Source organism: Burkholderia puraquae (genome assembly GCF_002099195.1).
In the GTDB taxonomy this organism is placed as follows: Bacteria; Pseudomonadota; Gammaproteobacteria; order Burkholderiales; family Burkholderiaceae; genus Burkholderia; species Burkholderia puraquae.
Map to the genome: position 1 here is coordinate 853,746 of NZ_NBYX01000001.1, position 57,545 is coordinate 911,290.

Here is a 57,545-nt window from a genome sequence, read left to right on the forward strand (position 1 = left end):
GTCCTTGTCGAAGCCGAACAGCCCCTGGTAGAACGACTTGACGACGGCCTGCGACACCGTGTCGTTCGCGTCGTACGGATCCATCGTCGTGAACGTCGAATCCACCGCCATCACCGCGGTCTGCTGCGCGAACGCGGGCACCGCGGCCGACAGCGCGAACGCGCCGGCAAGCGCGACGAAACACGCGCGCGGACGAAACATCGGAAACGGATGCTGCTTGGTCATTTTGCTGGGCTCCTATCGGTGAATCGGTGACGCCTCACGGGCGTTTCGGTTTCGACTTCCTGCAAGCTCGCGCATCGCCGTGGCGATGCATTCCTTCAGTACGCGCCGCCGACGCGGTGCGTTGCGACGTAATGATCGGGGCCGACCGCGACGAGCGGCGCGACGAGCGGCTCGTCGCCGATCGTGCGGATCGGGCTGGGAATCTCGTCCGCCGCGAGCTGGCGCGGCGCATGCCGGCGCGCGGGGTCGGCCACCGGCACCGCGCTCATCAGCTTCTTCGTGTACGGATGCTGCGGCGCCTCGAACACCGCGCGGCGCGGGCCGATCTCGACGATCTGGCCGAGATACATCACCGCGACGCGATGGCTGATGCGCTCGACAACAGCCATGTCGTGCGAGATGAACAGGTACGCGACGCCGAGCTCGCGCTGCAGGTCGAGCATCAGGTTGACGATCTGCGCCTGCACCGACACGTCGAGCGCCGACACCGATTCGTCGGCGATCACGACCTTCGGGTTCAGCGCGAGCGCGCGTGCGATCGCGATCCGCTGACGCTGGCCGCCCGAGAATTCATGCGGATACCGGCGCGCGGCCTCGGGCGGCAGGCCGACCTTGTCGAGCAGCCAGTCGACGCGCGCCTGCGCTTCGCGGCCGCTCGCGACACCGTGCACGAGCAGCGGCTCCATGATCGAGAAGCCCACCGTCAGGCGCGGGTTCAGCGACGCGAACGGATCCTGGAAGATAAACTGGATGTTCCGGCGCAGCGCCTGCAGGTCCGGGCCTTTCAGCGCGCTGATGTCGCGGCCGTCGAACTCGATCGAGCCGCTTTGCGATTCGACGAGACGCAGCAGCGAGCGGCCGGTGGTCGACTTGCCGCAGCCCGATTCGCCGACCAGCGCAAGCGTCTCGCCCGCGCGCAGTTCGAAGCTCACGCGCTCGACCGCATGCACATACTGCGATACACGGCCGAACACGCCGCTCTTCACCGGGAAGCGCGTCACGAGATCGCGCACGCGCAGGATCGGCGACGCAGACTGATCGACGGGCGGCTGCGCAGCGTCGTTCGCCGCCGGAGCGGGCGCCGCTACCGCCGCGCTCGCACCATCCACCTTCAGCAGCGGGAATTTCTCGGGCGCATCGGTGCCCTGCATCGACCCGAGTTTCGGCACGGCCGCGAGCAGCGCGCGCGTGTAGCGATGCTCGGGTGCCGCGAAGATGCGATCCGATTCGCCCTCCTCGACCTTCTCGCCGCGATACATCACGAGCACGCGGTCGGCCACTTCGGCCACCACGCCCATGTCGTGCGTGATGAAGATCACGCCCATGTTCATTTCGTCCTGCAGCCCGCGCACCAGTTGCAGGATCTGCGCCTGGATCGTCACGTCGAGCGCGGTCGTCGGCTCGTCGGCGATCAGCAGCGAGGGCCGGCACGACAGCGCCATCGCGATCATCACGCGCTGCCGCATCCCGCCCGACAACTGGTGCGGATAGCGCGCGAACACGCGGCGCGCCTCCGGAATGCGCACGAGGTCGAGCAGCCGCAGCGTCTCCGTACGCGCTTCCGACATGCTTTTCGACTGATGCAGCGCGATCGCCTCGCTGATCTGGTCGCCGACCGTGAACACCGGGTTCAGCGACGTCATCGGCTCCTGGAAGATCATCGCGATATCCGCGCCGCGAATGCCGCGCATCGTCGCGCCGCTTGCCTGCGCAAGATCGACGAGCGCGCCGCCGCGCCGGCGGAACGCGATCCGGCCATTCGTGATCGCGCCGCCGCCGTGCTCGACGAGCCGCATCAGCGCGAGCGACGTGACCGACTTGCCCGAGCCCGATTCGCCGACGATCGCGAGCGTCTCGCCGCGATCGACGTGAAACGACACGTTGCGCACTGCGTCGAACGTCGCGCCTTCACGGCGGAACGTGACCGACAGGTCGTCGACGGCCACCACGCGCTGCTGGGGCAACACCAGGCCCGACGGGTTACGGCTCGAAGTCATCGTGGATCTCCTCCTCGTGCAGTCCGGGGTCAGGCCGTGTCGTCGTCGCGATAGATGCCGACGACCGGCGCTTCACCGACGCGTGCGTAACCGCGGTACATCCCTTCGGTGTTGAACGGCATCGCGACGTTGCCCTGCGCATCAACCGCGATGATTCCGCCGCGGCCCGCGAGGCGCGGCAGCTTGTTCATCACGACGTCGTGCGCGGCGTCGGCGAGCGACGCGCCGCGATACGCGATCTGCGCGGCGACATCATGCGCGGTCGCGAGCCGGATGAACATCTCGCCGGTGCCGGTCGACGACACCGCGCAAGTCGCATCGTCCGCATAGCAGCCCGCGCCGATGATCGGCGAATCGCCGACACGCCCCGGCTGCTTGTTCGTGATGCCGCCCGTCGACGTTGCCGCCGCGATATGGCCGTGCCGGTCGCACGCGACCGCGCCGACCGTGCCGTGCTTGCGGTCCGGATCGAGCGGTTCGGCCGGCTGCGGCTGCGGCTGCGATTTGCCGAATGCGAGCGACGCCGCGTCGTGGTCGAGCATTGTGCCCGCCGCTGCGCGCGCCCTGACCCACTGCGCGCGGCGCGCCTCGGTGTCGAAGTAGCCCGGTTCCGCGAGTTCGAGCCCCTGCGCGGCCGCGAACGCATCGGCGCCCTCACCCGCGAACAGCACGTGCTCGCTCGCCTCCATCACGCGCCGCGCGGCAAGCACCGGATTGCGCACGCGCGTCGCGCAGCAGATCGCGCCGGCGCCGAGCGTCGCGCCATCCATGACCGCCGCGTCGAGCTCGTGCTTGCCTTCGGCCGTATAGACGGCGCCGCGCCCGGCGTTGAACAACGGACAGTCCTCGAGCATCCGCACCGCGACGGTGACGGCGTCGAGCGCGCTGCCGCCGTCGGCCAGCACCTGCTGCGCGGCCGTCAGGATCGCAGTCAGTTCGGCACGGTACTGACGTTCGGTGTCGGAATCCATCGCATCGCGCAGGATCGTGCCTGCGCCGCCGTGAATCGCAACGATCGCGGGTGAAGTCATGTTTTTTTCGGACGGTGAGAAGAAGGGTTGGCGGCCGGCAGCGTCGCTTGCGGCTGCACGAGCCACGGCAGCAGGAATTCAGTCATCTCGGCGGCGGATTTCGCAGACCGGTGCGTGCGCAGCGCGACCGCGTCGATCAGCGCCTCGATCATCGCGAGCACGGCCGCTTCCGACGTGGCCGCGAAGCGCCGCTCGGCCTTGACGTACAGGTTCAGCGAGGCGATCGGCGCAAGCGGCGATTGCGGGCCGTCGGAGATACCCAGCACGCGTGCACCGCGCGCCGCCGCGCGACGGGCGAGTTCGATCGTGTCTTTCACGTAGCGCGGAAACGCGAGCGCGATCACGAGATCGCGCGAGTCCGCCGTATAGAGGCGCCGCGCCGCGTGCGACGGGCCGCCGAGCAGCGCGAGCGACTGCACGCTGTCGTGGCAGACGGAAAGCCCGTGCTCCATCAGCCCGGCGAGAAACGCGCTCGATCCCGCACCGAGGATCAGCACGCGCCGCGCGCCGACGATCGCCTCGACCGCGGCTTCGACATCGGCCGCGTCCAGTTGTGCGCGCGTGTTCTCGATGTTCGCGACGGCCTGGTCGAAGACCGCGTCGATCCAGGCAGCACCGCGTACGCCGGGCTCCTGCTCCTGCGCGGAACGCAGCCGCTCGACCGGGCCGAGCGTCGCCTCGAAGCCGCGCACGAGCGCAGCGCGCATCGCCGGATAGCCGTCGAAACCGAGTGCCTTCGCGAAGCGGTTCGCGGTCGCGATCGACGCATTCACGGCCTGCGCGAGTTCGTCGATGCGCATCGTCGCCGCGCGGAACGGATTCGCGAGCACGAACTCGCCCATGCGCCGGTGGATCGGCGTCATCAACGGCATTGCCGACGCGATCCGCTCGGCGATCGCGGATTCGTCGTGACTGGCGTCGTGCGGAACGAGAGACGTCATGCGAAGGGTGGTTGCAAGGATGATGAAAATGAATTTACACAACTCCAATCCCGAAAAGAAATAAATTTTCATCAGGGTTGTCACGCCTCATCTCGCGCGCTGCGATCGCCCGATCGCTCGCACACCCCCGCCGCACGGGCCTCTGGCATGTGATCGCCGGCCGTCGCCACGTGCATCGCGGGCCCCCATCCATCGGGAAAACCCCGAGCAAGTTCGTTCGAATGCAATTTCACGTTGACCGGATTCGAATTCGAACATAGGATGTTCGAAAATGATCAGTCGTCAGATAACATTGGTCTTCAATGACGATGACATGCTCGCTCGAACACCGTCATTCCGATGTGAAGCGGGAAAATCGGCGCGCATCAAGATCGGACATCGTACAAATAAAGCGAAACAGGCCGCCCCGAACGGACGGTCGTCATGGATCGGGCCGGCGCCGCGCGCCGGCCCTGCCCGACAGGAGACAGCAGTGAAGACAGTCAAGGCGTTGCGCTGGTGGATCATCGTGCTCGTATGTCTCGGCACGATCCTCAACTACCTCGCACGGAACTCCCTCGCGGTGCTCGCCCCCGAGCTGAAGCAGGTCTTTTCGATCTCGACGCAGCAGTACTCGTACATCGTCGGCGCGTTCCAGATCGGCTACACGATCATGCAGCCGGTGTGCGGCTTCGTCGTCGACCTGATCGGGCTGCGGCTCGGGTTCGCACTGTTCGCGATGCTGTGGTCGGTGGTCGGCGTCGCGCACGGCTTTGCGTCGGGCTGGCTGTCGCTCGGCATCCTGCGCGGCTTCCTGGGCCTGTTCGAAGCCGCCGCGATTCCGTCTGGGATGAAGGCGGTGGCCGAATGGTTTCCCGATCGCGAGAAATCCGTCGCGGTCGGCTATTTCAACGCGGGCACGTCGCTCGGCGCCGCGATCGCGCCGCCGCTCGTCGTGTTCCTGTCGATGCAGTTCGGCTGGCAGGCCGCGTTCATGGCCACCGGCGCGCTCGGTTTCGTGTGGGCCGCGCTCTGGTACACGCAGTACCGGTCGCCCGCCGACCATCCGCGCATCACGCCGCAGGAGCGCGCGCTGATCCGCGACGGCCAGGCGACGATGCCGCCCGTGTCGACGCGCCGCATTCGCGACGTCGTCACCGCGCGGCGCTTCTGGGCGATCGCGCTGCCGCGCTTCTTCGCCGAACCCGCGTGGCAGACCTTCAGCTTCTGGATCCCGCTGTATCTCGCAACCGAGCGCCACATGGAACTCAAGCAGATCGCGATCTTCGCGTGGATGCCGTTTCTCGCGGCCGACCTCGGCGGCATCGCGGGCGGTTACCTGTCGCCGTATCTGGCCAAGCGGTTCAAGCTCCCGCTCATATGGTCGCGCGTTGCCGGCGTCGCGCTCGGCGCCGTGCTGATGCTCGGGCCCGCGCTGATCGGGCTCGTGTCGTCGCCGTACACGGCCATCGCGCTGTTCTGCGTCGGCGGCTTCGCGCACCAGATGATCTCCGCACTCGTCAACACGCTGTCGGCCGACGTGTTCGATTCCGAGGAAGTCGGCACCGCGAGCGGCTTCGCCGGGATGGCCGCGTGGATCGGCGGGCTCGGTTTCTCGCTGCTGGTCGGCGCGCTCGCCGACAAGATCGGCTATGCGCCGCTGTTCGCGTGCCTCGGCCTGTTCGACCTCATCGGCGTCACGCTGCTCGCGGTACTGATCCGCGGGCAGTCGAAGCAGGAACGCCTGCTCGCACGGCACGCCTGACCTTCGCCTTTACCAGGAATCGCATTCATGACTTCGCTTCTTCATCCGCCCGTGTTCCGCGTCGCCGGCCAGCACGCGAACCGTGTGCTGCTTGCGTCCGACACCGGCGCGACGCTCGAGATCTTCGTGCTCGAGGACGACATCGTGCGGGTGCGCGTGCTGCCCGACGCGACGGCGCGCAACCCGCGTACGTGGACGATCGCGCCGGGCCTCGACGACGTGCCGCTCGACGGGCGCGACCGCCTCGACCTGAGCGGCTTCGCGCTGCCGGCCTACGACTTCGTCGAAGACGACAGCGACGTGCGCATCGAGACCGCGCAGGTTCGACTCGCCGTGCGCCGGCAAGGCGGCCATTGCACGTGGTCGATGCGCGGCGCGGACGGCGCGTGGCGCGTCGTGCTCGCCGACCGCGCGACGCAGGCATACAACTTCGGCTGGTGGGACGATCGCGCCTATCACTACGTCGCACGCGAGCGCGGCGACAAGGTGTTCGGCCTCGGCGAACGCGCGGGCGACCTCGACCGCACCGGTGCACGCTTCGAGATGCGCAACATCGACGCGATGGGCTACAGCGCGAAGCACACCGACCCGCTGTACAAGCACATCCCGTTCTACGTCACGTGGTCGCCCGATGCATGCCAGGGCTTCGGGCTGTTCTACGACACGCTGTCGGACTGCTCCTTCGACATGGGCCGCGAACTCGACAACTATCACGGCCCGTACCGCTATTTCGTCGCCGAACACGGCGATCTCGACTACTACTTCATCGCATCGCCCGACACGCCGCTCGCGGCCGCGCGGCGCTTCACGTGGCTCACGGGGCGCCCCGCGCGCACGCCGAAATGGGGGCTCGGCTATTCGGGCTCGACGATGCGCTACACCGATGCGCCGGACGCGCAGCAGCAGATGAACCAGTTCGTCGAACAGTGCGGCGCGCACGACATCCTGTGCGATTCGTTCCACCTGTCGTCGGGCTATACGTCGATCGGCGCGAAGCGCTACGTGTTCAACTGGAACCGCGACAAGTTTCCCGACGCGAAGGGCTTCGTGAAGCATTACCGCGACCACGGCATCCGCCTGTGCGCGAACATCAAGCCGTGCCTGCTGCGCGACCATCCTGCGTTCGAAGACGCGGCAACGCGCGGGCTGCTGATCCGCTCCGCGTCCGGCGAGCCGGCATGGGTGCAGTTCTGGGACGAGGTCGGCGCGTATCTCGACTTCACGCAGCCTGACGCATACCACTGGTGGCGCGAGCAGGTCACGTCGGCGCTGCTCGAATACGGGATCGAGTCGACGTGGAACGACAACAACGAGTACGAGATCTGGTCGCCCGACGCGATCGCGCACGGCTTCGGCCAGCCGTTTCCCGCGCGCGAGGCGAAGGTGCTGCAGACGATGCTGATGATGCGCGCGTCGCGCGAAGCGCAGCGCGCGCATGCGCCGGCGCAGCGGCCGTTCCTCGTGTCGCGCTCCGGCGGCGCCGGCATGCAGCGCTATGTGCAGACCTGGTCCGGCGACAACTACACGTCGTGGGAAACCTTGCGCTACAACCTGAAGATGGGCCTCGGGCTCGCGCTGTCGGGCGTGTCGAACATCGGTCACGACATCGGCGGCTTCTCCGGGCCCGCGCCGTCGCCCGAACTACTGCTGCGCTGGGTGCAGTTCGGCATCTTCATGCCGCGCTTCAGCATCCACTCGTGGAACGACGACGGCACCGTCAACGAACCATGGATGTATCCGGAAATCACCGCGCAGGTTGCGTCGCTGATCAAGCAGCGCTACCGGCTGCTGCCCTACCTCTATCACCTGCTGTGGCTGTCGACGACGCGCTACGAGCCCGTGCTGCGGCCGACCTTCGCCGATTTCCCCGGCGATGCGCGCTGCTACGACGAATGTGACGACATGATGCTCGGCGACGCGCTGCTCGTCGCGCCGGTCGTCGATCCAGGCCTGATGGAGCGCACCGTCTACCTGCCGTCGGGTGCGCGCTGGATGTGCTGCGCGAGCGCGCGGTCGTTCGATGGCGGCGCGAGCGTGACGCTGCCCGCGCCGTTCGACACGCCGGTCATGTTGTTGCGTGAAGGCCGCGTGCTGCCGCTGAACGTCGCGGAACAGCATTTCGGCGCGCGTGCCGACACGCGCGGTTTCCTCGTTGCGCCGCGCATCGAGGACGGCGTCGCGTACGGCGAATGCGTCGAGGACGACGGCGAGACGGAAGCATGGCGCGACGGCGAATACGGGCTGTGGCGCATCGAAACCGGCCGCGAGGCGTCGGGCGCGCTCGGCGTATCGGTGCGCTGGGCCGGCCGCCCGGCGCGCCCGGCCGATCGCGTCGAGATCCTGCTGCCCGCGTCGCTGCAGGGCCCGGTCGCCGTCCGCGGCGCGCGGGTCGAGCAGGATGCGCAGGACGGTGCGTGGCGCCGCATCGTCGTCGCATTCGACAGCTGAACCGCGTAAGCCGGGCGAGGCGGGCCGTTCATGCGGCCCGCCTCGCGCCACAGAGGAGGCGATCGAGCCTCCCGTCCACCTTGAGAAGATGACGAGATCTGGAGATCCACGATGAAAGCACCCGTCAAACGCTATGCATTCCTGATTTTATCGGCCGCGTCGCTCGGCACGACCGCCGCCCACGCGCAGAGCAGCGTGACGCTGTACGGCGTCGTCGACGATTCGCTCGCGTACGTGAACAACCAGCAGGGCCACTCGAACCTCTACCTGCGCGACGGCAACCTGTATGCGTCGAAGTTCGGGCTGCGCGGCGACGAGGATCTCGGCGGCGGTACGCATGCGATCTTCGACCTGCAGTCCGGCTTCAACCTGAACACCGGCGCGCAGGCCGCGGCCGGCACGATCTTCAACCGCCAGGCGTTCGTCGGCCTGCGCAACGATCGCTACGGCACGATGACGGCCGGCCGCCAGTACACGCCCTACTTCCTGTTCGTCGGCCCGTACGCGTCGAGCAGCTGGCTGACCGGCGCGACGGGCGCGCATCCAGGCGACATCGACGGCCTCGACACGACGATCCGCGTGAACAACTCGGTCACCTATACGTCGCCGACCTTCGCCGGGCTGACCGCAAGCACGATGTACGCATTCGGCGGCATCGCCGGCGCGACCGGCAAGGGCAACACGTTCAGCGCCGCGCTGCGTTATGCGAACGGGCCGATCGGCATCGCGGCCGGCTACCTGCGCATCAACAGCTCGGGCTCGTCGGCCGGCTTCCTGAATCCGGCGACCGCCGCATCGGGCAGCTTCGCGGTGTCCGTGCTGAACCAGGGCTACCTGACCGCAAAGGCCGTCGAGCAGGTCGCGGCGGCCGGCAACTACACGCTCGGCAACCTGACGATGGGCGTCAACTATTCGAACGTGAAGTACCTGCCCGGCAGCGGCTCCGCGTTCACGGACACGGCCGTGTTCAACACCTACGGCGCACTCGCCGCGTACCGGTTTACGCCGACGTTCTCGGTGGCCGGCGCGTTCGCGTACACCCTCGCGTCGAAGGCGAACGGCATCGACAGCGCGGCCCGCTACCAGCAGTATTCGCTGAAGGAGTCGTACAGCCTGTCGAAGCGCACGACGCTCTATGCGCTGCAGGCGTACACGCATTCGAGCGGGCAGACGCTCGGTGCGCAAGGTGCCGGCCATGTGATCGACGCGGCGCCGATCGTCGGCGATTCGCAGCAGCTCACGCCGTCGACGACGCACGGCCAGTTCGTCGGCATGGCCGGCATCGCCGTCACCTTCTGATCCATCGCGGCAGCGCCTTCGGCGCGCTGCCCCTGCCCCGGGCGACACGCATTTCGCTCATTCCACGCGTGCCGTCCGGGCGCCCGGTACACGCTCGCCGCGGCGTGTTCAGCACCCCGTCCGCCCATCTCACGAACCACGCGGGTTTTCTCGATCCCCCCAATACCTTACAATTCGTCAGTCTTTTCCCTTCTGCATGCCCCCTTCTTGCAGTCCCGACACCGCGGTACACTCGACGCACGCCGTATCAGGGTCCGACGCGCGATGCGCGCCGGGCGGCGTCGCGCCTCGTTGCGCCCACAACTGGATGCCCGCCATGCCAGATTCCCGCCCCTTGCTCCGCACGACGTTCAAACCGCAGGTCGTCCTGCCCGCGCTCGCGGTCATCGGCGCGCTGCTCGTCGTGTGCGCGCTGCACCCGAATGAAGCCGGCACGCTGTTCTCCGCCGGCCAGCAATGGGTCATCGCGCGCTTCGACTGGTTCTACGTGCTCGCCGTCACCGGCTTCCTCGTGTTTCTCGTGCTGATCGCCGCGAGCGACTTCGGCAACATCCGGCTCGGCCCCGACGATGCCGAACCCGAATTCAGCTTCGTGTCGTGGACAGCGATGCTGTTCGCGGCCGGCATGGGCATCGGCCTCATGTATTTCGGCGTCGGTGAGCCGATGCAGCACTTCCTGAAACCGCCGACCGTCGACCCCGGCACGCCCGCCGCCGCACGCGAGGCGATGCTGATGACCTTCTTCCACTGGGGCTTCCATGCGTGGGCGATCTACGGGCTGATGGGGCTCGTGCTCGCGTACTTCGGCTTCCGCTACAACCTGCCTCTGACGCTGCGCTCGGGGCTGTATCCGGTGCTGCGCGAGCGCATCAACGGCTGGATCGGCCACACGGTCGATGCGTTCGCGCTGGTCGGCACCGTCGCCGGCATCGCGACGACGCTCGGCTACGGCGTGATGCAGCTGAGCGCGGGCCTGCATACCGTCGCCGGCTGGGACACGAGCGGCAACGCGTTCCGCCTCGGGCTCGTCGCGATCGTCGTGATCCTGGCCGGCGCATCGGCCGCGAGCGGCCTCGACAAGGGCGTGCGGCGGCTGTCCGAGCTGAACCTGCTGCTGGCGTTCCTGTTGCTCGCCTTCGTGGTCGTCGCGGGCCCGACGTCGTTCCTGCTGCGCGCGCTCGGCGACAACATCGGCCAATACCTGTCGAATCTCGTCGACCTGTCGTTCCGCACGTACGCGTATGCGCCGCCGCGCGAGGAAGGCTGGTTCGGCGGCTGGACGATCCTCTACTGGGCATGGTGGGTATCGTGGTCGCCGTTCGTCGGCATGTTCATCGCGCGCATCTCGCGCGGCCGCACGATCCGCCAGTTCGTGATCGGCGTGCTGCTCGTGCCGACCGCGTTCAATCTCGTGTGGATGACCGTGTTCGGCAACAGTGCGATCTGGCTCGATACGCATGGCGCGGCCGGCGCGCTTGCGCAGACGGCCACCCATGTCGATGCACTGCTGTTCCGCTTCTTCGATTTCCTGCCGCTGCCTCAACTGCTGTCGATCGTCGCGATCGTGCTGATCGCGGTGTTCTTCGTCACGTCCGCCGATTCGGGCGCGTTCGTGATCGACCAGATCGCGACGCGCGGCAACGCGCACTCGCCCGTCTGGCAACGGCTGTTCTGGGCCGCGCTGCTCGGCGTGACGGCCGCGGTGCTGCTCGTCGCAGGCGGCCTCGGCGCATTGCAGGCGATGACGCTGATCGCCGCGCTGCCGGTCGCGATCATCATGATCGCGCTCTGCTACGGACTGTGGCGCGGGCTCGCGGCCGACCGCGCGCACTACTCGCAGGACGTCGCGCCCGCAACGAGCTTCTGGACCGGCCAGCACTGGCGCCACCGCCTGACGCACATCCTGCGGCAGACGACCGAAGCCGAGGCGCGCCAGTTCGTCGCCGGCACGGTCGAGCCCGCACTGCGCAAGGTCGCCGACGAGCTGCGCGCAAGCGGTGTCGATGCGAACGTGCAGCAAGACAGCGACGATGCCGTGCGGCTCACCGTGCCGACCGCCGAACACCGCGATTTCGTGTACGGCGTGCGCGTGACCGTGAAATCCGCGGCCGCGTTCCTCGTGCGCGAGGCGGCCGAGCCGGAAGCGGCACGGGCACACGTGTACGGGATCGTCACGTTCTTCGAGGACGGGCGGCTCGGCTACGACGTCGAATACCTGCGCGGCGACGAAGTGATTGCCGACGTGTTGCGCCAGTACGAACGCTACGTATCGCTCGCGGCCGACGAGCGCACGCATCTGCTCAGCCGTGCGCCTGGGCATGCGACGGAGGCCGAATGAACCCGCATGCCGCCGCCTTTACCGCGCCGTGGCGATCCGCCACGCGCGACGGAGCCCCACGATGACCGGGCTCCTGCAAAGTCGCGCCTCCGACGTCATCGCGCTCGGCACGCTTGCCGTGCTCTACCTCGGTGGAGCCGGCATCGCGCTGTGGCGGATCCGGGCCGCGGCGCCGCGCGGCAAGGCCTACTGGATCGTCTGCGCGGCGCTGCTCGCCGGCGGCGTCATCGCGATCGGCATCAACCTGTCGCCGATGCCGGACACCGGGGATATGCCGCCCGGGTTTGCGCTCGGCGTCGAGGCCGTCCTGCTCGGTCTCGCAATGGTCGCCGGCGGTTGCGCCTGGCTGATGCTGCGCGCGCGGCGCCGCTGACGCGTGTACGTCGCACGCGCCGGTTCGCTCCTTTCCTGATCCGCTTCCTTACCGCAACGCGTTACGCGGACGGTGCGCGCGCCGTCACGAGCCAGCATGCCGCGTCGAAGCGCACCTCCGCGCCGTCGACGTAAGGCGCGAACGCGGCACGCATCGTGTCGACCACGCGCCGTCGCGTCGCCTCGTCCGCCTCCAGCAATGCAAGCCCGACCGGGCCCAGCCGCGCGATGTAGTCGTCCAGCGCGGGCTCGGGCAGCGCGCACGCCAGATCGACCGGCTCGATCGCGATATCCGCCCAGCCGCTGTCCGACAGCACCGACGCGATCCGCTGCCGGTCGCCGAACGCGAACTGCCCCGGCGCGCCGGGCCGTCGTGCGGGCAGGTCCGGCAGCAACGGCGCGGCGGCCCGCTCGGCGATCGTCATGAACGGATTGTCGGCCGCGCCGCATGCCGCAGATTCGCAAAAGCACGAACCGGATCGTCGAAGAACATGACGCCGAGGCGCGACACGATCAGGTCGACGCTCGCGGGCTCGAACGCGTGCGTCTGCCCATCCGCGCACACGAAGCGGGCGTGAACGCCGCTGCGCTCGGCGCGCGCCCGCGCGGCGTCGATCATCCGGGCCGAGATATCGATGCCCGTGCATCGCGCGTCCGTACCGAGCCGCCGCGCAATCGCGAGCGTGACCGCACCCGTGCCGCAGCCGACATCGAGCACGCTGCGCGCGGACGGCACGGCCGCAGCATCCGCAAGCAACCGCTCCATCGGTTCGAACATCCGGTCGATCGGCGCCTGCGTATCGACCCAGGCCCGCCCCGACGGGCCGTTCCATAGCGCGGACTGTTCATCATTGGGCCGGCTGGTTTCCATCGTCGATTCCCCTTCTGGTTCATTGATCGTGCATCGCACTTTGCTGCTTCAAGCCAGCTTGAGGTCAAGGCCCCCGGCCGCGACCTGCCGCCGCAATGTCGGCACCCGGCCCGCGTGCGAGCGCCCGTCGCGCCCCGTTTTTTTCACATTTCTTACATTCGCGCTGCGTATCGTTGACGACTTTCCTACGGTGCCTCCCATGCGACGACTCCTCACGCGCGCCCTGCTCATGCGCTGCGCGCCCCTTGTTGCCCTCGCCGCGCTGTCCGCGTGCTCGAACCACATCGATTCACCGGCCGATCCGGCGAGTGCGTCGGTCAACGTCCAGGCCGCATGGGTCGAGATCGGCGATGCGAACCAGGCGATCGCGCGCGTCATCACGAACTACACGCCTGCGTCGGCCAGCGACCCGCTGTGCCCGCAACTGAGCGTCGACGGCAAGCTGTCGCGCATGGCCGTGCGCGCGGGCGCCGCGACCATCGCCCAGCGGCCGACCGCCAGCGACCCGTCCGATTCGAAGCCGTCGAGCTTCCCGGTATCCGTCTGCGAGATGACGCTGCCGGCCGGCGCACAGGCGGCGAGCGTCGCGGGCCGTACACTGCCGCTGCCGAAGGCGCAGCCGCAACGCATCGCGATCATCGCCGACACGGGCTGCCGCATGAAGAAGGCCGACAACGCCTGGCAGGCGTGCAACGACGCGACGGTCTGGCCGCTCGACACGATCGCGGCCAGCGTTGCGAAGCTGTCGCCCGACCTGGTGATGCACATCGGCGACTACCACTATCGCGAGAACGCCTGCCCGCCGGACATCGCCGGCTGCAAGGACAGCCCGTGGGGCTATGGCTGGGACACGTGGCAGGCCGACCTGTTCCGCCCGGCCGCGCCGCTGCTCGCGAAGGCGCCGTGGGTCGTCGTGCGCGGCAACCACGAGGAATGCGCGCGCGCGGGCCAGGGCTGGTTCCGCTTCCTCGATCCGCGCCCGTATTCGGCCGCGCGCTCGTGCGACGATCCGTCCAACGACAACAACGCCAACTATTCGGAACCCTATGCGGTGTCGCTCGGCAGCGGCTCGCAGGTGATCGTGTTCGACACCGCGAAGGTCGGCCGCACGCCGCTCAAGACGACCGACGCGCAATTCGGCATCTACCAGAAGCAGTTCCAGACGGTCGCCGCGCTCGCGTCGAAGGCCGGCATGACGACCACGATCTTCACGAACCACCATCCGATCCTCGCGTTCGCGCCGATCGCCGGCAGCACGCCCGCGCCGGGCAACCTCGCGCTGCAGTCGGTGATGTCGAGCCTCAACGCGCAGGCCTACTACCCGCCCGGCGTGCACGTCGCACTGCACGGGCACGTGCACGACTTCCAGGCGATCAACTTCTCGTCCGGGCACCCGGCGACGATCGTGTCCGGCAACGGCGGCGACAACCTCGACGTCGCGCTGCCCGACCCGTTCCCGGCCGGCCTGACACCCGCACCGGGCGCCGTGATCGAGCGGCTGTCGCACAACAACAGCTTCGGCTTCCTGATCATGGAACGCCGCGCCGCCCCGGCGACCGGCTGGGTGTTCCACGCGTATTCGGCGGCCGGCAAGCTGCTCGCGTCGTGCAACCAGTCGGGCACGACGCTCGCTTGCGACAAGACGGGGTTCATTGCACCGTGAGTGGAGGCGTTCGATGTGACGGCCGCCATGCACGCGGCCGGCAAACGCTGCGCACGCTGGCCGCGGCCGCGCTCGCCGGCCTGGCGCTCGCGGGCCACGCGGCGCCGGCCGAAACGGTCCTGCTTCCCGGCGCGCCGCCATCGCGAGTCGTCGACACGATCGGCAACGGCACGCCGCAGGTGACCGGCAAGATCGATGCGGCGACCGCACGCTTCGCGCCCGACCCGACACTCGTTGCGCTCGGCCGCCGGATCTTCTTCGACCCGCGGCTGTCCGAGCCGCGCGGCATGTCGTGCGCCGGCTGCCACGACCCGGGCCGCGCGTTCGCGCCGACGCTGTCGGCCGCCTCGCTCGCAGGGCCCGGTGTGCCGGAAGGCAGCCGGCCCGGGCGTTTCAGCCAGCGCAACGCACCGTCGCTGCTCTATGTGCGCTACGTGCCGCGCCGCCACTTCTACCAGGACGACGACGCCCCCGCGCCGTCGCCGTTCGGCGGCCTGTTCAGCGACGGCCGCGCGGATACGCTCGCCGAGCAGATCCGCGGGCCGCTGTTCGATCCGAACGAGATGAACAACCGGTCGCCGGCCGCGCTGCTGCGCAAGGTCGATGCGACCGAACTCGCGCCCGATCTCGCCGCGCGCTTCGGCGCGCCGGTGCGGCGCGATCCCGAGCAACTGGTGCGCGCGCTGGGCCTGGCCGTCGAGGCCTACCTGCAGAGCGACGAGATGGCGCCGTTCACGTCGCGCTTCGACACGTTTCTGCGCACGCGCAAGCCGCTCGCACCGGCCGAGATGCGCGGCCTCGCGCTGTTCCGGAATCCGGACAAGGGCAACTGCATGAGCTGCCATACGCTGTCGGAGACATCGAGCCGCCCGGAGCGTTCGCTCTTCACCGATTTCGGCTACGACGCGATCGCCGTGCCGCGCAACCGCGCGCTGCCGGCGAACCGCGATCCGCGTCATTTCGACAACGGGCTGTGCGACACGGCGCAGCGGCTGCGCTGGCCCGAGCCGACGCAATGGTGCGGCTACCTGCGCACGCCGGGGCTGCGCAACGTCGCGGTCAAGCAGACCTTCATGCACAACGGCGTGTTCACGACGCTGCGGGAGGCGGTCGCGTTCTACAACACGCGCTCGACCGACCCGGGCTTCTGGTATCACGGGGCCAGAACATTCGACGACGTGCCGGCCGCCTACCGCGGCAACATCAACGTCAACTCGACGCCGATGAACCGCCGGCCCGGCACACCGCCCGCGCTGAGCGACGCGGAGATCGACGACATCGTCGCTTTCCTCGGCACGCTGACCGACGCGCGCTATACGAAGGGCGCGGCGCCCGCGGCCCCTGCTGGCCGAATCGCGCGAACCGCCGCGCCGGCTCGCTGACCCTGGCCGAACGGCCAGCCGCACGCGCACCCGCTTGCGGCAACCGCAAACACTGTTTATATTTACAGTACTGTATTTATGAACAGTGAGGTGCGCGATGGAACATCTGGTCCGTATCGTCAACGAAGCCGATCGCCAAGTCCTGGCGTGGCTCCGCGCCCAGGTCGGCGATGCCCGCGTCGAGCGCGCGGCGCGCCAGCTCGGGCATACGCGCAAGCCCTTCCCGTCCGCCGTATGCCGGTATCTGGGCATGAGCGCACCGGCCACGCTGCGCCAGGCCGAACGGCCGCGCGCCGCGCGCGATTTCTCGGTCGGTGATCGTTACCTGTCGCTGATCCGCCAGCACCTCGCCACGCACTCGGCCAGCCGATGAAATGGCGGCGGCTGGCCGCGTCGGTGGCCCGGCATGCCGCGGGGCTCGCGTATTCGCAAGCCCGGCCGGCCGCCACCGTGCTTACGTGGCCGCGGTGGCTTCCCGTACGAGGCGGCCGAGCGTTTCGAATGCCGCTTCGTGCGCCGCATCGAACACGCGCGTGCAAGCGAGCCGGATGTAGCCGTCGAAGCGGTCGGAATTCGAGAAGATCGAACCGGGCGCGATCCTGACCCCGTGCGCCAGCGCGGCGTCGAACAGCGCCTCGGAGCGCACGCCGTCCGGCAACGCGATCCACAGCAGCATCCCGCCAGGCGGCTGGTTCATCCGGGTTCCGGCCGGGAAATGCCGTGCAATCGCGTCGATCGTCACGTCGCGCTGCACGCGCAACTGTTCGCGAAACCTGTGCAGGTGGCGATCGAACGCGCCCGAACCGACGAATTCGGCCGCAACGGCCTGCAGCAACGCGGCGTTGTGCCGGCTGTGCGCGAACTTCAGCATCTTCACGCGCGCGTGCCAGCGCCCCGCGCTTATCCAGCCGAGCCGCATTCCGGGGGCCAGCACCTTGTTGAACGACGGGCAGTAGATCACCGTGCCATCGCGATCCCATGCCTTCACCGGCTTGACCGCCTGCGGCGCCTCGACGAGTTCGCGATAAGGCTCGTCCTCGATCACGGCCACGCCGTGGCGCGAACACAACGAGACGAGCGCGGCCTTGCGCCCGTCGGGCATCACGCAGCCGAGCGGGTTTTGCAGGTTCGGCACGACCACCACGGCCCGAATGTCCGGATACGCGGTCAGCGCCACTTCGAGCGCCTCGATCGACAGGCCGGTTGTCGGGCTGGCCGGGATTTCGAGCGCGCGCAAGCCGAGGCTTTCGAGCAACTGGATCAAGCCGAAGAACGCCGGCGATTCGATCGCGATCGTGTCGCCGGGGCGCGCCACCGCGCGCAATGCGAGATTCACGGCATCGACGCCGCCGCTCGTCGACATCACGTCGTCCGGCGTCACCGTCACGCCATACGACAGCGCGCGCTTGGCCATCGTCTGCCGGAATTCGGGCGAACCGCCGACGGGCCCTGCATCGGTCAGCAACGTGGGCTTGCGCCGCAACAGCCGGATCGCGAGCGCCTGCAGGCGCTCGGCCGGATACAGCGTGGCCAGCGCGGAAGCACCGCCGAGATTCAGCGCATCGGGCGCCGCGTTTGCACGGTCGATCACGCGCGACACGCGCTCGTGCAGGCCCGCGAACGGCGGCTCGACGCTCAGCGGCGGCCCGTCGCTTTCCGGCAGTGTTTCGAGCGCGACCGCCGCGCGGCGCCGCACGAAGTAGCCGGAGCGCGGCTTCGCGTCGCACCAGCCCGTATCCTCGAGCCGCCGGAACGCCTGGATCGCGGTCGACAGGCTCACGCCGTGCTGTGCCATGAATGCGCGCACCGACGGCATCCGGTCGCCAGGCGACAGCGTGCCGGCCGCGATGATGCGGCGGTAATGCTCGGCGAGCCGTTCGTAAAGCGGCTCGCCGTCCATCGGCAAAGGCGGGCGGGATGAATCGGTGAAAGACGTCATGCAGGCGATCGTGCCCGCGCGGCCGATGGCACGCCAGATACAGATTCCGGGGAAACCCACCGATACAGCGGCGCAAAATCGTCGTCTGCACCGCAACAGATTCCCGCCCCCTGAATCTGTCGTGCCGGTGCCCGTTTCCCTAACCTGATCGCACGCTGTCGCCTCGCCGTCGCGAGGCCGCGCAACCGGGAAAGGGAATCGCCATGCAAACGCATCACATCCGGCTCGACGCCGGGCAAAGCCACTTTGCGTGGTTCGACAAAGGCAGCCAGGTGATCGTGCTGGACGGCGCGCTCGCGGTCACGCTGCGCCACGGCGGGCTCGACTGGCTGCCCGACGCGCCGCAGCACATTCGCCGCTTGCTCGACGAAGGCGAATGCCTGACGCTCGAGACGGCCGGCCACGTGGCCCTGTCGGCCCGCGGCACGGGCGCGGTCGCCACGACGGTCGTGGCGCCAGCAAGCCGGAGAGGCTTGCTCATGGTGTGGCGCACGATCCTGCGCCGGCTGTCCGGATGGACACGCGGCGGTCATCGTATGCGCGAGCATTCCTGAAATCGCGATTTGATACGTCACGGAGGAGCGTCCGGCCGCCACCGCCTGATCCGGCGGAGATCCGGCGCGATCAGGTTCGCGCCGTGCCCGTTCGGATCAACCAACCTTGCCCCGTCCAGCCGCCGCAGCCTGCCTGGCGCGCAGCGGTCACGGCGTCACCGCACGCGCCTGCGACGCTCGATCCACTCGAATACCGCCATCCCTGCGAGCATCGCGACGACGAACACGATCCCCTTCGCCGACCCGAAGCCGATCGACACGATCGCGGGCCCCGGGCAGAACCCGGCGATCCCCCAGCCGATGCCGAACACGGCACTTCCGGCAACCAGGCGCACGGTGATCGCCCGCACGGCCGGCAACTGCATCGGCAAGCCGAGCCACGACCGCGTCCGGCGCTTCGCCCATGCAAACGCAAACACGGCCACGCCCGTCGCGCCGGCCATCACGAACGCGAGCGACGGATCCCAGCGGCCCGCCACGTCGAGAAAGCCGAGCACCTTCTGCGGATTGGCCATGCCCGACACGATGAGGCCGACGCCGAACAGCAGCCCGGCCAAAAACGCGAATCCTGCCTGCATGTCAGCCTCCCAGCACGTGCCGCCGCACGAATACGGTCACGAAGCCCGCGACCATGAAGACCGCCGTCGCGACCACCGAGCGCAGCGCACCGCGCGACATCCCGCACACGCCGTGGCCGCTCGTGCAGCCGCCCGCGTATCGCGTGCCGACTCCGACCAGCAGCCCGGCCGCCGCCAATTCGAACCAGCCTGCATCGACCTGCGGCGTCAGGCCGTTCCCGGCGATGCGCATCACGAGCGGTGCGGCAACCAGCCCGGCGACGAACGCGGCGCGCCAGTCGCGCTCGCCGGCACGTGCGGTGAGCAGACCGCCGACGATCCCGCTGATGCCGGCAATCCGGCCGTTGAACGCGACGAGCCACGCGGCCGCGAGCCCGATCAGCACGCCGCCGGCCAGCGACAGCCACGGCGTGAAATGAAGCGCATCAAGCTGCATCGCGCCGCCCCTTCGCGGCCGGGCCGCAGAACTGTTCGTACAGCACGCCCATCACCGCGATCGCGGCCGGGCTGTCGAGCGAATAGTGGATGTTCTTGCCGTCGCGGCGCGTGCGAACCAGCGCGTTGTCCCGCAATACGCCGAGTTGCTGCGACAGCGTCGGCTGGCGGATATCCAGCGCTGTCTCGAGATCGCTTACGCAGCGCTCCCCCTGGGACAGTTCGCAGAGCAGCAGCAACCGGTCGGGATTCGACAGCACCTTGAGCAGCGCGCAGGCCGATTCGGCGGCCGCGCGCATCTGGTCGGGTTCCGGCAACCCGGCGGAAAGATCGTCGTTCATCGGAGCAGGGAGACAATTAACGAATCAATATTATATCAATTCATATAATGACACTCTGCGCCGCTTGCCGGCAGGCGGCCTCGTGCCCTCCTTCGCTCAGGCCTGCTCGCCCGCAATCGCCTTCGCGGCAGGCAGGCGCGCCGCATCGGCACGAACCACGCCGAGCGCCAGCACCGCGATCGCCGCGAACACGCACGGCATCGCGACAACGGCAAACGCAGTCGACAACGGTACGCCCATCGCCAGCATGGCGCCGCCCGCCATCGATCCGACGACCGAGCCGCCACGGCCGATCCCGTTCGCCCAGCTCACGCCCGTGGTGCGGCACTCGGTCGGATAGAACGCAGCAGATAGCGCATTCGCGCCGACCTGCGAGCCCGACACGCAGAAGCCGGCCGCGAACACGGCGAGCGCGGCGCCCCACGGCGACGCGGCAAACACGCCGATCGCGGCGACGAACGCGCCGGCCGCCGCATAGCTGCAAGCCAGCACGCGATGCGGATCGAAACGGTCCATCAGCCAGCCGAGGACGATCGCGCCGAGCGTGCCGCCGACCTGGAACATCGCGGTCACGCGCGCGGCTGCCTGCAGCGTCGCGCCGGTCGTGCGCAGCAGCGTCGGCAGCCAGCTCGACAACAGGTAGATGACGAGCAGGCTCATGAAGAACGTGAGCCACAGCAGCAGCGTGCCGCGTAGCAGGTCGGCGCCGAACAGGCGGCCGAGCGGCGATCCGGCCGGCTTGCCGGCAGGTGCGATGAACGACGCGTTCACAAGATGCGGATCCGGCGCGATGCGACCCAGCATCGCCGCGATCCGCTCGCGCGCCGCCCCGGTGTTGACGAGATAGCGCACCGATTCCGGCAGCCGCCACGCGAGCACCGGCAGGAGCAGCAGCGGTGCGACGCCGCCGACGACGAGCACCGCACGCCAGCCGTGGTGCTCGATCAGCGACGCGGCCGCGAGCCCGCCGAGCGCAGAGCCGATCGTGAAACCGCAGAACATCGTCGTCACGAGCAGCGAACGGCGCCGGGCCGGGCAGTATTCGGACGTCAGCGTGATCGCATTGGGCATCGCGCCGCCGAGCCCGAGCCCGGTCACGAAGCGCCATGCAATCAGCTCGGTCAGGCCGCCCGCGCTCGCCGACGCGGCGCTCGCGATGCCGAAGCACGCCACGCAGGCGAGCAGCAGGCGCTTGCGGCCGAACCGGTCGCCGAACGGCCCGAACACGAGCGCGCCGGCCATCAGCCCGGCGAGCCCCGCGCCGAACACCGGCGCGAGCTGCGCGGGCGACAGGCCCCATTCCGCGCGGATGACGGGGGCGATGAAACCGATCGATGCGGTATCGAAACCGTCGATCGCGACGATCAGAAAGCACAGGACGACGATCGCGGCCTGAAACGGCGCAACGCGATGCCGGTCGATCCATTCGCTGACGTCGATGGACAGCGTATCGGCCATGATGGTGTCTCCTCCAGGAAGGCGGTCGCGCGTCGTGTCGTTGAAATGCGCGCCGCCGGAATCGGGCCAACCGCGCCGCGTTACGCGACGGACTTCAGGCAATCCTCCGCGCGCCAGCCGTGCAGCCAGTCGAGCGCGTCGTAGAACTGCGCGTGCGTGCGCCCGACCCACAGCCCGTTGCGCACCTGCCGCTCGACGCCCTTCGCGTGATAGATCCGCCCCATCTCGCGCGCCGAATACAGCACGCGCGCGGTGCGCGGAATCCGCACGCGCTCGTACAGCGCGAACGCGGCCTCGAAATCGCCGTCGGTCCGGGCAACGGCCGCGCCGAGCGTCACCGCGTCCTCGAGTGCCTGGCACGCGCCCTGCGCGATGTATTGCGTCATCGGATGCGCCGCGTCGCCGAGCACCGTCGCGCGGCCCGCGCTCCAGCGCTCGACCGGATCGCGATCGGCGGTCGCCCAGCGCTTCCACGACGTCGGCCGGTCGAGCATCTGCTTCGGCAGCGGATGGATGCCGTCGAAGTACGACAGCACTTCTTCCTTGCTGCCCTCGCGCACGCCCCACGTCTCCTGCTCGCGGCTGTGGAACGTGACGACGAGGTTGTACTGCCGCCCGCCGCGCAGCGGATAGTGGACGAGATGGCAATGCGGGCCGGCCCATACGACCGGCGCATTGATCTGCAGATCCCGCGGCATGTTGTCGACGTCGACCACCGCGCGATACACGACGTGGCCCGTCACGCGATGCGCGTCGCCGATCAGCGCCTGACGGATCGCGGATTTCACGCCGTCGCAGCCGATCACGGCATCGGCGCGATAACGTTCGCCGTGCTGGTCGGTCACGGTCACGCCGTTGCCGTCCTGCTCAAAGCCGCACACCTGCGTGCTCGTCCGGAATTCGATCAGCGGATGGTCCTTGACTGCCTCATAGATCGACAGGTGAATGTCCGCGCGATGAATCACCGCATACGGATTGCCGAAGCGCTCGCGGTACGCGGCGCCCGTATCGACGCGCGCAACCTCGCGCGCATCGACCGCATCCATCAGTTGCAGCCAGTCGGTGAACACGGCGCGGCTGCGTGCAGCCTCGCCGACACCCAGCGCATCGAGCGCATTGAACGCATTCGCCGCCAGCTGGATTCCCGCACCGATCTCGCCGATCTGATCCGCCTGTTCGAGCAGCTTCACGCGAATGCCGTGGCGCGCGAGCGCCAGCGCCGTTGCGAGCCCGCCGATGCCGCCGCCGATCACCAGCACGCGCCGGCCTTTGTCTTTTGTCTCGCCCATGGTTGTCTCCTGCTTCGTGTTACGCGACGTAATCCGGTTGCCGTTGCGGCTGTGCGCCCTCGAACGCCGGCGCGCTCCGCGCGTGCTCAAAAACCGCGAGGCTGCGCGGATACGCGCTCAGGTCGCAATCCATCCGCAACGCGTTCGCGACCTGCGGCACGAGGCACACGTCGGCGAGCGTCGGCGCGTCGCCGAAGCACCACGGGCCCTCGTCCGCACGCGCGAGCAGCCGCTCGACGCCGGCCATCCCTTCCGCGATCCAGTGCCGGTACCACGCGGTCTTCTGCTGCGGCGTGACCTTCAGTTCGTTGTCGAGATAGCGCAGCACGCGCAGGTTGTTGACCGGATGGATGTCGCATGCGATCAGCGCCGCGAGTTCCAGCACGCGGGCGCGGTGCTGCGGTTCGAGCGGGATCAGTCGAGGCGTCGGCTGGATCTGGTCGAGGTAATCGAGGATCGCGAGCGACTGCCCGAGCCGGAAATCCCCGTCGACCAGCGCCGGCACCGCTGCCGACGAGTTCACGTTCGCGACGTAGGCCGCCTCGCGATGCTCGCCGGTGCGGATGTTCACCGGCAGCGTGTCGTACGGCAGCCCTTTCAGCGCGAGCGCGATGCGCACCCGGTAGGACGTCGAACTGTTGAAGAAGCTATGCAGTTGCACGATGTCGCCTTTCGAGGAAGATGCGTCAGACCACGCGCACGGCCAGTTCGCCGAGCCGTTCGACGCCGACCGTCATCACGTCGCCCGCAACCACCGCGCCGACGCCTTCGGGCGTACCCGTGAAGATCACGTCGCCCGGTTCGAGGCGGAAGAACTTCGACAGGTCGGCCACCGTTTCCGCGACCGACCAGATCAGGTGCGACACGTCGCTCGTCTGCTTCGTCGCGCCGTTGACGGTCAGCCACAGGCCGCCCTGCTCGAAATGACCGACGTCGCTTGCCGGATGCACGGGCCCGATCGGTGCCGAGCGGTCGAACGCCTTGCCGATTTCCCACGGCCGGCCCATTTCGCGCATCTTCATCTGCAGGTCGCGGCGCGTCATGTCGAGGCCGACCGCATAGCCCCACACGTGTTCGAGCGCGCGCTCGAGCGGGATGTCCGAACCGCCCTTGCCGATCACCGCGACGAGTTCGGCTTCGTAGTGATAGTTCTGCGTCTGCGACGGATACGCGAGATCGAGCGTTTCGCCGTATGCGACCGGCACGATCGAATCGGCCGGCTTGCAGAAGAAGAACGGCGGCTCGCGATCGGGATCGAAGCCCATTTCGCGCGCATGGGCCGCGTAGTTGCGGCCGACGCAATAGACGCGGCGTACCGCGAACCGGGCATCGCTGCCGGCGACGGCGAGCGCCACGGGCGCTTCGGGCGGGAAAACGAAAGTCATGAATGGCTCCAGCGTAGAGACGAATGAAGGGGTACGCGCCGCAGCGGCGGCGCACGTGAAACGGAATCCTTGAAACCGGCCGGCGTCAGTCGCGCGCTTCGCGCAGCAGGTTCAGCGCGGACAGCACGGGCCGATCTGAATAGCTGAACAGCACGCTGTCGGACGATGCCGACAGCCGCACGGGCGCCCACGACGGCGCGACGAAGATGTCATGCGGCTCGAATTCGAATGCGTTGCCGCCGATGTGCGCGGTGCCGCTGCCTTCGACGACGCAGTAGATCGTCGCGTCGGTGCTGCGGTACGTTCGGCCGTCGAAGCCGGCGGGCAGGAACTGCATGAAGGTGGCGATCGTCGGCATCGGCCAGCCGCCTGTCGCGGGGTTCACGTAGCGCAGCTTCACGCCGTCCCACGCGTCGAGCTCGCCATTCCGGTACAGCGTGTCGAGCGCCTCGCGGGTGCGTGCATACGGATAGCTGAACACCGGCGACGACGGATCGCTCGCGCGATGCCGCACCGGCACCATGTTGTGACCGAAGCGCGCGAAGCTGTCGCCTTCCGGGCGATTCACGGGCTGAACGGCTTCCGGGTAGTTCTCCGCGAAGCCGGCGTCGAGGTTCGCGAGCAGCGGAATGTCGAGCCCGTCGAGCCACACGACCGGCTCGCCCCCTTCTTCCTCCGACGGGTTGCCGTGGTCGTGCCACGCCCACGACGGCGTGATGATGAAGTCGCCCGGATGCATCGTCGTGCGCTCGCCGTTCACGGCCGTCCACGCGCCGCGCCCTTCGACGATGAAGCGCAGCGCCGATTGCGTATGCCGGTGGCTCGGCGCGATCTCGCCCGGCAGGATCAGTTGCAGGCCCGCGTACAGGGTCGGCGTCATGCTCGACTTGGCCGGCAGCCCCGGGTTCTCCAGCACCAGCACGCGGCGCACGGCCTCTTCCGCGCTGATCACGCTGCCGGCCTGCATCACGAGGTCGCGCACCTGCGCGTACTTCCAGATCGCGGCCTGCGCGGCCGGCTGCGGGGATTTCGGCACGAGGTTGTGCAGCGATTCCCACAGCGGCGCCAGGCGCTGCTCGGCGATCCGTGCGTAGTAGGCGGCGCGCGACGTGTCCGGCTGGGTCGTCATGATGTCTCCTTGGAGTCGGCCGATCGGCGTCGGCGCTATGTCGGGGCGGGACTGCACCGCAGTCCGTTGGCTGATTTATATTCGACCCAGACATACCCGGTAAAATGGTCAAATCATCTAATCCATACAATTCTGGATATACCTTCTCACGACGAGGCATGCGATGGACTGGACCCACCGGCTGCGACTGCGGCATCTGCAGGTACTGTTGAGCCTTGCCGGCACCGGCAACCTGAGCCAGTCGGCGGTCGCGCTCGCGACCACGCAGCCCGCGCTGTCGAAATGGCTGAAGGAACTGGAAGAGGATGTCGGGCTGCCGCTGTTCGAGCGGCATGCGCGCGGCCTGCGGCCGACGCCCTATGGCGAAGCGCTGATCGACCATGCACGCCGCGTCGAAGCGCAGCTCGACGTCGCGCGTGACGACATGGCCGCGCTGCGGGAAGGCGGCAGCGGCCTCGTGACGATCGGCACGTCGGGCGTTGCAGCGGCCGACACGGTGCCGCTTGCCGTGTCGCAACTGCTGAAACGGATGCCGCGCGCACAGGTTCGGCTCACCGAAAGCACGATGAACCAGCTGATGCCGCAGCTCGCCCACAGCGAACTGGATATCGTCGTGGGCCGCTCGGGGTCGACATCCGTCGATCCGCTGCTGCACGCCGAAGCGCTGTATGTCGATCCGGTCGTGTTCGTCGCGCGGCCCGGCCACGCGCTCGCCGGCGCGGCGTCGGTCGGCTGGGACGACGTGCTCGCCTATTCGTGGATCGTGTGGCCGTCGGGCACGCCCGTGCACAACGCGCTGGAGGCCGCGCTGACGGCCGCCGGCCGCGTGCGGCCGCCGCACTGCGTCGAATCGAATTCGTCGATCCTCAACCTCACGCTGCTGAACAACACCGACCTGCTCGGTGTCGCGTCATATCGCGCTGCCCAGCGCTTCGCGCAATTGAACGCGATCCGGATCCTGCCGATGCAGCTCGAGGGTCAGGGCGCGGTGTCGATGTACTGGCACCCCGACAGCGCGAATCGTGCGGCCGTGGCCGCGACGATCGAGTGCCTGCGCGCCTGCGCAGCGCCGCAGGTCGGCGGATGGGAGAAAGTGAAGGCGGACTGAATGTGACGCGGCCCGGCGTCAACCGGGCCGCGTTGCCTCGACGACGCGATGCATCACGCGCCGTCGGAGGATGCCGAGCCGTCCAGCATCAGCGTGCCGACCCGCGCGGGCACGAGCGGCGTGCGCGGCACGGGCGGCGTCCAGCCGAACAGTGCCTGCGCAGCCGTGCCGCACACGCGGCCCTGGCACGCGCCCATCCCGCAGCGTGACTGCAGTTTCGCGGCCGTCCAGCCCGGCGCCCGCGCGACTGCATCGAAACGCACGTCCTCGCACCGGCAGAGCAGCGTGTCGGGCCGCGCGAGCCGGCGGATCGGCTCGCGGATCGCGAAACGCTCGTGCACGGCATCCGCAAATGCCTGCCAGTGCGCTCGTCGCGCGACGACTGCGGACAACTGCGCCGTCTGCCCGGTCGCCGCCAAACCGGCGATTTCGCCTTCGACCATCGCCAGCTCGCTGCCGCCGACGCCCGTGCACTCGCCGGCCGCAAAAAACCCGTCGCGGCTCGTACGCTGGTGTGCATCGACGGCCACCGCACCGTTGTCGATCCGGCAGCCGAGATGGCTCGGCAGCACCGTATTCGGCACGAGACCGAAGCCGCACGCGAGCCGGTCACAGTCGACCTCGAACTCGCGATCGCCCTGGCGGATCCGCGCGCGTTCGAGCCGCTTGTCGCCGAACGCTTCAACGACATGCGCGTCGGCCCGATAAGCGGCCGTGACGAGCTTCGCGGCCTGCGCGAGCTTCGACGGCCAGCGCCACAGCTCCGCCGCGAAACCGGCTACGCTGCCCCACGCGGCCTGTTCGAGCACGTGCGACACGCGCGCGCCGGCCTGACGAGCCGTTGCCGCGCTCGCCAGCAGCAGCGGCCCGCTGCCCGCGATCACCGTGCGCTGCCCGCGCACGTCGAGGCCGTACTTGATCAGCGCCTGCAAGCCGCCCGCGCCGGTGACGCCCGGCAGCGTCCAGCCCGGAAACGGCAGCAGCAGCTCGCGTGCCCCGCAGCAGAGAATCAGCGTCTGGAAATCGAGCAGCAGCCCGCGTTCGTCGTCTTCAAGCAGCAGCGTGCCCGGCTGCATTTCGGCGACGATGCGCGTCGCCGCGAGATGCTTGACGTTCGGCTGCCGCAATACGGCGAGCCGCTCGGCGGCGGCCGGCGCGGGCGTGGCCGCTGCGCCTTGCCGCCAGATCTGCCCGCCCACGCGCGGGTTGTCGTCGACGATCGCGACTGTTGCACCGCTTCGCGCGGCGGCGCGCGCGGCCGACAGCCCGGCCGGGCCCGCGCCGACGATCGCGACGTCGACGCTCAGTCGTTCCTGTTTCATCGTGTGCGCTCCACCTGCATCCCGTCGCGGCACAGCGTCTGGCAAGCCAGCCGGCGGCGGCCGTCGATCGTCATCCTGCACTCCTGGCAGATGCCCATTCCGCAAAACGGAGCACGCGCCGCGCCCGTGCACGACACGCGCGTCGTATCGTCGCCGCTCGCCGCGACGGCGGCTGCGACGGTCGCGCCGTCGGCCACTGTCAGCGCGCGGCCGTCCAGATGAATGATCATGTCAGCCTCCGCCGGGCCGCCCCAAGGGGGCTGACAGCCCCCTCGGGGGGCAGCGAACGAAGTAAGCGTGGGGGTCGTTTCATGTCAGCGCTCCGGCTACGGGGGACGCGGTCAGGAAGCGTCCCGGCAAATACGGTTCGATATCGATGGGCGGCCGATCGCCGGCCATCAGCGCAGCAACGAGCCGCGCGCTGCCCGGCGCGGTCGTCACGCCGAGCCCTTCATGCCCGACCGCGAGCCACACGCCCGGCCGCGCCGGATGCTCGCCGAGCAGCGGCAGCCCGTCGGGGCTCGCGGAACGGAACCCCGTCCATGCGCGGATTCCGTTCAGGTCGGCCAGGCCGGGCAGATAGCCCACCGCGCGGCGCAGCATGCGCGCGAGCACGGGCGGCTCGACTTGCGCGTCCTCGGTGTCGAACTGGCGCGACGAACCGATCAGCAACTGGCCGGTCGGCCGCGGCTGCACGTTGAACGCGACCGACGTGCCGTCGCTCGCATGCGCGCTCGCCGCATAGCCCAGCTCGACGAGCTGGTGCGACACCTGGCCCGGATAGCGGTCGGTAATCAGCAGATGGCCCTTTTTCGGGCGCAGCGGCAGCTCCGGCAACAGCGTGCGCGCCGCCACGCCGTTCGCGACGACCACCCGCTCCGCACGCAGCGTGTCGCCGCTCGCGAGCGTCACGCTCGGGCCATCGACCGCGACGGCCCGGTCGCGCCGCATCGTGATGCGCGGCGCGCGCTGCAGCAGCCAGTTCGCGGTGACAGGCGCATAGAGGATCGCATCGCCGGGAATCTTCAACGCACCGCCAAGGCCGGCGCGCAGCATCGGCTCCAGTTGCGCGAGCGTCGCCGCATCGATCAGTTCGCCCGCCACGCCGTGCGCGGCCAGCGTCGCCTGCTTCGCGCGTGCGAGATCCATCTCGTGTGCATCGGCCGCGAGCCACAGCGTGCCGCAGTTGCGGTACGCACAGCCTTCGGGCATCTCGCCGCTCAACGCGCGCCACAGTTCGATGGAGTAATGGCTGAGCGCGAGTTCGGCCGCGTTGTCGTCCATCGCGACCAGGTGCCCCATGCCCGCGCCGGTTGCACCGCCGCTCGCGTCGTCGACGACGAGCACGCGCAGCCCGCGCTGCGCGAGTTCGTGTGCGCACGCCGCGCCGACGATGCCGGCGCCGATCACGACGACATCCGCCTTCGTGTCGCTCACGGCGCAATACCCCAGCCGAACGGATCGTCTTCCTCGATCAGCAGCGTCGCTTCCGCGCTCAGGTGAGCACTGCCGCGAATCGTCGGCACGATGCCGCCGTCGGCCTGCTCGTAGCTCGCATGGAACACGCTGCCGATCACGCTCGCCTGCCGCCACACCGCGCCCGGCGCGAGCTTGCCGTCGGCCGCGAGACACGCGAGCTTCGCACTCGTGCCGGTGCCGCACGGTGAACGGTCGTATGCGAGGCCCGGGCACAGCACGAAGCTGCGGCTGTCGTGCTCGGGATCGTCGGCGAACAGCTCGATGTGATCGATCTCGCCGCCGTTCGCGCCGCTGATACCCGCGCGCTCGAGCCCTTCGCGCACGGCCGACGCATAGGCCGTGAGCGCCGCGACGTTGTCGCCGGCGACGCGCTGCCCGTGGTCGCTGATCAGGAAGAACCAGTTGCCGCCCCACGCGATGTCGCCCTTCACGGGGCCGTAACCCGGCACGTCGAGCGCGACGCCCTTCGCATGACGATACGCGGGCACGTTGCGCACGCTCACCGACAGGTCGTCGTGCAGCGTGGCCTCGACGGTGCCGACGGGCGTTTCGATCCGGTGCGTGCCGGGCGCGATGCGCCCCATATGGTGCAGCGTGCGCACGACGCCGATCGTGCCGTGCCCGCACATCCCGAGATAGCCGCTATTGTTGAAGAAGATCACGCCGGCCGCCGCATCGGGCGATACGGGCTCGCACAGCAGCGCGCCGACCAGCACGTCGCTGCCGCGCGGCTCGAGGATGCATGCGGTGCGGTAACGGTCGTGCGCGCGCGCGAGCACGTCGCGGCGCTCGGCCATCGTGCCGCTGCCGAGCGCGGGGAAGCCGGACACGACGAGCCGAGTGGGTTCGCCGCCCGTGTGCGAATCGATGATCTGGATGCGCTTCATCATGAGCCGTCCGAAGTGGGGAAAGGAGCATAGCTTCCTCCGTCGCGCGTCCGTCCGCTTGTGGCTTTTCGATGAGGACGACGACGAAATCGGCATAGTGCGAAGCGCCCCTCCCGCGCCGCCCGGCCGCTGTGCCGATTTCGTCATTTTGCTCCGCGATACGACTCAAGCGTGATCGGCGTTTGCGCGGCGATACTGGTTGCCACACCGACGCCTGTCGGCCGACCGATACAAACACGTAGGAGATTGAAGTGAGCCGAAACGCCATTCAGTGGACCGGGGTTTTCCCGGCCGTCAGCACCCAGTTCAAGCCGGACTTTTCCCTCGACATCGACGCCACGCACCGCGTGGTGAAGAACCTGGTGAACGACGGCGTGTCGGGCCTCGTGGTCTGCGGCACGGTCGGCGAAAACACGTCGCTGTCGACGAGCGAGAAACTCCAGGTGATCGAGGCCGCACGCGACGCGGCCGGCGGCAAGATCCCGGTGATCGCCGGCATCGCCGAATTCACGACCGAATTCGCGCGCAACACGGTGCGTGAAGCACAGCGCGTCGGCGTCGACGGCGTGATGGTGATGCCCGCGCTGGTCTACTCGGCGAAGCCGCACGAAACCGCCGCGCACTTCCGCGCAGTCGCGACGAGCACCGACCTGCCGGTGATGGTCTACAACAACCCGCCGATCTACAAGAACGACGTGACGCCCGACGTGCTGATCGCGCTGCAGGATTGCGAGAACATCGTCTGCTTCAAGGATTCGTCAGGCGATACGCGCCGCTTCATCGACCTGCGCAACGCGGTCGGCGATCGCTTCGTGCTGTTCGCGGGCCTCGACGACGTCGTGGTCGAGAGCATTGCCGTCGGCGCCGAAGGCTGGGTGTCGGGCATGTCGAACGCGTTCCCGAAGGAAGGCGAGACGCTGTTCCGCCTCGCGAAGCAGAAGCGCTTCGACGAAGCACTCGCGCTGTACCGCTGGTTCATGCCGCTGCTGCACCTCGACGCACGCCCCGACCTCGTGCAGTGCATCAAGCTGTGCGAAGAGCTGGTCGGCCGCGGCAGCGCGATCACGCGCCCGCCGCGCCTCGCGCTGCAAGGCGACACGCTCGCGGAAGTGAAGGCCATCGTCGCGAAGGCGCTCGAAACGCGCCCGGCGCTGCCCGACGTCGGTCTCTGATCGACTCCCCCTGCGGCGGCGCGCGGGCTTTCCCCCAGCGCGCCGCCGTCTCCGGTCCGGCATGGCCTGCGGGCCCGCTCACACCGGCGCCAGCCCGCGCCGCGCGTGAACGCCCCGCAGCCCGCCCCGGTCGTTCGAACCGGGCGACGCCGGCCGGCAGGCATGCGCCGCTGCTCCGTCGCAGCGCGGCGCACCTCAAGCCTGTGCCGATATTCCCCTAGGAGACAAGCCCATGCCAGGCCAAGGCAACGCTCACCCGTCTGTCCCGCTTTCCCGTTCCGCGCACCCCGACGCGGGTCACGGCAAGTTCAAGAAACAGCTGTCCCTGACCGATCTCACGTTCATCGGTCTCGGCGCCATTTTCGGTTCGGGGTGGCTGTTCGCCGCGAGTCACGTGTCGACGATCGCGGGCCCGGCCGGCATCTTCTCGTGGCTGCTCGGCGGCTTTGCGGTACTGCTGCTCGGCATCGTCTACTGCGAACTCGGCGCCGCGCTGCCGCGCGCGGGCGGCGTGGTCCGCTACCCGGTGTTCTCGCACGGCCCGCTGCTCGGCTACCTGATGGGCTTCATCACGCTGATCGCCTTTTCGAGCCTGATCGCGATCGAAGTCGTCGCCGCGCGCCAGTATGCGGCCGCGTGGTTTCCGGGCCTCACCGTCGAAGGATCGAGCGACCCGACCACGCTCGGCTGGCTCGTGCAGGCCGCGCTGCTGTGCTGCTTCTTTTACCTGAACTATTCGAGCGTGAAGACGTTCGCGAAGGCAAACAACATCATCAGCATCTTCAAGTTCATCGTGCCGCTGTCGGTGATCGCGGTGCTGTTCACGTTCTTCAAGCCCGCGAACCTGACCGTGCACGGCTTCGCGCCGTTCGGCATGCCGGGCATCGAAATGGCCGTGTCCGCGGGCGGCATCATCTTCGCGTACCTCGGGCTCACGCCGATCGTGTCGGTCGCGAGCGAGGTGCGCAATCCGCAGCGCACGATCCCGATCGCGCTGATCCTGTCGATCCTGCTGTCGACGCTGATCTACGTACTGCTGCAGCTCGCATTCATCGGCAGCATCCCCACCGGCATGCTCGCCGCCGGCTGGCATGACGTGAGCAAGGCGTTCTCGCTGCCGTACCGCGACATCGCGCTGGCACTCGGCGTCGGCTGGCTCGCGGTGATGGTCGTCGCCGACGCGATGGTCTCGCCGAGCGGCTGCGGCAACATCTATATGAACGCGACGCCGCGCGTGGTCTACGGCTGGGCGAAGACGGGCACGTTCTTCAAGATATTCACGCGCGTCGACGAAGCGTCGGGCATCCCGCGCGCAGGCCTGTGGCTCACGTTCGGCCTCGCGATCTTCTGGACGCTGCCGTTCCCGTCGTGGGAAGCGCTGATCAACATCGTGTCGGCCGCGCTGGTGCTGAGCTATGCGGTCGCGCCGGTATCGGTCGCCGCGCTGCGCCGCACCGCGCCCGACCTGCCGCGGCCGTTCCGTGCAAGCGCGTTCGGCATCACCGGCCCCGCGTCGTTCGTGATCGCCGCGCTGATCGTCTACTGGTCGGGCTGGAGCACGGTGTCCTGGCTGCTCGGCCTGCAGATTGTGATGTTCGCGATCTATCTCGCGTGCCGCCGCTGGGTGCCGACTGCGCACCTGAGCCTCGCGGAGCAGGTGCGCTCGTCCGCGTGGCTGATCGCGTTCTATGCCGCGATGATCGGGCTGTCGTATCTCGGCGGCTTCGGCGGCACGGGCCAGCTTGCGCATCCGTACGACACGTTCGTCGTCGCGGCCGTCGCGCTCGTCATCTACTACTGGGGGGCGAATACCGGCGTGCGCGCCGACAAGCTGCAACTCGACGACGACGAGGACTGACGCGCCCCCGCGCTCACCCATGATCCATTCGGCCGGGCGCCCCACGCCCGGCCCCTGTTTTTTTCCGAGGAAAACCATGCAACTCACAGGCCAGCTCCTGATCGGCCAGTCCGCCGTCGCCGGACAGAACGGCACCCTCCACGCGATCGCCGCCGCAACCGGCGAACCGCTCGAACCCGCGTTCGGCGGCGCCAGCCTGCAGGACCTGGAGACGGCCTGCGCGCTCGCCGACGACGCGTTCGACCGGTATCGCGAAACGTCGCTCGAAGCCCGCGCCGCGTTTCTCGACGCAATCGGCCGCCACATCATGGCGCTCGGCGACGACCTGATCGAGCGCTGCGTCATCGAAACCGGCCTGCCGCGCGCCCGCATCGAAGGCGAGCGCGGCCGCACGGTCGGCCAGCTCGCGCTGTTCGCGTCGCTCGTGCGCGACGGCGGCTTTCTCGACGCGCGAATCGATCCGGCACGCCCCGAGCGCAAGCCGCAGCCGCGCGTCGACCTGCGGCTGCGCAACGTCGCGGTCGGGCCCGTCGCCGTGTTCGGCGCGTCGAACTTCCCGCTCGCGTTCTCGGTCGCCGGCGGCGATACGGCATCGGCGCTCGCGGCCGGCTGCCCGGTGATCGTCAAGGCGCATTCGGCGCACCCGGGTACGTCGGAACTCGTCGGCCGCGCGATCCAGCAGGCCGCGCGCGAATGCGGGATGCCGGCCGGCGTGTTCTCGCTGCTGTTCGACGCGTCGCGCGAGATCGGCCAGGCGCTCGTCGCCGATCCACGCATCAAGGCCGTCGGCTTCACCGGCTCGCGCCGCGGGGGCGTCGCGCTGATGCACATCGCAGCCGCCCGCCCCGAGCCGATTCCCGTCTACGCGGAAATGAGCTCGATCAATCCCGTGCTGTTGTTTCCCGCCGCGCTCGATGCGCGCCACGACACCATCGCACCGCAATTCGTCGCATCGCTCACGCTCGGCGCCGGCCAGTTCTGCACGAACCCGGGCCTCGTGCTCGCCGTCGACGGCCCTGCACTGCGTGCATTCGAAGCTGCGGCTACCGATGCCGTGCGCGCAGCCCCTGCTCAAACGATGCTGACACCGCACATCCACGCCAGCTACGAACACGGTGTCGCGGCACTGCGCGATCACGCGGCTGTCGCGCTGCTCGCGCAAGGCGCCGAAGGCAACCGCCTGCAGGCCCGCGCGGCGCTGCTCGCGACCTCGGCCGACGCTTTCATCGCGCATGGCGAGCTGCGCGACGAAGTCTTCGGCCCCGCTTCGCTGATCGTCCGTTGCCCGGACGCCGGCGCGCTGCATCGCGTGCTGAAGTCGCTCGAAGGCCAGCTGACGATCGCCGCGCACCTCGCCGACGGCGACGCGCCGCTGTTCGCCGCACTGCGCCCGCTGCTCGAGCGCAAGGCCGGCCGCATTCTCGTCGACGGCTTCGGCACGGGCGTCGAGGTCGGCCATGCGATGGTGCACGGCGGCCCGTTCCCGGCCACGTCCGACACGCGCACGACATCCGTCGGTGCGCGCGCGATCGAACGCTTCCTGCGACCCGTGTCGTATCAGGACCTGCCGGATGCGCTGTTGCCGGAAGCGCTCCGCAACGGCAATCCGCTGAACGTGCCGCAACGCATCGACGGCGTGCCCGCGCCGCGGGAGGCGAACCATGTCTGAGCCGCTCGCCGAAGTCGTCCTGTCGCTCGATGAAGTCCACGCGCTCGCGCTGCGCGTGCTGACACGCAACGGAATGTCCGACGCGCATGCGCGGGCCATCGCCAACGTGATCACGCAGGGCCAGCGCGACGAATGCCATTCGCATGGCGTGTACCGGCTGCTCGTGTGCGTGCGTTCGCTGAAGAAGGGCAAGGTCGATCCGCAGGCCGTGCCGACGTTGCGCCGGCTGTCGTCGTCGATCGTCGCGGTCGACGCACATCGCGGCTTCTCGCTGCTGAGCTTCGAAACGGGCCTGCCCGTGCTCGTCGAGATGGCGAAGCAGCACGGCATCGCCGCGATGACGATCAACCACTGCTACCACTTCTCCGCGCTGTGGCCGGAAGTCGAGGCGATTGCGGCCGAGGGGCTGGTCGGCATCGCGATGAACCCGAGCCATAGCTGGGTCGCGCCGGAAGGCGGCAAGGAGCCGGTGTTCGGCACGAACCCGATCGCGTTCGCGTGGCCGCGCCCGGGCGGCGTGCCGTTCGTGTTCGATTTCGCGACGAGCGCGATCGCGCGCGGCGACATCGAGCTGCATGCGAAGCAAGGCAAGGCGATCCCGCCGGAATGGGCGATCGACGCCGACGGACGGCCGACCACCGATCCGAAGGCCGCGCTGCAGGGCGCGATGCGCACGTTCGGCGGCCACAAGGGTTCGGCGCTCGCGGCGATGGTCGAACTGCTCGGCGGTGCGCTGATCGGCGACATGACGAGCCGCGAATCGATGGACTTCGACGAAGGCGTCGGCGCGACGCCGTGCCATGGCGAGCTCGTGATCGCATTCGACCCGAAGGTGTTCCTCGGCGACGATCTCGACACGGGGCTCGCGCGCGGCGAGCGGATGTTCGAATCGATCGTCGCGCAGGGGGCACGGCTGCCGTCGCAACGGCGCTTCGACGCCCGCGCGCGCAGCGTTGCAAACGGCGTGCGGATTCCGAAAGCGCTGTACGACGAGATCCTGACACTGCTCGACTGATCGCCGGCGCGCGGGGCCGGATCGTGCGTTCAGCGCCGATCGATGCGCGGCCCGGCCGCCTCCGTGGCGGGTCACGTGGGCGTCCCGCAACAGTGCGCGTGCCTTTCGCCGGGCGCGCCGCCCGCGCCGCTTGCCGGCCCCGCGGGCGCCACGCCCGCGGCGGCTGTGGGATAATCGTGCGGTTTGCCCAGGGCGCAGCTCAAGAGGTTGTTCGCACGGGCGCGAGAGAGGCCTTTATTCCCCGTGCCTCCACCCTTTTCCCGCGATATTTCTTCAGCAACGACAATGCCCACTTACCGCTCCAAAACCTCCACCGCCGGTCGCAACATGGCAGGTGCGCGCTCGCTCTGGCGCGCCACCGGCATGAAAGACGACGATTTCTCGAAGCCGATCATCGCGGTCGTCAACTCGTTCACCCAGTTCGTGCCGGGGCACGTGCACCTGAAGGATCTCGGCCAGCTCGTCGCGCGCGAGATCGAAGCCGCCGGCGGCGTCGCGAAGGAATTCAACACGATCGCGGTCGACGACGGCATCGCGATGGGCCACGACGGCATGCTCTATTCGCTGCCGAGCCGCGACATCATCGCCGACTCGGTCGAGTACATGGTGAACGCGCACTGCGCGGACGCGATGGTCTGCATCTCGAACTGCGACAAGATCACGCCGGGGATGCTGATGGCCGCGATGCGCCTCAACATTCCGGTGATCTTCGTGTCGGGCGGCCCGATGGAAGCCGGCAAGACGCGCCTCGCGAACCCGGTCACCAAGGCCATCGAACTGAAGAAGCTCGACCTCGTCGACGCGATGGTGATCGCGGTCGACCCGTCGTATTCCGACGCCGAAGTCGCCGAAGTCGAACGCTCGGCCTGCCCGACCTGCGGTTCGTGCTCGGGCATGTTCACCGCGAACTCGATGAACTGCCTGACTGAAGCGCTCGGCCTGTCGCTGCCCGGCAACGGCACGGTGGTGGCCACGCACGCCGATCGCGAGCAACTGTTCAAGCGCGCCGGCCGCCGCATCGTCGAACTCACCCGCCAGCACTACGAGCAGGACGACGAACGCGTGCTGCCGCGCTCGGTGGGCTTCAAGGCGTTCGAGAACGCCATGACGCTCGACATCGCGATGGGCGGCTCGACCAACACGATCCTGCACCTGCTGGCGATCGCGCAGGAAGCCGGCATCGACTTCACGATGAAGGACATCGACCGCCTGTCGCGCGTCGTGCCGCAGCTGTGCAAGGTCGCGCCGAACACGAACAAGTACCACATCGAGGACGTGCACCGCGCCGGCGGCATCATGGCGATCCTCGGCGAGCTCGAGCGCGCCGGCAAGCTGCACACCGACGTGCCGACCGTGCACGCACCGACGCTGAAGGATGCGCTCGACCGGTGGGACATCGTCCGCACGCAGGACGAAGCGGTCCGCACGTTCTACCTGGCCGGCCCGGCCGGCATCCCGACGCAGGTCGCGTTCAGCCAGGACACGCGCTGGCCGAGCCTCGACCTCGATCGCGCCGAAGGCTGCATCCGCTCGTACGAGCATGCGTTCTCGAAGGAAGGCGGCCTCGCGGTGCTGACGGGCAACATCGCACTCGACGGCTGCGTGGTGAAGACGGCCGGCGTCGACGAAAGCATCCTGGTGTTCGAAGGCACGGCACACGTAACCGAATCGCAGGATGAGGCAGTCGAAAACATCCTGAACGACAAGGTCAAGGCCGGCGACGTGGTGATCGTGCGCTACGAAGGCCCGAAGGGCGGCCCCGGCATGCAGGAAATGCTCTACCCGACCAGCTACATCAAGTCGAAGGGGCTCGGCAAGGCATGCGCGCTGCTGACGGACGGCCGCTTCTCGGGCGGCACGTCGGGCCTGTCGATCGGCCACTGCTCGCCGGAAGCGGCAGCGGGCGGTGCGATCGGCCTCGTGCGCGACGGCGACAAGATCCGCATCGACATCCCGAACCGCACGATCGACGTGCTGGTATCGGACGAGGAACTGGCGCGCCGCCGCGAAGAGCAGAACGCGAAGGGCTGGAAGCCGGCGCAACCGCGTCCGCGCAAGGTGTCCGCCGCGCTGAAGGCCTACGCGAAGCTGGTCATGTCCGCCGACAAGGGTGCAGTGCGCGACCTGTCGCTGCTCGACGACTGACAGAGGTAGCACGACCGGCTGCCGGCAACGTGCAACCGGTCAGGCTGCGGGGCCGTACGACCGCCCGCTCGCCCGATCCAGAAGCCGCTCTCCGGAGCGGCTTTTTTTCGTCCGGCGCCAACCGAAAGCGCCGACATCGTCAATGACGGAATTCTTCCGGGCCGCCACCGCCTCCGCCACCGCCACCACCGTGGCCCCCGCCGCCGTTCCCGCCGCCTTGCGGCCGCGCGCCGCCGTACCCCCCACCGCCGCCGCCCGGGTGCACCGGCGCCGGCATCGTGCGGACCTCGCCACCCGGTGCGGGCGGCGGACGCACGACGGCGGCCGGTGGCGGCCCTGCCGGACGCGCATTGCCGGCTGCACCCGGCATCGGCGCAGGGGCAGGCGCGGGCGCGGCAGGCGGCGTGCGGATCGCGCCGTTCCAGCCGCCGCGCGCAGCCGACGGCCGCGTGTCATGCACGGGCGGCGGACCGCCCGGTGCGACCTGCACCGCCCCACCCGGTTGCGGGCGCCCCTGCCCCGGCGGCCTCCCGCCCGGGCCGAGCCGCGGTTCCGCGCGATGCTCCCACCGATCGCGGTCATGGAACCACGGCCGGTGACGGTAGTAGCGATCCCAGTACGCGCCGATCGCGAACCCGGTGATCGGCACGCCGATGATCGCGCCATATTCGAGTAGCGGCGCGTAACCGCCCTGGTACGGATAGTCGATCAGCTGCGCGTCGATCCAGCCGCGCACACCCGGCAACGCGACGTCGCACCACGTGTAGTCGCTCAGGCAGCCGAACACGTCCAGCGCGGTGCCCGGCGGAATCTGCGCGACGACCGGATAGTCCGGCGCCGGTCCGGCGAACAGCTCGGCCGGCGAGTTCGTGTAGCCAGCGCTCTGCGCCTGCGCAATGCCCGGCGCGGCCACCAGGCCGAACAGGGCGACGCACAGGCCGCGAACGATCGTATTCCTCATGCTCATGATGCTCTCCCGCACGGTGCCGCCGCGCGCCGGTCAATGCCGATGGCCGCCCCAGCCGCCACCCCAGTGGCCGCCGCCCCACGGACGATGCCAGTACCCGCCGCGTCCGCGCCAGCCGCCGCCCCAGCCGCCCCAGAAGCCGACCGAGATCGCCGGCGCACCCCAGCCGTACCAGCCCGGGTAATACGCGGGGGCGTAGTACGAATACGGATAGGGATACGGCAGCGGATAGGCGGGCGCGACGTAGACGGGAGCCGGGTCGACCACGGGCGGCGCGACCGCCGCCGCAGCCGGGCCCGGCGCAGCGGTGCCCGGTGCAGCCGGCGTGACGGGTATCTCGCGCTGCGTCAGCGTGGCCGGCGCCGGTGCGTAGTACGGCGCATAGCCATACGGGCTCGTGTAATAACAGCCGCCGAGGATCAGCGTCGTCAATGCGAATACCGCATACCTCGCGGCAGGAATCGGGGTCATTTCTTGCTCCGCCAGAATCCGCGCGTCGCCGCCAGGCGCGCGCCTGACTCTAGCTTACGTCCCCTGCAGATTTCCGCGGGGTATGATCGGTTACTTTTTGTTTCCTGCGCCCGGCAGTCGCGCGGGCACGCCGCGTGCTGGCCCGTCTGCCGCGCTCGCGTTGAAGTTTGCGCAAATGCCCTCAACTTGAACGATGTCAGGCTGGCCGGCGCGGACGGGGGTTCGCGAGCAACCGGTGGCCCGAAACCGGCGGACTTCGGCCCGCCCAGACAGGAGCGCGGCTCACGCCGCCATCGACATGACTACGCCACGCCCCACTCACCGGGCGGAAACGCCGCTCGATCCGATCATCCAGTTGCTGGCGCTCGCCGGCGAACAGGGTTATCTGACCCACGCCGACCTCGTCGACGCGCTGCCGCCCGAAAGCGACAGCCCCGACGCGCTCGACGTCGTGCGCGCCGCGCTCGCCGACATCGGCATCGCCGTGCTCGACGAGCCGGCCGCGCCTGCGCCGTTCGCCGGTTCAGCGCCTGTCGACGTCGATCGCGATGCGCTCGACGAAGGCCGCGCGATGCTCGGCGACCTCGCACGCGGCACGAGCGCGTCGACCGACCCGCTCGCGCTCTACATGCGGCGCATGCAGGCGGTGCCGCTGCTCACGCGCGAAGGCGAGATCGTGCTGGCCCGCGAGATCGAGACGGGCCGCCACCAGATCCTGCACGCGCTCGCCGGCTGTCCGGCGGCAGTCGACGCGCTGCTTGCGCGTCATCACGCAACGGCAACGACCGGCGCCGCCGGATCGTCCGATGACGATGCCCCCGACACGCCCGCACCCGCCAGCGACGACGCGCTGCAGGCGGCCGTCGCGGCCTTGCGTGATGCGTTGCACGCGCATGGCTTCCGTTCGGCCAAATACCGTGACGCGCGCAACCACGTAGCGGCCCTGCTCGGCTCGATCGCGTGGGTCGCGCCGGCCGTCGACGACGCAAGCCGCGTCGTGCGCACGCTCGCGTCCGCGCCGCATGGCAACGCAGCGGGCGAAGCCGCCTGCTTCGACACGGTCGCGCGGCGCGCACTCGCGGCAGCGCTCAGCGACGGCCAGCAGAAGGTGCGCGACGCCACGCGCGCGATGCTCGAGGCGAACCTGCGGCTCGTGCTGTCGATTGCGCGCAAGTACATGAACCGCGGCGTCGACCTGCCCGATCTGGTACAGGACGGCAGTCTCGGCCTGATGCGCGCGATCGAGAAATTCGAATACCGGCGCGGGTTCAAGTTCTCGACCTATGCGACCTGGTGGATCCGCCAGGCGATCGCGCGCGCGGTCGCGGATCGCGCACGCACGATCCGCGTGCCCGTGCACGTCGGCGACCAGTACCAGCGTGTGCAGCGGCATGCGCTGCGTTTTCGCCAGCGCACGGGCCGCCGGGCGACGCCGGCCGAACTCTCGGCCGAAACCGGCCTCGACGAGGACAAGCTGCGTGCGGTGCTCGCGCTGCCTGCCGAGCCCGTGTCGCTCGACGCGCCGCTGCCCGACGCGGACACCGGCCTCGTCGAGCTGATCGAGGACCAGGCGTCGGCCAGCCCGTTCGAGCAACTGGCCGACACGCGCATGCGCGAGTGCGTGAGGTCGCTGCTCCGGTCGGTCACACCGGCCGAAGCCGACGTGCTGCGCCGGCGGTTCGGCCTCGGTGGCGCCGAGCCCGATACCTACGACGTGATCGCGCAGGATGCGGGCATGTCGCGCGAACGGGTGCGGCAGATCGAGAAACGGGCGCTCGCCGCGTTGCGCACGGCCGCCGAGGCCGAGAACGCGCAGTCGTTCCTCGACGCGTGATCGCGTCACGCGACGCACGGTCGTGCCGCCAGCCGGCACGACCGTGCGCTTCGCACCTGTGCTACGTTTGCCATTGACGTGCATCAAGTTTTCTTCATCGCGCGTCGCGACAATGGTGAAAAGCCGACCGGCGCATCGCTCGTCGTGTCCATTCCGTTTGTGCTTCCCCGGGTCCCTCGCCATGCAGACGAGCGCCAGCCAAACGTACGAGGAAAACCGGCATATCGCGGCCTGCCTGCGCGAGGCGGCGCAGCGGCTGGCTGATCAGGGTGCGAATCCGTACCGGGTCGCCGCTTACCGCGCGTCGGCCGAGACGGTCGATGCACTCGACCTCGACATCCGCGCGCTGTTCGAGTCCGGCGGTGTCGATGCGCTCGGCACGCTGCCCGAAATCGGCACGGGCGTCGCGCAGGCGATCGCCGAGCTGCTGGTGACGGGGCGCTGGCGCCAGCTCGACCGGCTGTGCGGCGACGCCGAGCGCACCTCCGCGTTCGAAGCGGTGCCCGGCATCGGCCACGCGCTCGCGCTGCGCATTCACGACCTGCTGCACATCGATACCCTCGAGGAACTCGAACGCGCGGCCCGCAACGGCCAGCTCGAAACGATCTCGGGCGTCGGCCCGCGGCGCGCGGCCGGCATCCGCACCGCGCTCAGCGACGTGCTGAGCCGCCGCCGGCGCTGGCAGGGCCACGTGCGGGACGCCAGACCCGGCACGGAACCGCCCGTCGAACTGCTGCTCTACATCGATCGCCTGTACCGCAACAAGGCCGCCGCCGGCGTGTTGCCGACGCCTGGCGTGGCGCAACGCACAATCGCGCACCGGCGCCTGAACGCGGACGGCTACGTGCCGCTGCCCGTGATGCACATGACCAAGGGCGGCTGGCATTTCACGGCGCTGTGCCTGCATGCCGCAATGCGCACGCCGGAGGCCTCCCGCCCGACCGACTGGGTGTCGCTCTATTTCTACGATGCCGTGCAGTGCGAGCACCAGCGCACCGTCTTCACCGAAACGTACGGCTCGCTCGTCGGCAAGCGCATCGTGCGCGGGCGCGAGCAGGAATGCCGCGTGTATTACGCGGGGTGATTCAGTCGTCGGGGGCTTCGTCGACGTCGAACGCGACGTCGAGCACCGACGCGATCTCGCGACATGCATGGGTGAGCGCGCGGGAACGGCGGCCGGAATGGTCCACCCCGAGATCGAACCACGTCGAATACGACTCGTAATCGGCAGCGCTCCTGCAGTTCGGCACGTCGAACCAGAACGTCACCATGTAGCCGCCCTTCCAGCGAACCGGCATGACCTGCGTGAGCTGCAGTCGCGTGATGGCGCCGTGGCGGAACCGGAAGCTGTCGCCGCCGACGCGGAACCCCGCCCATGCGCCGTCGTTCGACACGGACACGGTCAGCGTGTCGTCTGGTGGCGCGGCTGACAGGCTATCTACAGGGGCAAGTTCGGCCGTCGACACCATCGCCGCCCCCGAACCGTCACGCCCCGTCTCGACATCCACGTACGCTTCGATCGTCCGCTTCGCCTTGTCGTAGAAACAGCGCGTGACGCCGGGCCGCGCCGCGTCGGCAATCAGAACCAGCTGCTTGAATCGTGCGTGCTCGCCATATTGAAGCGGCACGTCGGGCGCGGTGTCAGGCTCGTCAACCGGTTCGTCATCCAGACTATCAGCCGGTGCGGGCGGTGCGATCGTCTCGGGCCGTTCAACGAACCCACGCCGCCGTTTCACCCATGCGGTTCCCCACGTCAGCAGCGCGGTCTGCGTCGCCAGCACGGCCGCCATCGTCGCGCACCCGGCGAGAAAGCCGTAGTGCGGCCCGACCTTCGATGCCGCATACGCGGCCGGAAGTACGTAAAGCACAAGAAAAAACCACACGCGGCAACCCCGTTGTTCCTGTTCGCGATCTCCGGTACGGAATGGCACGGCGTGCCACCCAGCGGCCGGGCCGCCACTGCTACCCGGCGGATGCACGCCCGCCGCCCAAGCGCCTACGCGCCGTCCGCCTTCGTGCGGCGTGCCGGATGGCGATGGACGGCGATCCGCAGCAGCTTCTGGAACGACGGGCATTCCAGGTGATTCGATGCCGGGCACACGGCCGCATGCCGCAACGCATCGCGCACGGCGCCGAGACGCCGGATCGTGCGGTCGAGTTCGTCGGCCTTGCCGTCGAGCTTCGCGCGATCGATCGCAGGCAGGCCGTCCGCGCCGACCATCGCGAGGATGTCGTCCAGCGAAAAACCGGCCTCGCGGCCAAGCGCGATCAGCGCCAGGCGCTCCAGCACCGACTCGTCGTATTGCCGCCGCAGCCCGTGGCGGCCGGTCGGGACGATCAGCCCTTTTTCCTCGTAGTAGCGCAGCGTCGACGCGGGCAATCCCGAGCGCCGTGCCACGTCCGCAATGTCCAGTCGGCCCATGCTTGACCTCAAGTGAACTTGAAGCAGCAAGATAGTGGCTCGACTTCATAAAGACAAGCACTGACTGCCATGAAACCGCTGAAGCCGCGCCGTATTCCGCTGCACCGCGCAGCCGCCGCCCTCCGCTGCCGAGGTGCGCGATGAGCCTGCCCGACGTCCTGCTCAACCTGTTGCTGATCGGTACGGGCGCCACGCTCGTGATGGATCTGTGGGCGCTGTTCCGGCGGCGCGCATTCGGCATTCCGTCGCTCGACTATGCGGTGGTCGGCCGCTGGATCGGTCACATGATGCACGGCCGGTTCCGGCACGCGTCGATCGCCGCCGCGCCACCCGTGCCGGGCGAACGCACGCTCGGCTGGATCGCGCATTACGCGATCGGCATCGCGTTCGCGGCGCTGCCGGTCGTGGTCGCGGGCACGGAATGGGTCGGCACGCCGACGCTGCTCCCTGCAATCATCGCCGGCCTCGCCAGCGTGGCCGCGCCATTCTTCGTGATGCAACCCGCGTTCGGCTTCGGCATCGCGGCGTCGCGCACGCCGCACCCGCGCGTTGCGCGCTGGCGCAGCATCGTCGCGCATCTGTCGTATGGTGTGGGGCTCTATCTGTCCGCGTTCGCGCTCGCAGCGCTGGCCCGTTGAGCACACGGTTTCGCCCAAAAACCGTAACAGGTAGCGTCGGCTCAATCGAGCCGACGTCAGCGCACACGCCCGCGCTTCGTCGAGCGTGACCGGTGCATCGCGCTGCGCAAGCCGCACGAAAGCCGCGCCGGGCCTCGACACCGGCGCAACGGCGATGACGATGCGCATGTCGGAATGAGGTAAGCCAACGCGGCCTGCTCGCGCGCGGCGTCCCGGTGCTCCCGTTGTTTTCAACCCGGTCATCCGGCCTGCCCGGATGGCGGCGCGCGTCACTCCCCGCCGCAGTCGATCAGGTTGTGGCGCATGCGCCCGAGCAGCCGCACCAGCGTATCGCGCTCGTCGGGCGTGAAGCCGCGCAGCCCGTCGTCGGCGACGGTGTCCCCCACTTCGAGCATCTGCGGAAAGATCTCGCGCGACTTGTCGGTCAGCCGGATCACGAAGGCGCGGCGATCGTCGTCGTTCGCGATGCGCTCGATCCAGCCATAGCTTTCCATCCGGTCGAGCAACCGCGTGAGCGAGATCGGCGTGATCTCGAGCCACTCGGCGAGCCGCGCCTGATTCATCTCGCCCTTCCACGTCAGGTACGCGAGCACGCGGCTTTGCGCACGCGTCAGCCCGATGCGTTTCGCGCGCCGGTCGAACAGGCGACCGTTCAGGCGGGCAACGTCGGCGATCAGATAACCGATCCGGTTCTCGTAAGTCTTGTCCATCCGCGGATTATAGGGTCAAGCCTGGAACCGCCCGCGGCTCGCGGTCCGGCGATAAGCAGATATATAATAAGCGTGCTTATCATTACCGCCATGCAGGATCGCCGTCCACGGCGACCGCCCACGGAGACACCCGCTTGAACCCCGCCGCCGACGCCCCCGCCTCGCCCGCCCTGAACCGGCCGATGCTGACCCTGTCGATCATGCTCGCCACGCTGATCCAGACCCTCGACAGCACGATCGCGAACGTCGCGCTACCGCACATGCAGGGCACGCTGTCCGCGTCGCAGGACGAGATCACGTGGGTGCTGACCTCCTATATCGTCGCGGCGGCAATTGCGACGCCGCTCACCGGCTGGCTGTCCGACCGGCTCAGCGTAAAGCGGCTGCTGATCGTGTCGATCGCGGGCTTCACGGTCGCGTCGGCGCTGTGCGGGCTGTCCGAGACGCTCGTGCAGATCGTCGGCGCCCGCCTGCTGCAGGGCGTGTTCGGCGCCGCGCTGGTGCCGCTGTCGCAATCGATCCTGCTCGACATCAATCCGCGCGAGAAACAAGGCCAGGCGATGGCGATCTGGGGGATGGGCGTGATGGTCGGCCCGATCCTCGGACCGACGCTCGGCGGCTGGCTCACCGACAGCTACAACTGGCGCTGGGTGTTCTTCATCAACGTGCCGATCGGCGCGTTTGCGCTCGCCGGCGTGATGACCTTCCTGCCCGCGCGCGCGCCGCGCCCGCACGTGAAGTTCGACGCGTTCGGCTTCGCGACGCTCGCGCTCGCGATCGGCGCGTTCCAGGCGATGCTCGACCGCGGCGAACAGCTCGACTGGTTCGGCTCGTACGAGATCCGCATCGAGGCAATCGTCGCGGCGCTCAGCTTCGCGTTCTTCCTCGTGCATACGGCGACCGTCGGCAAGGCGTCGTTCTTCAAGTCGGAACTGCTGCGCGACCCGAACTTCGCCACGGGCACATTGTTCATCTTCGTGGTCGGCGCGGTGTTGTACGCAACGCGCGCGCTGCTGCCGCCGATGCTGCAGAACCTGATGGGCTACCCGGTCGCGACGACGGGCCTCGTCACCGCGCCAAGCGGCGCCGGCACGATGATCGCGATGCTGTTCGTCGGAAGGCTGCTGAAATACGTGGATGCGCGGATGCTGCTGCTTGCGGGGCTGTCGATTTCCGCGCTCGCGCTATGGCAGATGATGCAGTACACGGTCGTGCTGTCCGAAGCGGACATCGTGTGGCCGGGCGTGGTGCAGGGCTTCGGGCTGGGGCTCGTGTTCGTGCCGCTGAGCGCGCTGTCGTTCTCGACGCTGCCGCCGGACCTGCGCGCGGACGGCACGGCCACCTACAGCCTGATGCGCAACATCGGCAGCAGTATCGGCATCTCGATCGTGCAGACGCTGATGACGCGCAACACGCAGGTCGCGCATGCCGACCTCGCGACCCACATCACGCCGTTCAACCCGGCCGTTCAGGCGATGGCCGGCAGCCGCCTCGACATCGCGCTGCTCGACCGCACGATCAACCAGCAGGCGTCGATGATCGCGTACCTGAACGACTTCAAGCTGATGTTCGTCGCGACGCTGCTGATGATCCCGCTGTTGCTGCTGATCCGCCCGCCGCAGAAAGCAGCGAGCGTGGATATCGCGCACGCGGCGATGGATTGACGGGCGCCCGCACGCTGCACGCCCGCCTCACCTCGCGTCAGGCCTTCAGTCAGGCTTTCATCGTGCCCGTGCGCACGTAGCGCTCGTGCCACGACAGCGCCTCGGCGAGCAGGTGCGGCGTGTGCTTGCCGAAGCTTTCGCGCGACGCACGCTCGAAGTAATCCTCGAGCATCGGCCGGTAGTCGGGATGCGCGCAGGTCGCGATGACCTTGCGTGCACGCTGCTTCGGCGACAGCCCGCGCAGGTCCGCGAGGCCCTGCTCGGTGACGACCACCGCGACATCGTGCTCGGTATGGTCGACGTGGCTCGCCATCGGCACGATCCGCGAGATCGCGCCGCCCTTCGCGGTGCTCGCCGACATGAAGCACGACAGGTAGCCGTTGCGCGCGAAGTCGCCCGAGCCGCCGATGCCGTTCTGGATCTTCGTGCCCATCACGTGCGTCGAGTTCACGTTGCCGTAGATGTCGGCCTCGATCATCCCGTTCATTGCGATGCAGCCGAGGCGGCGCACGAGTTCCGGATGGTTGCTGATCTCCTGCGGACGCAGCACGATCTTCTCGCGGAACGTCGCGATTTCGTCGGCGAAGCGCTGCACGGCGGCCGGGCTCAGCGACAGCGCGGTGGCCGACGCGAAGTCCAGCGTGCCGTCCTGGAGCAGGTCGAGCATGCCGTCCTGGATCACTTCGGTGTATGCGGTCAGGTGCGAGAAGCCGGCCGAGCTGAGTTCCGCGAGCACCGCGTTCGTGATGTTGCCGACGCCCGACTGCAGCGGCAGCAGGTTTTCCGGCAGGCGGCCGCGCTTCACTTCATGGCGCAGGAAGTCGATCAGTTGGTGCGCGATCTGCTTCGACGTCTCGTCCGGCGCGGAGAACGCATTGCTGCGATCCGGCGCATCCGTCTCGACGATCGCGACGATCTTGTCGGCCGGGCAGCGCAGGTACGGCTCGCCGATCCGGTCATCGCTTTTCGTCAGCGGAATCGGCTTGCGGTGCGGCGGCAGCGCGGTCCCGTAGTAGACGTCGTGCATCCCGTCGAGGCCGAGCGGCTGGCGCGCGTTGACCTCGAGGATCACGTGCTTCGCGCGTTCGAGCCAGGTCTTGTTGTTGCCGATCGACGCGGACGGAATCAGCAGCCCGTCCTCGCGGATGCCTGCGACTTCGACGATCGCGACATCGAGATCGCCGTACAGCCCGAACCAGGCGTACTGCGCGACGTGGCTCAGGTGGACGTCCTGGTAGTCGACTTCGCCGCCGTTGATCTTGTCGCGCAACGTCGGGTCGGACTGGTACGGCAGGCGCATCGAGATGCCGTTGGTGCGGGCAAGCGCGCCGTCGAGTTCCGGCGCGGTCGATGCGCCCGTCAGGACATTGATCCGGAAGTCCTCGCCGCGCGTGTGCGCCGCGTCGATGTGGGCGGCAAGCGCGGCCGGCACGGCCTTCGGATAGCCCGACCCGGTAAAGCCGCTCATGGCGACGGTCATGCCGGGACGGATCAGCGCGGCGGCTTCGTCGGCGGTGCGGACGAGCGAACGCAGGGCGGGAGCGAGGATGCGTGAGGAAGACATGGCTGGTTTCTGACGCTTTGGTCTGTCGTTGACGTCGCGGGGGGTGTCTCCTGAGCGACATGAAGCCCTTGGGGCCGCGAGGGGCGGCCGGCACCACAGGCACGGTCGGAGTATCGCAGAGGCGATCCCCGCGAAATGTCCGCCAAATGCAAAAGATCCTTGCCGGATTTGCCGGGTATCGAACGACCGTTCCGTGACAGGCGCTCCGCTCGAATCGGATGCACACGAAAGGTGCGCGAAAGCATCGAACCGAAAGACCGGCCGACGATCGCCAATCCGCGCGCATCAATCGACGGATTTCCACTGGAATTTATCGCGATCCAGTCGACAATGACCGACACCCGTCCGGCGCGGCCAATTGTCACCCGATGAGGCTTCTCCCGGCCTGACGCACGTCAAGCTCGCACGCGCCGCGCAACCTGCGCCGGGACGCGCGAAAAGCACCGCCGCACCGGCCTGTGAGGCCCGTCCGCCCTTGACAGTCGCGTGGCACGAACCACACTGGAATACGGATCCCGCAGCCCCGTTCGGCCGCCCTTTCGCACACGCGCTTTTTGGCCGGCCGATCGCCGCAAGACGCGGTAACACTCCCTCATGTCAGGACATTGATCGAATAAAAAGCAACAAATTACAATTCCGTATATATTTCGCCGATGGACCAAAGAAAAACCGCCACACGTTCCGAACCGCCGCTGCCACGCACCTGGGATGCGCGGCTCGCGCGCTCGCTTGTCCGACCGCTCGTCGACACGCCCGTCACCCCGAATCACCTCACCACCGTTCGTCTGCTGATCGGCCTCGCCGGCGCCTGGTGCCTCGCGCACGGCGGCTTCGGCTGGAGCAATGCAGGCGCGTTCCTGATCGTGCTGTCGAACTTCGTCGACCACACCGATGGCGAGCTCGCACGCATCAGCGGCAAGTCGAGCAAGATCGGTCATTTTTACGATCTCGCGGCGGACGCGCTCGTCACGGTCGCGCTATTCGTCAGCATGGGGGTCGGCATCGTCGCCCAGGGCGGCCAGATGGCCGCGCCGCCGGTGCTGCTCGGCGCGGTGGCCGGCGCGGCCGTTGCGCTGATCTTCTTCCTGCGCATGCGGATCGAATCGTTCGCCGGCAAGGCCGGCACCAAGCAGGCATTTGCCGGCGGCTTCGAGACCGAAGACGTGCTGTACCTGCTGCCGCTCGTGACGCTGTTCGACGGCGTCGAACCGTTCCTGCTCGCGGCGTCGATCGGCGCCCCGCTATTCGCCGCCTGGGTCGTGATCGACTGGTGGCGCATCGTCCGGCGCGGCAATGTTCCGCAGAACCCTACTGAAATCCAGGCTTCCAAATGACTCCTAGCACGCGCGACGACTCCGTGCTGAGCCCGGCACGACCCGCGCCCGTGCGCGCGGCTGCGGCCGATCCCGATCGCACCGTGGCCGACCGTGTCGGCCATCTCGACCTCGACCGCCTGCGCAGCGACTACACGCGCCAGGGCTCGTTCCTGTATCTCGACGCATTCCTGCCGGCCGACGCGCACGCGAAACTCGCGGACGCCGCCCGCGCGATGCAGGCCGGCCTGAACCGCAATTACCTGCCCGGCCACAAGCAGGGCGGCAGCGTGAGCCGCCATACGATCGACGAGCAGGCGCCGTACATTGCCGAACTGTATCGCTCGAAGGCACTCATCTCCTTCCTCGAGAAGGTCACGGGCGACAAGCTGATGCTGTCGCCGGACGACGATCCGCACGCGTACGCGCTGTATTACTACACGAAGCCCGGCGACCACATCGGCTGGCACTACGACACGTCGTACTACGACGGCCGTCGTTACACGCTGCTGATCGGCGTGATCGACGAATCGTCGTGCCGGCTCGACTACGAGCTGCACACGCGCAATCCGGACGTGGCCGACGAACCGGGCTCCGTGCAGATCGCCGACGGCGGCATCGTGCTGTTCGACGGCGACAAGCTGCGCCACCGCATCACCCCGCTCGGCCAGAACGAGATGCGCGTGTCGCTCACCTTCGAATACGTGACGAACCCCGGCATGCGGCCGTGGAAGCGCTTCATCTCGAACATGAAGGACGCGATCGCGTATTTCGGTTTCCGCCAGGTGTTCAAGCAACTGGCGACGCGACGCACGACCGGGTCATGACACGCGCCGGCCTCATCCTGCTGTCCCTCGGGACCGCACTCTTCGTTGCACTCCTGGCATGGCAGGGCGTCGGCGCGGTCGCGTCCACGTTCCTCGCGGCCGGCTGGGGGCTCGCGCTCGTCGCGGCGTTCCACGTCGTGCCGCTCGTGATCGACGCGGTGGCGATTTCCGTGATGTTCCGCCACGGCCAGCCGGGCGCCGAGCTCGGCAACGCGCTGCGCGCGCGCTGGGTCGGCGAATCGGTAAACAGCCTGCTGCCCGCCGGGCAGATCGGCGGCCCCGTGCTGATGGTGCGCCACCTCGCGCAGCGCGGCACGCGGATGGCCGATGCGGCGGCAGCCGTCACGGTCAGCACGACGATGCAGGCGCTCTCGCAGATGGCATTCGCACTGATCGGCATCGCCGCGTTCAGCCTGTATGCCACGCACGAATCGGTCGCGCACCTGCGCACGCCCGCGCTGATCGCCACCGGCGTGCTCGGCGCCCTCGCCGCGCTGTTCTACGTGGCGCAGCGGCGCGGGCTGTTCGGCCGTGGCCTGCGCCTCGCGTCGAAGCTGCTCGGCCCGCGCGACTGGTCGTCGCTGGCCACCCGCGCCGATGCGATCGACGATGCGGTCGGTGCGCTGTACCGCGATCGTGCGAAGGTCGCGAAGACGTTCGCATTGAGTCTCGTCGGCTGGATCGTCGGCACCGCGGAAGTGTGGCTCGCGCTGCACTTCCTCGGGCATCCGGTGAGCTGGCTCGACGCGCTGCTGCTCGAGAGCGTCGGCCAGGCCATTCGCGGCGCGGCCTTCGCGATCCCGGGCTCGCTCGGCGCGCAGGAAGGCGGCTACCTGCTGCTCGCGCCGCTGGTCGGACTGCCGCCCGACGCGGCGCTCGCGCTATCGCTTGCGAAACGCGCGCGCGAACTCGCGCTCGGCCTGCCCGGCCTGCTCTATCTGCATTTCAGTGAAAGAAACTGGCAGCGGCGCCGTGCGCCGCAGCCGCTCGCCGACTGATCGTTCAGATCCGCCGGCTTTTTGGTTGGAGAACCCATGCGAGCCATCATTCTTGCGGCAGGCCTCGGCTTGCGCCTGCAACAACCGCCCGAGGCGCAGTTCCCGAAGTGCCTGCTGCGCTTCGACGACGTGTCGCTGCTCGAGCGCCATCTGCGCGTACTCGATGCCGCGGGCGTCGACGAGATCGTGCTCGGGCTGGGCTTCCAGTCCGGGAAGGTCGAGCAGGAATTGAAGCGTCTCGGCCGCCAGGCCGAGATCGTGATCAACGACCGCTACGACCTCGGCAGCGTGCTGACCGTGCATACCGTCGCTGATGCGATGACGCGCGGCGGCGACGTGCTGCTGATGGACGCCGACGTGCTGTACGACGAGAACATCCTGCACGCGCTGGTGGCCGATTCCGACAAGACGGTCGATCGCCTGCTGATCGACCGCGACTTTGAAGCCGGCGACGAACCCGTCAAGCTGTGCCTGAAGAACGGCGTGCCGGTCGAGCTGCGCAAGCAGCTCGCGGTCGATCTCGACTACGACACGATCGGCGAATCGGTCGGCTTCTTCCGCTTCACCGAAGGCACCGCACGCCGCCTCGCGACGATTGTCGCGGGCTACGTCGACAGCGGCCGCGCGAACATGCCGCACGAGGAAGCCGTGCGCGACCTGCTGCTCGAAGGCGGCCATTCGTTCGACGTCGCCGACGTCACCGGCTCGCCGTGGATCGAGATCGACTTCCCGAACGACGTCGCCCGCGCCACGCAAGAAATCCTCCCCCTGATTCAACGCACCACCGCAGGAGCCGCACGATGAACGCACGCGAACCCAACTTCACCGAATCGCGCAGCGCGCGCCTGCGCCGCATGCTCGTCAGCAGCGACCTCGAATTCCTGATGGAAGCGCACAACGGCCTGTCCGCACGGATCGTCCGCGAAGCCGGCTTCAAGGGCATCTGGGCATCGGGCCTCGCGATCTCCGCGCAGTTCGGCGTGCGTGACAACAACGAAGCGAGCTGGACGCAGGTCGTCGACGTGCTCGAATTCATGGCCGACGCGAGCGACCTGCCGATCCTGCTCGACGGCGACACCGGCTACGGCAACTTCAACAACGTGCGCCGCCTCGTGAAGAAGCTCGAGCAGCGCGGCATCGCCGGCGTCTGTATCGAGGACAAGCAGTTCCCGAAGACCAACAGCTTCATCGGCGGCGAGCGCCAGCCGCTCGCGGAAATCGACGAGTTCTGCGGCAAGATCAAGGCCGGCAAGGATTCGCAGACCGATCCCGACTTCTCGATCGTCGCGCGCGTCGAGGCGCTGATCGCGGGCTGGGGGATGGACGAGGCGCTGCGCCGCGCGAACGCGTATGCGGAAGCCGGCGCCGACGCGATCCTGATCCACAGCAAGCTGTCGCGCCCGGACGAGATCCTGCAGTTCGCGCGTGAATGGAGCGGCAAGGCGCCGCTCGTGATCGTGCCGACCAAGTACTACAGCACGCCGACCGACGTGTTCCGCCAGGCCGGCATCAGCACCGTGATCTGGGCGAACCACCTGATCCGCGCATCGGCATCCGCGATGCAGGCGACCGCGCGCGAGATCCACGAGAGCGAAACGCTGATCAACGTCGAGGACCGCGTCGCATCGGTCAACGAGATCTTCCGCCTGCAGGACGCCGACGAATACTCGGCGGCCGAACGCATCTACCTGTCGTCGTCGTCGCGCGCGTCGAACGCCGCGATCGTGCTCGCCGCTAGCCGCGGCAAGGGCCTCGAAGCCGTGACCGAGGACAAGCCGAAGGTCATGCTGCCGGTCGCCGGCAAGCCGCTGCTGCGCTGGCTCGTCGACGGCTTCAAGACGCACGGCGTGAACGACATCACCGTGGTCGGCGGCTATCGCGCCGATGCGATCGACACGTCGGGCATCAAGCTCGTCGTCAACGAACGCCATGCGCAGACCGGCGAACTCGCATCGCTCGCATGCGCGGCCGAACGCCTGACCGGCGATACCGTGATCTCGTACGGCGACCTGCTGTTCCGCAGCTACATCGTGCGCGACCTCGCGGAGAGCGAGGCCGAGTTCAGCGTGGTGGTCGATTCGTCGCTCACGGAAACCAACCAGAGCGTGCGCGATTTCGCGCTCTGCTCGGCTGAAGACGATCGCGGCCTGTTCGGCCAGAAGACGTACCTGCAACGCGTATCGAGCGACGTCGCCGCAGGCACGCCGCACGGCCGCTGGATCGGCCTTCTGAACGTGCGCGGCGCCGGTGTCGATCGCCTGAAGGCGATGCTCGCGACGCTGCAGGCACGCCCCGACTTCGACACGCTCGACATCCCGTCGCTGCTCAACGAACTGATCGCCGCCGGCGAGAAGATCGAAGTGCAGTACGTGCACGGCCACTGGCGCGGCGTCAACGATCTCGAGGATTTCCGCCGCGCGGGCGACTTCGCGCACGGCCAGACGCCGCTGTCCGAACCGGGTGCCGGCAACGGGGGCGTGCAATGATCGAAGCGGCCCAGTTCGTCGAGGCCGCGCGCGAGCGCGGTTTCGACTGGTACGCGGGCGTGCCCTGCTCGTACCTGACGCCGTTCATCAATTACGTGCTGCAGGACCCGACGCTGAACTACGTGTCGGCCGCGAACGAAGGCGACGCGGTCGCGCTGATCGCGGGCGCGACGCTCGGCGGCAAGCGCGGCATTGCGATGATGCAGAACTCGGGGCTCGGCAACGCGGTGAGCCCGCTCACGTCGCTGACCTGGACGTTCCGCCTGCCGCAACTGCTGATCGTCACGTGGCGCGGCCAGCCGGGCGTGGCAGACGAGCCGCAGCACGCGCTGATGGGCCCGATCACGCCCGCGATGCTCGACACGATGGAGATTCCGTGGGAGACGTTCCCGACCGACCCCGAACAGGTCGGCCCGGCACTCGACCGCGCGATCGCGCACATGGACGCGACGGGCCGCCCGTACGCGCTCGTGATGCAGAAAGGCAGCGTCGCACCGTATGAGCTGAAGGCGAACCCGGCAGCGAAACCGCGCGCGCATGTCGCCGCGCAAGCGTCGTCGCGCGCCGCGTCGGCCGAAGCATGGCCGACCCGCCAGGACGCGCTGCAGCGCGTGATCGCGCACACGCCGGTCGATTCGACCGTCGTGCTCGCCTCGACCGGCTTCTGCGGCCGCGAGCTTTACGCGATCGACGATCGTCCGAACCAGCTGTACATGGTCGGCTCGATGGGCTGCGTGACGCCGCTCGCGCTCGGCCTCGCGCTCGCGCGCCCCGACCTGCGCGTCGTTGCAGTCGACGGCGACGGCGCCGCGCTGATGCGCATGGGCGTGTTCGCGACGCTCGGCACGTACGGCCCGGCGAACCTCACGCACGTGCTGCTCGACAACGGCGCGCACGAATCGACGGGCGGCCAGGCCACGGTGTCGCAGCATGTTTCGTTCGCGGGTGTTGCTGCCGCGTGCGGGTATGCGTCGGCGGTCGAAGGCGACACGCTCGACGTGCTCGATGCGACGCTTGCCGCGCCGGCCGAAGGTACACAGTTCGTGCGCCTGGCGATCCGCACCGGCGTGCCCGACGGCCTGCCCCGCCCGACCGTCACGCCGGTCGAGGTCAAGACCCGTCTGATGCGGCACATCGGCGCCGCGCAGACCGAAGCCCACGTTGAAGGAGCCCATTGATGCTGCTGCTGAACCCCGGCCCGGTCACGCTCACCGAACGCGTGCGCCGCAGCCTGCTGCAACCGGACCTGTGCCATCGCGAAAGCGAATTCTTCGATCTGCAGGATGAGGCGCGTGCGCGCCTCGTCGCCGCGTACGAGCTTGATCCGGCCGAGTGGGCGGCTGTGCTGATGACGGGGTCGGGCACGGCCGCTGTCGAGAGCATGATCGCGGCGCTCGTGCCGAAGGACGGCAAGCTGCTCGTGATCGAGAACGGCGTGTATGGCGAGCGGATTACGCAGATCGCGACGCAGTACGGGATCGCGCATGATGTGCTCAAGCATGAGTGGATGCAGGCGCCTGATCTCGCGCAGATCGGTGCACGGCTCGATGCGGGTGGGTACTCGCATGTCGCCGTGATTCATCATGAAACGACGACGGGCCGGCTGAATGATCTCGGCGCGATTGCCGAGGTCTGCCGTTCCCGCGGCGTGAAAATGCTCGTTGATGGCGTCAGCAGCTTCGGGGCGGAAGCGATCGATTTTGCCGGCGGTGATATCGATGCCGTGGCTGCCACCGCGAACAAGTGCCTGCACGGCGTGCCGGGCGCAGCGTTCGTGATCGTGCGCCGCAGCGCGCTCGCGAAGGCGGCGAGCCGTACTTACTACCTCGATCTCGGTCGTCTCGCGAAGCTGCAGGATCAGCGGAATACGCCGTTTACGCCTTCCGTACATGCGTATTACGCGCTGGTCGAGGCGCTGCGTGAGTTTGACGAGGCGGGCGGCTGGCGTGCGCGGCATGCGCATTACAAGGCGCTGGCTGATCAGGCGCAGGCCGGGCTGGCGGCGCGCGGGATGCCGCTGGTGCTGCCGGAAGGTGAATCGTCGGTTGTACTGCGTGCGTATCGATTGCCGCAAGGTGTGACGTACGAGACGCTGCATGATGGGCTGAAGGCGCGTGGCTTCGTGATCTACGCGGGGCAAGGCGGGTTGTCGAAGGAACTGTTCCGCATCTCGACGATGGGCGCGATCCAGGCGGCTGATGTCGATCGGTTGCTGGAGGGGTTTACGGCGCTGACACGGTAAGCAGCGCCTGTACCTTCGTCGACGAAAGGCCCGCAATGAACTGAACCCCAAGAGTTGGACATAGATCCGACCCTTGGGGTTTTTCATGTCGGGCCTTTTTTTTGGTTCATCTCTGGTTTTCGGGAGACGCGGCACATTTATCCGTGTTCGCCCACAAGCCAACCTCCGAGTGACCGTCTTCTCCATCGTGACCATGAGAATCCTTCGCTTCACTCCACTGCTGGCGCTCGCCGCCGCCCCCATCGTGCAGGCCGCCGACAATCAGGCTTGCGACGACGCGACCGTCGTTTCGGTCGCCCGCTGGGCCGGCATTACGAACGCCCGCCTCGCCGCGCGCGACACGAACCGGCTTGTCGTCGCGTCGGCGTGCAAGGTCATGCCGAATGCGCCCGAAACGACGATCGCGGCCGTCGCGTTCGATTCACTGCCGAAGAGCAAGAATCCCGACGAAAGCAAAAAGCTGCAGGTGATCGCGCTCGTCGAGGGCGGCAAGGTCGTGGCGGCCGAGCGGTCGGTGGTTCAGGAAGATGCCTTAACGGAGATCGGCGAAAACAGCTACCGCATCGACACGGCGCCCTACCGCTTGTCGCCCGACGTGCGCGCGTTCGGCGTCGTGTTTACCAGCAGAGCACGCGGGCCGAGCTGCGTGGACGCATACACCGAGAACGACCTGACGCTATGGATTCGCGACGGCGCCCGCCTCCGGCCGGTGTTCGGTACAAATCTCCATGGCTGGGTAGCCACCACCGGCACCGCATGCGGCCCCGATACCAGTGATCTGGAAAGTGAATCTGCACATATGACGATTGCCGTCGAAAAGACATCGCACAACGGCTTCGCGGATCTGTCGATTACAGCACACGTCGCTGACAACGAAGACTCAACCAAGGGAAAACGTACCGTGCGCACGATCGTCAAATACGACGGCAAGTCGTATGGAATCGATATGTTCCGCGACTTCTGGTATTCACCCGCCTCGAAGAAGCGCTTCAAGTAAGACCACGCGAATCACCGCCCCGCCCGCCTACTCCACCACCTTCGGCCCGATCGCATCGGTCGGCGCCGGCATCCGCAGCGCGTCGTCCCGTACTCGTTGCGCCTCACGCGCCGTATACCGATCCTTCAGCCGCAGGAACGGTTTTTCGACGAGGAAGTAGCTCGCGGTCGCGGCCATCAATGCCCAAACGATACCGAGCGGAAACCCATGCGGCACAGGCAGGCGCGGGTTCGCAAAAGGCTGCTGCCACAGATAGAGACTGAACGAGATCGTGCCGACGAACACGACCGGCCGCGTACGCAACCATCGCGCACACCAGAACTCGTTACGGAAATTCA

At 68.4% G+C, this 57,545-nt stretch carries 51 protein-coding genes and 1 pseudogene (2 of these 52 cut by a window edge); 27 read left to right on the plus strand and 25 right to left on the minus strand.

The genetic code is table 11. The features are described 5' to 3' along the window. The 4 genes from gsiB to B7G54_RS03815 all read right to left on the minus strand — a co-directional run. Positions 1-225 carry the beginning of a glutathione ABC transporter substrate-binding protein GsiB gene (gene gsiB, locus B7G54_RS03800; RefSeq protein WP_085037811.1) on the minus strand. The gene continues 1,338 nt to the left of window position 1, outside the view, so 225 of the gene's 1,563 nt are visible here — the first part of the coding sequence; the start codon lies at positions 223-225; the stop codon falls past the left edge of the window. A 95-nt stretch (positions 226-320) separates the two neighbouring features. Next, complete coding sequence (locus tag B7G54_RS03805; RefSeq protein ID WP_085037812.1) at positions 321-2,222, minus strand: dipeptide ABC transporter ATP-binding protein; 1,902 nt, start codon at positions 2,220-2,222, stop codon at positions 321-323. 29 nt (positions 2,223-2,251) lie between these two features. Beyond that, entirely contained in the window at positions 2,252-3,253 is a 1,002-nt protein-coding gene (locus B7G54_RS03810) for an isoaspartyl peptidase/L-asparaginase family protein (RefSeq protein WP_085037813.1), read from the minus strand. Beyond that, positions 3,250-4,194 (minus strand): MurR/RpiR family transcriptional regulator, encoded by a 945-nt coding sequence (locus B7G54_RS03815; RefSeq protein ID WP_085037814.1) that lies wholly within the window; start codon positions 4,192-4,194, stop codon positions 3,250-3,252. The genes B7G54_RS03810 and B7G54_RS03815 overlap by 4 nt, the downstream gene beginning before the upstream one ends. 472 nt (positions 4,195-4,666) lie before the next feature. Between B7G54_RS03815 and B7G54_RS03820 the strand changes: the two genes are divergently transcribed. The 5 genes from B7G54_RS03820 (at position 4,667) to B7G54_RS03840 (ending at position 12,396) form a co-directional block, all read left to right on the plus strand. Continuing rightward, positions 4,667-5,938 (plus strand): MFS transporter, encoded by a 1,272-nt coding sequence (locus B7G54_RS03820; RefSeq protein ID WP_085037815.1) that lies wholly within the window; start codon positions 4,667-4,669, stop codon positions 5,936-5,938. Positions 5,939-5,965: 27 nt separating this feature from the next. Continuing rightward, positions 5,966-8,386 (plus strand): glycoside hydrolase family 31 protein, encoded by a 2,421-nt coding sequence (locus tag B7G54_RS03825; protein ID WP_085037816.1) that lies wholly within the window; start codon positions 5,966-5,968, stop codon positions 8,384-8,386. Positions 8,387-8,497: 111 nt separating this feature from the next. Then, positions 8,498-9,685: a porin gene (locus B7G54_RS03830; protein WP_085037817.1), complete on the plus strand. Its 1,188-nt coding sequence runs from the start codon at positions 8,498-8,500 to the stop codon at positions 9,683-9,685. Between the two features lie 316 nt (positions 9,686-10,001). Then, entirely contained in the window at positions 10,002-12,023 is a 2,022-nt protein-coding gene (locus tag B7G54_RS03835; RefSeq protein WP_085037818.1) for a BCCT family transporter, read from the plus strand. Between the two features lie 61 nt (positions 12,024-12,084). Further along, positions 12,085-12,396, plus strand: a complete 312-nt coding sequence (locus B7G54_RS03840) for a hypothetical protein (protein ID WP_085037819.1) — start codon at positions 12,085-12,087, stop codon at positions 12,394-12,396. A 61-nt stretch (positions 12,397-12,457) separates the two neighbouring features. Here the strand turns inward: B7G54_RS03840 and B7G54_RS03845 are convergent. Continuing rightward, positions 12,458-13,266 (minus strand): annotated as a pseudogene (locus tag B7G54_RS03845) (methyltransferase domain-containing protein). Positions 13,267-13,465: 199 nt separating this feature from the next. Between B7G54_RS03845 and B7G54_RS03850 the strand changes: the two are divergent. From B7G54_RS03850 to B7G54_RS03860, 3 genes are all read left to right on the plus strand, one after another. Continuing rightward, complete coding sequence (locus B7G54_RS03850; protein WP_085037820.1) at positions 13,466-14,929, plus strand: metallophosphoesterase; 1,464 nt, start codon at positions 13,466-13,468, stop codon at positions 14,927-14,929. Positions 14,930-14,985: 56 nt separating this feature from the next. Continuing rightward, the gene (locus B7G54_RS03855) at positions 14,986-16,311 is read left to right on the plus strand and encodes a cytochrome-c peroxidase (protein WP_425266449.1); all 1,326 of its coding nucleotides are present in this window, start codon (positions 14,986-14,988) and stop codon (positions 16,309-16,311) included. Between the two features lie 97 nt (positions 16,312-16,408). Next, complete coding sequence (locus tag B7G54_RS03860) at positions 16,409-16,684, plus strand: CppA family protein (protein ID WP_011355479.1); 276 nt, start codon at positions 16,409-16,411, stop codon at positions 16,682-16,684. A gap of 81 nt (positions 16,685-16,765) precedes the next feature. Here B7G54_RS03860 and B7G54_RS03865 read toward each other — a convergent pair whose 3' ends face one another. Beyond that, entirely contained in the window at positions 16,766-18,250 is a 1,485-nt protein-coding gene (locus tag B7G54_RS03865) for an aminotransferase-like domain-containing protein (protein ID WP_085037821.1), read from the minus strand. A gap of 203 nt (positions 18,251-18,453) precedes the next feature. Between B7G54_RS03865 and B7G54_RS03870 the strand changes: the two genes are divergently transcribed. Next, a complete protein-coding gene (locus B7G54_RS03870) occupies positions 18,454-18,804 on the plus strand; it encodes a hypothetical protein (RefSeq protein WP_085037822.1) in 351 nt (116 codons plus the stop codon). A gap of 155 nt (positions 18,805-18,959) precedes the next feature. Here the strand turns inward: B7G54_RS03870 and B7G54_RS03875 are convergent, their stop codons facing one another. From B7G54_RS03875 to gtdA, 8 genes are all read right to left on the minus strand, one after another. After that, a complete protein-coding gene (locus tag B7G54_RS03875) occupies positions 18,960-19,382 on the minus strand; it encodes a DUF6691 family protein (protein WP_085037823.1) in 423 nt (140 codons plus the stop codon). A 1-nt stretch (position 19,383) separates the two neighbouring features. Continuing rightward, positions 19,384-19,818: a YeeE/YedE family protein gene (locus tag B7G54_RS03880; RefSeq protein WP_085037824.1), complete on the minus strand. Its 435-nt coding sequence runs from the start codon at positions 19,816-19,818 to the stop codon at positions 19,384-19,386. Next, a complete protein-coding gene (locus B7G54_RS03885; RefSeq protein ID WP_085037825.1) occupies positions 19,808-20,158 on the minus strand; it encodes an ArsR/SmtB family transcription factor in 351 nt (116 codons plus the stop codon). The genes B7G54_RS03880 and B7G54_RS03885 overlap by 11 nt, the downstream gene beginning before the upstream one ends. Positions 20,159-20,254: 96 nt before the next feature. Then, a complete protein-coding gene (locus B7G54_RS03890) occupies positions 20,255-21,616 on the minus strand; it encodes an MFS transporter (RefSeq protein ID WP_085037826.1) in 1,362 nt (453 codons plus the stop codon). A gap of 80 nt (positions 21,617-21,696) precedes the next feature. Beyond that, positions 21,697-22,905 (minus strand): 3-hydroxybenzoate 6-monooxygenase, encoded by a 1,209-nt coding sequence (locus tag B7G54_RS03895; protein ID WP_085037827.1) that lies wholly within the window; start codon positions 22,903-22,905, stop codon positions 21,697-21,699. A 19-nt stretch (positions 22,906-22,924) separates the two neighbouring features. Next, entirely contained in the window at positions 22,925-23,566 is a 642-nt protein-coding gene (gene maiA, locus B7G54_RS03900; RefSeq protein ID WP_085037828.1) for a maleylacetoacetate isomerase, read from the minus strand. Positions 23,567-23,591: 25 nt separating this feature from the next. Next, positions 23,592-24,290 carry a fumarylacetoacetate hydrolase family protein gene (locus B7G54_RS03905; RefSeq protein ID WP_085037829.1) on the minus strand — a complete coding sequence of 233 codons (699 nt, stop codon included), beginning with the start codon at positions 24,288-24,290 and terminating at the stop codon, positions 23,592-23,594. An 85-nt stretch (positions 24,291-24,375) separates the two neighbouring features. Continuing rightward, positions 24,376-25,419 (minus strand): gentisate 1,2-dioxygenase, encoded by a 1,044-nt coding sequence (gene gtdA, locus B7G54_RS03910; protein WP_085037830.1) that lies wholly within the window; start codon positions 25,417-25,419, stop codon positions 24,376-24,378. A 163-nt stretch (positions 25,420-25,582) separates the two neighbouring features. On the opposite strand from gtdA, the gene B7G54_RS03915 reads away from it, so the two are divergent. Then, the gene (locus B7G54_RS03915; protein WP_085037831.1) at positions 25,583-26,527 is read left to right on the plus strand and encodes a LysR family transcriptional regulator; all 945 of its coding nucleotides are present in this window, start codon (positions 25,583-25,585) and stop codon (positions 26,525-26,527) included. A gap of 53 nt (positions 26,528-26,580) precedes the next feature. Here the strand turns inward: B7G54_RS03915 and B7G54_RS03920 are convergent, their stop codons facing one another. From B7G54_RS03920 to B7G54_RS03935, 4 genes are all read right to left on the minus strand, one after another. After that, a complete protein-coding gene (locus B7G54_RS03920; RefSeq protein WP_085037832.1) occupies positions 26,581-27,849 on the minus strand; it encodes an NAD(P)/FAD-dependent oxidoreductase in 1,269 nt (422 codons plus the stop codon). Then, positions 27,846-28,079: a 2Fe-2S iron-sulfur cluster-binding protein gene (locus tag B7G54_RS03925; protein ID WP_012338331.1), complete on the minus strand. Its 234-nt coding sequence runs from the start codon at positions 28,077-28,079 to the stop codon at positions 27,846-27,848. Before B7G54_RS03925 ends, B7G54_RS03920 begins: the two co-directional genes overlap by 4 nt. 79 nt (positions 28,080-28,158) lie before the next feature. After that, positions 28,159-29,286 carry an NAD(P)/FAD-dependent oxidoreductase gene (locus B7G54_RS03930; protein WP_085037833.1) on the minus strand — a complete coding sequence of 376 codons (1,128 nt, stop codon included), beginning with the start codon at positions 29,284-29,286 and terminating at the stop codon, positions 28,159-28,161. Next, complete coding sequence (locus tag B7G54_RS03935; RefSeq protein WP_106408936.1) at positions 29,283-30,215, minus strand: 4-hydroxyproline epimerase; 933 nt, start codon at positions 30,213-30,215, stop codon at positions 29,283-29,285. The genes B7G54_RS03930 and B7G54_RS03935 overlap by 4 nt, the downstream gene beginning before the upstream one ends. Positions 30,216-30,466: 251 nt before the next feature. Here B7G54_RS03935 and B7G54_RS03940 point away from each other — a divergent pair, with 251 nt between their 5' ends. From B7G54_RS03940 to ilvD, 5 genes are all read left to right on the plus strand, one after another. Further along, positions 30,467-31,387 (plus strand): dihydrodipicolinate synthase family protein, encoded by a 921-nt coding sequence (locus B7G54_RS03940; RefSeq protein WP_006484863.1) that lies wholly within the window; start codon positions 30,467-30,469, stop codon positions 31,385-31,387. Between the two features lie 232 nt (positions 31,388-31,619). Continuing rightward, entirely contained in the window at positions 31,620-33,245 is a 1,626-nt protein-coding gene (locus B7G54_RS03950; protein ID WP_085037835.1) for an APC family permease, read from the plus strand. Between the two features lie 76 nt (positions 33,246-33,321). Further along, positions 33,322-34,914, plus strand: coding sequence for an aldehyde dehydrogenase (NADP(+)) (locus tag B7G54_RS03955; RefSeq protein WP_085037836.1), 1,593 nt, complete (start codon positions 33,322-33,324; stop codon positions 34,912-34,914). Continuing rightward, complete coding sequence (locus B7G54_RS03960) at positions 34,907-35,929, plus strand: Ldh family oxidoreductase (RefSeq protein WP_085037837.1); 1,023 nt, start codon at positions 34,907-34,909, stop codon at positions 35,927-35,929. Before B7G54_RS03955 ends, B7G54_RS03960 begins: the two co-directional genes overlap by 8 nt. 285 nt (positions 35,930-36,214) lie before the next feature. Further along, a complete protein-coding gene (gene ilvD / locus B7G54_RS03965; protein ID WP_085037838.1) occupies positions 36,215-38,074 on the plus strand; it encodes a dihydroxy-acid dehydratase in 1,860 nt (619 codons plus the stop codon). A 139-nt stretch (positions 38,075-38,213) separates the two neighbouring features. Here the strand turns inward: ilvD and B7G54_RS03970 are convergent, their stop codons facing one another. Further along, the gene (locus B7G54_RS03970) at positions 38,214-39,035 is read right to left on the minus strand and encodes an SH3 domain-containing protein (protein WP_085037968.1); all 822 of its coding nucleotides are present in this window, start codon (positions 39,033-39,035) and stop codon (positions 38,214-38,216) included. A gap of 39 nt (positions 39,036-39,074) precedes the next feature. Then, complete coding sequence (locus B7G54_RS03975) at positions 39,075-39,512, minus strand: hypothetical protein (RefSeq protein ID WP_085037839.1); 438 nt, start codon at positions 39,510-39,512, stop codon at positions 39,075-39,077. Positions 39,513-39,810: 298 nt separating this feature from the next. Between B7G54_RS03975 and B7G54_RS03980 the strand changes: the two genes are divergently transcribed. Together B7G54_RS03980 and B7G54_RS03985 are read left to right on the plus strand one after the other, a co-directional pair. Continuing rightward, positions 39,811-41,346: a sigma-70 family RNA polymerase sigma factor gene (locus B7G54_RS03980; protein WP_085037840.1), complete on the plus strand. Its 1,536-nt coding sequence runs from the start codon at positions 39,811-39,813 to the stop codon at positions 41,344-41,346. Positions 41,347-41,527: 181 nt separating this feature from the next. After that, the gene (locus B7G54_RS03985; RefSeq protein ID WP_085037841.1) at positions 41,528-42,430 is read left to right on the plus strand and encodes a helix-hairpin-helix domain-containing protein; all 903 of its coding nucleotides are present in this window, start codon (positions 41,528-41,530) and stop codon (positions 42,428-42,430) included. 1 nt (position 42,431) lies between these two features. Here the strand turns inward: B7G54_RS03985 and B7G54_RS03990 are convergent, their stop codons facing one another. Together B7G54_RS03990 and B7G54_RS03995 are read right to left on the minus strand one after the other, a co-directional pair. Further along, complete coding sequence (locus B7G54_RS03990) at positions 42,432-43,214, minus strand: hypothetical protein (protein ID WP_085037842.1); 783 nt, start codon at positions 43,212-43,214, stop codon at positions 42,432-42,434. A gap of 128 nt (positions 43,215-43,342) precedes the next feature. Further along, positions 43,343-43,768, minus strand: coding sequence for a helix-turn-helix domain-containing protein (locus B7G54_RS03995; RefSeq protein ID WP_085037843.1), 426 nt, complete (start codon positions 43,766-43,768; stop codon positions 43,343-43,345). A 140-nt stretch (positions 43,769-43,908) separates the two neighbouring features. On the opposite strand from B7G54_RS03995, the gene B7G54_RS04000 reads away from it, so the two are divergent. Then, positions 43,909-44,406 carry a DUF2938 domain-containing protein gene (locus B7G54_RS04000; RefSeq protein ID WP_085037844.1) on the plus strand — a complete coding sequence of 166 codons (498 nt, stop codon included), beginning with the start codon at positions 43,909-43,911 and terminating at the stop codon, positions 44,404-44,406. 269 nt (positions 44,407-44,675) lie between these two features. Here B7G54_RS04000 and B7G54_RS04005 read toward each other — a convergent pair whose 3' ends face one another. Then, positions 44,676-45,116, minus strand: a complete 441-nt coding sequence (locus B7G54_RS04005; protein WP_069259684.1) for a MarR family winged helix-turn-helix transcriptional regulator — start codon at positions 45,114-45,116, stop codon at positions 44,676-44,678. Positions 45,117-45,250: 134 nt separating this feature from the next. On the opposite strand from B7G54_RS04005, the gene B7G54_RS04010 reads away from it, so the two are divergent. Further along, on the plus strand, positions 45,251-46,780 hold the full coding sequence (locus B7G54_RS04010; RefSeq protein WP_085037845.1) for a DHA2 family efflux MFS transporter permease subunit: 1,530 nt from the start codon (positions 45,251-45,253) through the stop codon (positions 46,778-46,780). A gap of 49 nt (positions 46,781-46,829) precedes the next feature. Here B7G54_RS04010 and B7G54_RS04015 read toward each other — a convergent pair whose 3' ends face one another. Next, on the minus strand, positions 46,830-48,344 hold the full coding sequence (locus tag B7G54_RS04015) for an acetyl-CoA hydrolase/transferase family protein (protein ID WP_085037846.1): 1,515 nt from the start codon (positions 48,342-48,344) through the stop codon (positions 46,830-46,832). Between the two features lie 653 nt (positions 48,345-48,997). On the opposite strand from B7G54_RS04015, the gene B7G54_RS04025 reads away from it, so the two are divergent. The 8 genes from B7G54_RS04025 to B7G54_RS04060 all read left to right on the plus strand — a co-directional run bounded on the left by B7G54_RS04025 (position 48,998) and on the right by B7G54_RS04060 (position 57,207). Then, positions 48,998-49,678 (plus strand): CDP-alcohol phosphatidyltransferase family protein, encoded by a 681-nt coding sequence (locus tag B7G54_RS04025; protein WP_085037847.1) that lies wholly within the window; start codon positions 48,998-49,000, stop codon positions 49,676-49,678. Beyond that, entirely contained in the window at positions 49,675-50,484 is an 810-nt protein-coding gene (locus B7G54_RS04030; RefSeq protein ID WP_085037848.1) for a HalD/BesD family halogenase, read from the plus strand. The genes B7G54_RS04025 and B7G54_RS04030 overlap by 4 nt, the downstream gene beginning before the upstream one ends. Beyond that, a complete protein-coding gene (locus B7G54_RS04035) occupies positions 50,481-51,482 on the plus strand; it encodes an HpnL family protein (RefSeq protein ID WP_085037849.1) in 1,002 nt (333 codons plus the stop codon). Before B7G54_RS04030 ends, B7G54_RS04035 begins: the two co-directional genes overlap by 4 nt. A 36-nt stretch (positions 51,483-51,518) precedes the next feature. After that, positions 51,519-52,286 (plus strand): phosphocholine cytidylyltransferase family protein, encoded by a 768-nt coding sequence (locus tag B7G54_RS04040; RefSeq protein WP_085037850.1) that lies wholly within the window; start codon positions 51,519-51,521, stop codon positions 52,284-52,286. After that, the gene (gene aepX, locus B7G54_RS04045) at positions 52,283-53,968 is read left to right on the plus strand and encodes a phosphoenolpyruvate mutase (RefSeq protein WP_085037851.1); all 1,686 of its coding nucleotides are present in this window, start codon (positions 52,283-52,285) and stop codon (positions 53,966-53,968) included. Before B7G54_RS04040 ends, aepX begins: the two co-directional genes overlap by 4 nt. Beyond that, a complete protein-coding gene (aepY, locus tag B7G54_RS04050) occupies positions 53,965-55,146 on the plus strand; it encodes a phosphonopyruvate decarboxylase (protein ID WP_085037852.1) in 1,182 nt (393 codons plus the stop codon). Before aepX ends, aepY begins: the two co-directional genes overlap by 4 nt. Next, positions 55,146-56,210, plus strand: a complete 1,065-nt coding sequence (locus B7G54_RS04055) for a 2-aminoethylphosphonate aminotransferase (protein ID WP_085037853.1) — start codon at positions 55,146-55,148, stop codon at positions 56,208-56,210. Before aepY ends, B7G54_RS04055 begins: the two co-directional genes overlap by 1 nt. 193 nt (positions 56,211-56,403) lie before the next feature. Beyond that, entirely contained in the window at positions 56,404-57,207 is an 804-nt protein-coding gene (locus tag B7G54_RS04060; protein WP_085037969.1) for a PA3715 family protein, read from the plus strand. Positions 57,208-57,234: 27 nt separating this feature from the next. Here B7G54_RS04060 and B7G54_RS04065 read toward each other — a convergent pair whose 3' ends face one another. Next, positions 57,235-57,545 carry the final stretch of an acyltransferase family protein gene (locus B7G54_RS04065; RefSeq protein WP_085037854.1) on the minus strand. It continues 841 nt past the right edge of the window, so 311 of the gene's 1,152 nt are visible here — the last part of the coding sequence; the start codon falls outside the window, past its right edge; it ends in the stop codon at positions 57,235-57,237.

Coding starts and splice junctions, on each gene's coding strand:
- B7G54_RS03915 (WP_085037831.1), top strand. CDS start 25,583: ATGGACTGGACCCACCGGCTGCGACTGCGGCATCTGCAGGTACTGTTG.
- B7G54_RS03955 (WP_085037836.1), top strand. CDS start 33,322: ATGCAACTCACAGGCCAGCTCCTGATCGGCCAGTCCGCCGTCGCCGGA.
- B7G54_RS03960 (WP_085037837.1), top strand. CDS start 34,907: ATGTCTGAGCCGCTCGCCGAAGTCGTCCTGTCGCTCGATGAAGTCCAC.
- B7G54_RS03920 (WP_085037832.1), bottom strand. CDS start 27,849: ATGAAACAGGAACGACTGAGCGTCGACGTCGCGATCGTCGGCGCGGGC.
- B7G54_RS03885 (WP_085037825.1), bottom strand. CDS start 20,158: ATGAACGACGATCTTTCCGCCGGGTTGCCGGAACCCGACCAGATGCGC.
- B7G54_RS03835 (WP_085037818.1), top strand. CDS start 10,002: ATGCCAGATTCCCGCCCCTTGCTCCGCACGACGTTCAAACCGCAGGTC.
- B7G54_RS04015 (WP_085037846.1), bottom strand. CDS start 48,344: ATGTCTTCCTCACGCATCCTCGCTCCCGCCCTGCGTTCGCTCGTCCGC.
- ilvD (WP_085037838.1), top strand. CDS start 36,215: ATGCCCACTTACCGCTCCAAAACCTCCACCGCCGGTCGCAACATGGCA.
- B7G54_RS03905 (WP_085037829.1), bottom strand. CDS start 24,290: ATGACTTTCGTTTTCCCGCCCGAAGCGCCCGTGGCGCTCGCCGTCGCC.
- aepY (WP_085037852.1), top strand. CDS start 53,965: ATGATCGAAGCGGCCCAGTTCGTCGAGGCCGCGCGCGAGCGCGGTTTC.
- B7G54_RS03875 (WP_085037823.1), bottom strand. CDS start 19,382: ATGCAGGCAGGATTCGCGTTTTTGGCCGGGCTGCTGTTCGGCGTCGGC.
- B7G54_RS03935 (WP_106408936.1), bottom strand. CDS start 30,215: ATGAAGCGCATCCAGATCATCGATTCGCACACGGGCGGCGAACCCACT.
- B7G54_RS03975 (WP_085037839.1), bottom strand. CDS start 39,512: ATGACCCCGATTCCTGCCGCGAGGTATGCGGTATTCGCATTGACGACG.
- B7G54_RS04055 (WP_085037853.1), top strand. CDS start 55,146: ATGCTGCTGCTGAACCCCGGCCCGGTCACGCTCACCGAACGCGTGCGC.
- B7G54_RS04040 (WP_085037850.1), top strand. CDS start 51,519: ATGCGAGCCATCATTCTTGCGGCAGGCCTCGGCTTGCGCCTGCAACAA.
- B7G54_RS03985 (WP_085037841.1), top strand. CDS start 41,528: ATGCAGACGAGCGCCAGCCAAACGTACGAGGAAAACCGGCATATCGCG.
- aepX (WP_085037851.1), top strand. CDS start 52,283: ATGAACGCACGCGAACCCAACTTCACCGAATCGCGCAGCGCGCGCCTG.
- B7G54_RS03995 (WP_085037843.1), bottom strand. CDS start 43,768: ATGGGCCGACTGGACATTGCGGACGTGGCACGGCGCTCGGGATTGCCC.
- B7G54_RS03870 (WP_085037822.1), top strand. CDS start 18,454: ATGCAAACGCATCACATCCGGCTCGACGCCGGGCAAAGCCACTTTGCG.
- B7G54_RS03815 (WP_085037814.1), bottom strand. CDS start 4,194: ATGACGTCTCTCGTTCCGCACGACGCCAGTCACGACGAATCCGCGATC.
- B7G54_RS03810 (WP_085037813.1), bottom strand. CDS start 3,253: ATGACTTCACCCGCGATCGTTGCGATTCACGGCGGCGCAGGCACGATC.
- B7G54_RS04005 (WP_069259684.1), bottom strand. CDS start 45,116: ATGGACAAGACTTACGAGAACCGGATCGGTTATCTGATCGCCGACGTT.
- B7G54_RS03925 (WP_012338331.1), bottom strand. CDS start 28,079: ATGATCATTCATCTGGACGGCCGCGCGCTGACAGTGGCCGACGGCGCG.
- B7G54_RS04060 (WP_085037969.1), top strand. CDS start 56,404: ATGAGAATCCTTCGCTTCACTCCACTGCTGGCGCTCGCCGCCGCCCCC.
- B7G54_RS03840 (WP_085037819.1), top strand. CDS start 12,085: ATGACCGGGCTCCTGCAAAGTCGCGCCTCCGACGTCATCGCGCTCGGC.
- B7G54_RS03860 (WP_011355479.1), top strand. CDS start 16,409: ATGGAACATCTGGTCCGTATCGTCAACGAAGCCGATCGCCAAGTCCTG.
- B7G54_RS03850 (WP_085037820.1), top strand. CDS start 13,466: ATGCGACGACTCCTCACGCGCGCCCTGCTCATGCGCTGCGCGCCCCTT.
- B7G54_RS03805 (WP_085037812.1), bottom strand. CDS start 2,222: ATGACTTCGAGCCGTAACCCGTCGGGCCTGGTGTTGCCCCAGCAGCGC.
- B7G54_RS04030 (WP_085037848.1), top strand. CDS start 49,675: ATGACTCCTAGCACGCGCGACGACTCCGTGCTGAGCCCGGCACGACCC.
- B7G54_RS03830 (WP_085037817.1), top strand. CDS start 8,498: ATGAAAGCACCCGTCAAACGCTATGCATTCCTGATTTTATCGGCCGCG.
- gtdA (WP_085037830.1), bottom strand. CDS start 25,419: ATGACGACCCAGCCGGACACGTCGCGCGCCGCCTACTACGCACGGATC.
- B7G54_RS03890 (WP_085037826.1), bottom strand. CDS start 21,616: ATGGCCGATACGCTGTCCATCGACGTCAGCGAATGGATCGACCGGCAT.
- B7G54_RS04035 (WP_085037849.1), top strand. CDS start 50,481: ATGACACGCGCCGGCCTCATCCTGCTGTCCCTCGGGACCGCACTCTTC.
- B7G54_RS04000 (WP_085037844.1), top strand. CDS start 43,909: ATGAGCCTGCCCGACGTCCTGCTCAACCTGTTGCTGATCGGTACGGGC.
- B7G54_RS03950 (WP_085037835.1), top strand. CDS start 31,620: ATGCCAGGCCAAGGCAACGCTCACCCGTCTGTCCCGCTTTCCCGTTCC.
- B7G54_RS03825 (WP_085037816.1), top strand. CDS start 5,966: ATGACTTCGCTTCTTCATCCGCCCGTGTTCCGCGTCGCCGGCCAGCAC.
- B7G54_RS03980 (WP_085037840.1), top strand. CDS start 39,811: ATGACTACGCCACGCCCCACTCACCGGGCGGAAACGCCGCTCGATCCG.
- B7G54_RS03895 (WP_085037827.1), bottom strand. CDS start 22,905: ATGGGCGAGACAAAAGACAAAGGCCGGCGCGTGCTGGTGATCGGCGGC.
- B7G54_RS03880 (WP_085037824.1), bottom strand. CDS start 19,818: ATGCAGCTTGATGCGCTTCATTTCACGCCGTGGCTGTCGCTGGCCGGC.
- B7G54_RS03970 (WP_085037968.1), bottom strand. CDS start 39,035: ATGAGGAATACGATCGTTCGCGGCCTGTGCGTCGCCCTGTTCGGCCTG.
- B7G54_RS03865 (WP_085037821.1), bottom strand. CDS start 18,250: ATGACGTCTTTCACCGATTCATCCCGCCCGCCTTTGCCGATGGACGGC.
- B7G54_RS04025 (WP_085037847.1), top strand. CDS start 48,998: ATGGACCAAAGAAAAACCGCCACACGTTCCGAACCGCCGCTGCCACGC.